This is a genomic window from Enterobacter pseudoroggenkampii (assembly GCF_026420145.1).
In the GTDB taxonomy this organism is placed as follows: Bacteria; Pseudomonadota; Gammaproteobacteria; order Enterobacterales; family Enterobacteriaceae; genus Enterobacter; species Enterobacter pseudoroggenkampii.
In genome coordinates this window covers 57,236-114,526 of the sequence record NZ_JAPMLV010000008.1, presented here as the reverse complement: position 1 = coordinate 114,526, position 57,291 = coordinate 57,236, and the positions used below count along the sequence as shown (strand labels likewise).

At 56.3% G+C, this 57,291-nt stretch carries 53 protein-coding genes (2 of these 53 only partly in view); 21 read left to right on the top strand and 32 right to left on the bottom strand.

The genetic code is table 11. The features are described from left to right. Window positions 1–1,134, bottom strand: partial view of a hybrid sensor histidine kinase/response regulator gene (locus tag OTG14_RS22035; RefSeq protein ID WP_267215753.1) — the beginning only. It extends 1,146 nt beyond the left edge of the window; only the first 1,134 of its 2,280 coding nucleotides appear in the window; it begins with the start codon at window positions 1,132–1,134; its stop codon lies beyond the left edge, outside the window. Between the two features lie 181 nt (window positions 1,135–1,315). On the opposite strand from OTG14_RS22035, the gene OTG14_RS22030 reads away from it, so the two are divergent. The 7 genes from OTG14_RS22030 (at window position 1,316) to lpxO (ending at window position 8,466) form a co-directional block, all read left to right on the top strand. Then, entirely contained in the window at window positions 1,316–2,830 is a 1,515-nt protein-coding gene (locus tag OTG14_RS22030; RefSeq protein ID WP_023334199.1) for a sugar ABC transporter ATP-binding protein, read from the top strand. A 2-nt stretch (window positions 2,831–2,832) separates the two neighbouring features. Then, window positions 2,833–3,828 (top strand): ABC transporter permease subunit, encoded by a 996-nt coding sequence (locus OTG14_RS22025; protein WP_023334198.1) that lies wholly within the window; start codon window positions 2,833–2,835, stop codon window positions 3,826–3,828. A 32-nt stretch (window positions 3,829–3,860) separates the two neighbouring features. Further along, complete coding sequence (locus OTG14_RS22020) at window positions 3,861–4,802, top strand: ABC transporter substrate-binding protein (protein ID WP_021242935.1); 942 nt, start codon at window positions 3,861–3,863, stop codon at window positions 4,800–4,802. 50 nt (window positions 4,803–4,852) lie between these two features. Further along, window positions 4,853–5,539 (top strand): D-lyxose/D-mannose isomerase, encoded by a 687-nt coding sequence (locus OTG14_RS22015; RefSeq protein WP_267215752.1) that lies wholly within the window; start codon window positions 4,853–4,855, stop codon window positions 5,537–5,539. A gap of 10 nt (window positions 5,540–5,549) precedes the next feature. Beyond that, a complete protein-coding gene (locus OTG14_RS22010) occupies window positions 5,550–6,410 on the top strand; it encodes a ketose 1,6-bisphosphate aldolase (RefSeq protein WP_267215763.1) in 861 nt (286 codons plus the stop codon). Continuing rightward, the gene (locus OTG14_RS22005; RefSeq protein ID WP_267215751.1) at window positions 6,410–7,414 is read left to right on the top strand and encodes a carbohydrate kinase family protein; all 1,005 of its coding nucleotides are present in this window, start codon (window positions 6,410–6,412) and stop codon (window positions 7,412–7,414) included. Before OTG14_RS22010 ends, OTG14_RS22005 begins: the two co-directional genes overlap by 1 nt. Window positions 7,415–7,557: 143 nt before the next feature. Further along, window positions 7,558–8,466 carry a lipid A hydroxylase LpxO gene (lpxO, locus tag OTG14_RS22000; protein ID WP_024906739.1) on the top strand — a complete coding sequence of 303 codons (909 nt, stop codon included), beginning with the start codon at window positions 7,558–7,560 and terminating at the stop codon, window positions 8,464–8,466. A 3-nt stretch (window positions 8,467–8,469) separates the two neighbouring features. Here lpxO and OTG14_RS21995 read toward each other — a convergent pair whose 3' ends face one another. Then, window positions 8,470–9,201: a response regulator gene (locus OTG14_RS21995; protein ID WP_024906738.1), complete on the bottom strand. Its 732-nt coding sequence runs from the start codon at window positions 9,199–9,201 to the stop codon at window positions 8,470–8,472. A 256-nt stretch (window positions 9,202–9,457) separates the two neighbouring features. Between OTG14_RS21995 and fdhF the strand changes: the two genes are divergently transcribed. The 3 genes from fdhF to OTG14_RS21980 all read left to right on the top strand — a co-directional run bounded on the left by fdhF (window position 9,458) and on the right by OTG14_RS21980 (window position 12,876). After that, entirely contained in the window at window positions 9,458–11,605 is a 2,148-nt protein-coding gene (fdhF, locus tag OTG14_RS21990; RefSeq protein WP_267215750.1) for a formate dehydrogenase subunit alpha, read from the top strand. A gap of 322 nt (window positions 11,606–11,927) precedes the next feature. After that, window positions 11,928–12,080 carry a Hok/Gef family protein gene (locus tag OTG14_RS21985; RefSeq protein WP_013095084.1) on the top strand — a complete coding sequence of 51 codons (153 nt, stop codon included), beginning with the start codon at window positions 11,928–11,930 and terminating at the stop codon, window positions 12,078–12,080. A gap of 121 nt (window positions 12,081–12,201) precedes the next feature. Continuing rightward, entirely contained in the window at window positions 12,202–12,876 is a 675-nt protein-coding gene (locus tag OTG14_RS21980) for a tetratricopeptide repeat protein (RefSeq protein WP_267215749.1), read from the top strand. A gap of 80 nt (window positions 12,877–12,956) precedes the next feature. Here the strand turns inward: OTG14_RS21980 and gltP are convergent, their stop codons facing one another. After that, window positions 12,957–14,270, bottom strand: coding sequence for a glutamate/aspartate:proton symporter GltP (gene gltP, locus OTG14_RS21975; RefSeq protein WP_024906735.1), 1,314 nt, complete (start codon window positions 14,268–14,270; stop codon window positions 12,957–12,959). 422 nt (window positions 14,271–14,692) lie between these two features. On the opposite strand from gltP, the gene acs reads away from it, so the two are divergent. From acs to actP, 3 genes are all read left to right on the top strand, one after another. Continuing rightward, window positions 14,693–16,651 (top strand): acetate--CoA ligase, encoded by a 1,959-nt coding sequence (gene acs / locus OTG14_RS21970; protein ID WP_267215748.1) that lies wholly within the window; start codon window positions 14,693–14,695, stop codon window positions 16,649–16,651. A 128-nt stretch (window positions 16,652–16,779) separates the two neighbouring features. Next, a complete protein-coding gene (locus tag OTG14_RS21965) occupies window positions 16,780–17,094 on the top strand; it encodes a DUF485 domain-containing protein (RefSeq protein ID WP_024906733.1) in 315 nt (104 codons plus the stop codon). Continuing rightward, complete coding sequence (actP, locus tag OTG14_RS21960; RefSeq protein ID WP_267215747.1) at window positions 17,091–18,740, top strand: cation/acetate symporter ActP; 1,650 nt, start codon at window positions 17,091–17,093, stop codon at window positions 18,738–18,740. The genes OTG14_RS21965 and actP overlap by 4 nt, the downstream gene beginning before the upstream one ends. A gap of 32 nt (window positions 18,741–18,772) precedes the next feature. Here actP and OTG14_RS21955 read toward each other — a convergent pair whose 3' ends face one another. Together OTG14_RS21955 and OTG14_RS21950 are read right to left on the bottom strand one after the other, a co-directional pair. Continuing rightward, window positions 18,773–19,462: an LrgB family protein gene (locus tag OTG14_RS21955; RefSeq protein WP_024906731.1), complete on the bottom strand. Its 690-nt coding sequence runs from the start codon at window positions 19,460–19,462 to the stop codon at window positions 18,773–18,775. Then, window positions 19,455–19,865, bottom strand: a complete 411-nt coding sequence (locus tag OTG14_RS21950) for a CidA/LrgA family protein (RefSeq protein WP_267215746.1) — start codon at window positions 19,863–19,865, stop codon at window positions 19,455–19,457. Before OTG14_RS21950 ends, OTG14_RS21955 begins: the two co-directional genes overlap by 8 nt. A gap of 102 nt (window positions 19,866–19,967) precedes the next feature. Between OTG14_RS21950 and OTG14_RS21945 the strand changes: the two genes are divergently transcribed. Further along, window positions 19,968–20,855: a LysR family transcriptional regulator gene (locus OTG14_RS21945; RefSeq protein ID WP_024906729.1), complete on the top strand. Its 888-nt coding sequence runs from the start codon at window positions 19,968–19,970 to the stop codon at window positions 20,853–20,855. A gap of 81 nt (window positions 20,856–20,936) precedes the next feature. Here OTG14_RS21945 and OTG14_RS21940 read toward each other — a convergent pair whose 3' ends face one another. The 4 genes from OTG14_RS21940 to soxR form a co-directional block, all read right to left on the bottom strand. Beyond that, window positions 20,937–22,583: a Na+/H+ antiporter gene (locus tag OTG14_RS21940; RefSeq protein WP_024906728.1), complete on the bottom strand. Its 1,647-nt coding sequence runs from the start codon at window positions 22,581–22,583 to the stop codon at window positions 20,937–20,939. A gap of 150 nt (window positions 22,584–22,733) precedes the next feature. Beyond that, complete coding sequence (gene ghxP, locus OTG14_RS21935) at window positions 22,734–24,083, bottom strand: guanine/hypoxanthine transporter GhxP (protein WP_032650612.1); 1,350 nt, start codon at window positions 24,081–24,083, stop codon at window positions 22,734–22,736. Between the two features lie 294 nt (window positions 24,084–24,377). After that, on the bottom strand, window positions 24,378–25,049 hold the full coding sequence (locus OTG14_RS21930; protein WP_267215745.1) for a glutathione S-transferase family protein: 672 nt from the start codon (window positions 25,047–25,049) through the stop codon (window positions 24,378–24,380). 288 nt (window positions 25,050–25,337) lie between these two features. Beyond that, window positions 25,338–25,796: a redox-sensitive transcriptional activator SoxR gene (gene soxR / locus OTG14_RS21925; protein ID WP_008503388.1), complete on the bottom strand. Its 459-nt coding sequence runs from the start codon at window positions 25,794–25,796 to the stop codon at window positions 25,338–25,340. Between the two features lie 98 nt (window positions 25,797–25,894). Between soxR and soxS the strand changes: the two genes are divergently transcribed. Continuing rightward, window positions 25,895–26,221 carry a superoxide response transcriptional regulator SoxS gene (gene soxS, locus OTG14_RS21920; protein ID WP_008503387.1) on the top strand — a complete coding sequence of 109 codons (327 nt, stop codon included), beginning with the start codon at window positions 25,895–25,897 and terminating at the stop codon, window positions 26,219–26,221. Between the two features lie 6 nt (window positions 26,222–26,227). Here the strand turns inward: soxS and OTG14_RS21915 are convergent, their stop codons facing one another. Beyond that, window positions 26,228–27,793 carry an EAL domain-containing protein gene (locus OTG14_RS21915; protein WP_024906725.1) on the bottom strand — a complete coding sequence of 522 codons (1,566 nt, stop codon included), beginning with the start codon at window positions 27,791–27,793 and terminating at the stop codon, window positions 26,228–26,230. A 338-nt stretch (window positions 27,794–28,131) separates the two neighbouring features. Further along, a complete protein-coding gene (locus tag OTG14_RS21910; RefSeq protein ID WP_024906724.1) occupies window positions 28,132–29,535 on the bottom strand; it encodes a sensor domain-containing diguanylate cyclase in 1,404 nt (467 codons plus the stop codon). 490 nt (window positions 29,536–30,025) lie between these two features. Between OTG14_RS21910 and OTG14_RS21905 the strand changes: the two genes are divergently transcribed. Beyond that, window positions 30,026–30,307: a YjcB family protein gene (locus tag OTG14_RS21905; RefSeq protein ID WP_008503385.1), complete on the top strand. Its 282-nt coding sequence runs from the start codon at window positions 30,026–30,028 to the stop codon at window positions 30,305–30,307. A gap of 61 nt (window positions 30,308–30,368) precedes the next feature. Here the strand turns inward: OTG14_RS21905 and ssb1 are convergent, their stop codons facing one another. Continuing rightward, entirely contained in the window at window positions 30,369–30,899 is a 531-nt protein-coding gene (gene ssb1, locus OTG14_RS21900; RefSeq protein ID WP_023310055.1) for a single-stranded DNA-binding protein SSB1, read from the bottom strand. A 251-nt stretch (window positions 30,900–31,150) separates the two neighbouring features. Between ssb1 and uvrA the strand changes: the two genes are divergently transcribed. Further along, window positions 31,151–33,973 (top strand): excinuclease ABC subunit UvrA, encoded by a 2,823-nt coding sequence (gene uvrA, locus OTG14_RS21895; RefSeq protein WP_024906722.1) that lies wholly within the window; start codon window positions 31,151–31,153, stop codon window positions 33,971–33,973. A 3-nt stretch (window positions 33,974–33,976) separates the two neighbouring features. On the opposite strand, the gene OTG14_RS21890 is transcribed toward uvrA, so the two are convergent. The 6 genes from OTG14_RS21890 to dnaB form a co-directional block, all read right to left on the bottom strand. After that, window positions 33,977–34,330, bottom strand: a complete 354-nt coding sequence (locus tag OTG14_RS21890; protein WP_267215744.1) for an MmcQ/YjbR family DNA-binding protein — start codon at window positions 34,328–34,330, stop codon at window positions 33,977–33,979. 2 nt (window positions 34,331–34,332) lie between these two features. Beyond that, on the bottom strand, window positions 34,333–34,749 hold the full coding sequence (locus OTG14_RS21885; RefSeq protein ID WP_024906721.1) for a secondary thiamine-phosphate synthase enzyme YjbQ: 417 nt from the start codon (window positions 34,747–34,749) through the stop codon (window positions 34,333–34,335). Between the two features lie 113 nt (window positions 34,750–34,862). Then, window positions 34,863–35,576 (bottom strand): acid phosphatase AphA, encoded by a 714-nt coding sequence (aphA, locus tag OTG14_RS21880; RefSeq protein ID WP_024906720.1) that lies wholly within the window; start codon window positions 35,574–35,576, stop codon window positions 34,863–34,865. A gap of 216 nt (window positions 35,577–35,792) precedes the next feature. Further along, window positions 35,793–36,986: an aromatic amino acid transaminase gene (tyrB, locus tag OTG14_RS21875; RefSeq protein ID WP_024906719.1), complete on the bottom strand. Its 1,194-nt coding sequence runs from the start codon at window positions 36,984–36,986 to the stop codon at window positions 35,793–35,795. Between the two features lie 119 nt (window positions 36,987–37,105). Beyond that, the gene (gene alr / locus OTG14_RS21870) at window positions 37,106–38,185 is read right to left on the bottom strand and encodes an alanine racemase (protein WP_267215743.1); all 1,080 of its coding nucleotides are present in this window, start codon (window positions 38,183–38,185) and stop codon (window positions 37,106–37,108) included. A gap of 16 nt (window positions 38,186–38,201) precedes the next feature. Then, window positions 38,202–39,614, bottom strand: a complete 1,413-nt coding sequence (gene dnaB, locus OTG14_RS21865) for a replicative DNA helicase (RefSeq protein ID WP_023310046.1) — start codon at window positions 39,612–39,614, stop codon at window positions 38,202–38,204. A 60-nt stretch (window positions 39,615–39,674) separates the two neighbouring features. Here dnaB and OTG14_RS21860 point away from each other — a divergent pair, with 60 nt between their 5' ends. Next, the gene (locus OTG14_RS21860; RefSeq protein ID WP_267215742.1) at window positions 39,675–40,658 is read left to right on the top strand and encodes a quinone oxidoreductase; all 984 of its coding nucleotides are present in this window, start codon (window positions 39,675–39,677) and stop codon (window positions 40,656–40,658) included. A gap of 184 nt (window positions 40,659–40,842) precedes the next feature. On the opposite strand, the gene pspG is transcribed toward OTG14_RS21860, so the two are convergent. The 4 genes from pspG to OTG14_RS21840 form a co-directional block, all read right to left on the bottom strand. Further along, window positions 40,843–41,085, bottom strand: a complete 243-nt coding sequence (gene pspG / locus OTG14_RS21855; protein WP_023310044.1) for an envelope stress response protein PspG — start codon at window positions 41,083–41,085, stop codon at window positions 40,843–40,845. Between the two features lie 136 nt (window positions 41,086–41,221). Further along, window positions 41,222–42,217, bottom strand: coding sequence for a tRNA dihydrouridine(20/20a) synthase DusA (gene dusA / locus OTG14_RS21850; RefSeq protein ID WP_048989822.1), 996 nt, complete (start codon window positions 42,215–42,217; stop codon window positions 41,222–41,224). Between the two features lie 82 nt (window positions 42,218–42,299). Next, window positions 42,300–43,610: a conjugal transfer protein TraF gene (locus tag OTG14_RS21845; protein WP_024906714.1), complete on the bottom strand. Its 1,311-nt coding sequence runs from the start codon at window positions 43,608–43,610 to the stop codon at window positions 42,300–42,302. A gap of 172 nt (window positions 43,611–43,782) precedes the next feature. After that, window positions 43,783–44,271, bottom strand: coding sequence for a cupin domain-containing protein (locus OTG14_RS21840; protein ID WP_024906713.1), 489 nt, complete (start codon window positions 44,269–44,271; stop codon window positions 43,783–43,785). A gap of 115 nt (window positions 44,272–44,386) precedes the next feature. Here OTG14_RS21840 and zur point away from each other — a divergent pair, with 115 nt between their 5' ends. Then, entirely contained in the window at window positions 44,387–44,899 is a 513-nt protein-coding gene (gene zur, locus OTG14_RS21835; protein WP_008503369.1) for a zinc uptake transcriptional repressor Zur, read from the top strand. Between the two features lie 47 nt (window positions 44,900–44,946). Here zur and OTG14_RS21830 read toward each other — a convergent pair whose 3' ends face one another. From OTG14_RS21830 to OTG14_RS21815, 4 genes are all read right to left on the bottom strand, one after another. After that, entirely contained in the window at window positions 44,947–45,156 is a 210-nt protein-coding gene (locus OTG14_RS21830; RefSeq protein ID WP_024906712.1) for a CsbD family protein, read from the bottom strand. Window positions 45,157–45,276: 120 nt separating this feature from the next. Next, complete coding sequence (gene dinF / locus OTG14_RS21825) at window positions 45,277–46,614, bottom strand: MATE family efflux transporter DinF (protein WP_267215740.1); 1,338 nt, start codon at window positions 46,612–46,614, stop codon at window positions 45,277–45,279. Window positions 46,615–46,677: 63 nt separating this feature from the next. Next, the gene (gene lexA / locus OTG14_RS21820; protein ID WP_024906710.1) at window positions 46,678–47,286 is read right to left on the bottom strand and encodes a transcriptional repressor LexA; all 609 of its coding nucleotides are present in this window, start codon (window positions 47,284–47,286) and stop codon (window positions 46,678–46,680) included. A 108-nt stretch (window positions 47,287–47,394) separates the two neighbouring features. Continuing rightward, a complete protein-coding gene (locus tag OTG14_RS21815; RefSeq protein ID WP_024906709.1) occupies window positions 47,395–47,763 on the bottom strand; it encodes a diacylglycerol kinase in 369 nt (122 codons plus the stop codon). A gap of 154 nt (window positions 47,764–47,917) precedes the next feature. On the opposite strand from OTG14_RS21815, the gene plsB reads away from it, so the two are divergent. Next, complete coding sequence (plsB, locus tag OTG14_RS21810) at window positions 47,918–50,338, top strand: glycerol-3-phosphate 1-O-acyltransferase PlsB (protein ID WP_024906708.1); 2,421 nt, start codon at window positions 47,918–47,920, stop codon at window positions 50,336–50,338. 104 nt (window positions 50,339–50,442) lie between these two features. Here plsB and gntU read toward each other — a convergent pair whose 3' ends face one another. The 5 genes from gntU to OTG14_RS21785 form a co-directional block, all read right to left on the bottom strand. Continuing rightward, window positions 50,443–51,783, bottom strand: a complete 1,341-nt coding sequence (gene gntU, locus OTG14_RS21805) for a gluconate transporter (protein WP_010436459.1) — start codon at window positions 51,781–51,783, stop codon at window positions 50,443–50,445. A gap of 3 nt (window positions 51,784–51,786) precedes the next feature. After that, the gene (gene gntK, locus OTG14_RS21800) at window positions 51,787–52,314 is read right to left on the bottom strand and encodes a gluconokinase (RefSeq protein WP_008503362.1); all 528 of its coding nucleotides are present in this window, start codon (window positions 52,312–52,314) and stop codon (window positions 51,787–51,789) included. 126 nt (window positions 52,315–52,440) lie between these two features. Then, on the bottom strand, window positions 52,441–53,436 hold the full coding sequence (gene gntR, locus OTG14_RS21795) for a gluconate operon transcriptional repressor GntR (RefSeq protein ID WP_024906706.1): 996 nt from the start codon (window positions 53,434–53,436) through the stop codon (window positions 52,441–52,443). A gap of 101 nt (window positions 53,437–53,537) precedes the next feature. Then, entirely contained in the window at window positions 53,538–54,233 is a 696-nt protein-coding gene (locus OTG14_RS21790; RefSeq protein WP_000639796.1) for a pirin family protein, read from the bottom strand. Window positions 54,234–54,356: 123 nt separating this feature from the next. Next, window positions 54,357–55,394: an oxidoreductase gene (locus OTG14_RS21785; protein ID WP_048989816.1), complete on the bottom strand. Its 1,038-nt coding sequence runs from the start codon at window positions 55,392–55,394 to the stop codon at window positions 54,357–54,359. A gap of 256 nt (window positions 55,395–55,650) precedes the next feature. On the opposite strand from OTG14_RS21785, the gene yhhY reads away from it, so the two are divergent. Next, window positions 55,651–56,139, top strand: coding sequence for an N-acetyltransferase (gene yhhY / locus OTG14_RS21780; RefSeq protein ID WP_267215738.1), 489 nt, complete (start codon window positions 55,651–55,653; stop codon window positions 56,137–56,139). Window positions 56,140–56,232: 93 nt separating this feature from the next. Here yhhY and ggt read toward each other — a convergent pair whose 3' ends face one another. Then, window positions 56,233–57,291: the 3' portion of a gamma-glutamyltransferase gene (gene ggt / locus OTG14_RS21775; RefSeq protein WP_267215737.1), read on the bottom strand. 687 nt of this gene lie beyond the right edge of the window; the window shows 1,059 of its 1,746 coding nt (coding positions 688–1,746); its start codon lies off the right edge, out of view; it ends in the stop codon at window positions 56,233–56,235.

The following is a 57,291-nucleotide window of genomic DNA, read 5'->3' as shown; positions in this document are numbered from 1 at the left end:
CGTGGTTTTTTCTTTCAGCAGACGCGTGGTGTGCTCAAGAGAGGCGGTATTGCGGGCAAAAACGTTAAACGCGCGCGCCAGTTCACCCAGTTCATCACGCCGCTGGAGGGCGGGAACGGAAACATCCTGTTCGCCGTGAGCAAGGCGCGACATCGCCCGGGAAATGGCCGTCAGGTTAGAGGCCAGATTGCGGTAGATATACCAGCAGGCGCACCCGGTGATGATCAGCGCCAGGATGGCGAAGATGCTGATAAACACGCTGATGGATTGCAGCTCGTGATGACTCTGGTCAGTACGAAGCCGGGAGGCCTGCGCCACCTGCCCGACGTAATGATTGATGTCGCTATTGAGGATCGCCACCAGCGCCTTGATGTGGAACATATACCAGCTTATCGCCAGATCGCTCTCCTCCAGCTGCTTCGACAGCGGGGCGAGCTTGCCTAGCTCGGCATTAAAATCAGGCAGAACCTCCTTCACGACCGGCTGTACGGCATTTCGGGGCAGCGTTGCGGCCACTGCGTCCAGTTGATGAACAGTCGCGCGCGGCGAAGGGGTGTCGATGGCAGCAGCGATCAGCCGATCCATCTCCATCAGCTGCTGCGCATCCGGTACGTTGCTGTCGTAACGGCGGTTGATGTCCTGCAGATGACGCAGGTAGCTCTGGCTTTGATATAGCGAGCTGAGCAGCGCGTTACGCTCCAGATGGCGTCGCTGCCCGCGCTCAAGCATCTCCGTCACGCTCTGCTGCAACTCATTGCTTCGCTGAATAATGCGCGCCACCAGCGCCGGCTCCTGCTGCGCCAGCGGCGCATCGGCAAGCTGTTCCAGCGAGCGGCGCAGCGCCATTTGCATCTGCTTCAGGCGCTCGGCTTCGCCTTTGTACTCCAGCGCCCCGACGACCTGCGAGAGCCGCACCGCCGCCGTCGCCACGTTGGCGGTATCACGGGCCAGGTTCATGCTGCCGGTCATGTCATCCAGCGTTTGCTGCTGAACCTGCTCCTGGATTTGACTGGCGTGACGAAAGCCTAGCACCGCCACGCCGCTCACCATCAGCGTCACGGCGACCACCAGCAGATTAAATATCAGCAGGCGACCGCGGGCGCTGGCGAAGAAGGGGGGACGGCGTGATGGCATGGATTGAGGCTCCTTTGCGGTTTGCTGCCCTCACCCTGCCCCTCTCCCACAGGGAGAGGGAAAAGGAAAATGTGATGGCGATTAGCTATTCATAACTATGACAAATATGAACAGCTTCTGACATTTTGCATTTACGCACCTGTGATGAAGTGCAGAAATCGGCATTCACAGGAGATCCGCCATGAGCAGAACCCCGGTATTAGAGATGCGCAGCATTGCCAAAACGTTTGGCAGTTTCCACGCGCTCAAGGGTGTGGATTTGACGGTTTTCCCCGGTGAGATCCACGCGCTGATGGGGGAAAACGGCGCGGGAAAAAGTACGCTGATGAAAATCCTCGCGGGGGCCTATACCGCCACCAGCGGCGAGATCCTGATCGACGGCCAGCCGTTTCATATTAAAGGGCCGAAAGATGCGCTGGCCGCAGGCATCACCCTGATTTATCAGGAGATGCAGCTCGCGCCCAATCTGACCGTTGCCGAAAATATCTTCCTCGGCAGCGAGCTGTCGCGCGGCGGGATGGTGCAGCGCAAAGAGATGGCCGCCCAGGCGCAGGCGGTGATTGACCGTCTCGGCGCGCAGTTCAGCGCCACCGACCTGGTGATGAAGCTGACCATCGCCGAGCAGCAGCAGGTGGAGATCGCCCGCGCGCTGCACCGCAACAGCCGCATTCTGGTGATGGATGAACCCACCGCCGCCCTCTCCTCGCGGGAAACGCATCGTCTGTTCGAACTGATTTTGCGCCTGCGCGATGAAGGGATGGCGATCATCTATATCAGCCACCGCATGGCCGAAGTGTATGAACTCTCTGACCGCGTCAGCGTTCTGCGCGACGGGCAATACGTCGGCAGCCTGACGCGCGACAAGCTGAATGCCTCTGAGCTGGTGCGCATGATGGTGGGCCGCCCGCTAAGCGACCTGTTCAACAAGGAGCGTGACATTCCCCTCGGCAGCCCGCGCCTCAACGTGCACCACCTCACCGACGGTAAAAAAGTACAGCCCTGCAGCCTGCAGGTGCGTTCCGGCGAAATCGTCGGGCTGGCGGGGTTGGTCGGGGCCGGACGCTCCGAGCTGGCGCAGCTTATCTTCGGCGTACGTAAAGCCACCGGCGGCATGATTGAGGTCGACGGAGAGCCGGTGGTGATCCACTCCCCGCGCGCGGCCATCGAAAACGGCATCGGTTTTCTCACCGAAAACCGCAAGGAGCAGGGGTTGTTTCTGGAGCTGGCGGCGCAGGAGAACATCACCATGGCGACGCTGGAACGCGACGCCACCTTCGGCATGCTAAACCGTAAAAAAGCCCAGTCGATTTCCGATGATGCCATTGCCCTGCTCAACATCCGCGTGCCGCATTCGCAGGTGCGCGCGGGCGGGCTCTCGGGCGGCAACCAGCAAAAGCTGCTGATCTCCCGCTGGGTGGCCATCGGTCCGCGCATTCTGATTCTGGACGAACCCACCCGCGGCGTGGACGTCGGCGCGAAAAGCGAGATCTACCGCATCATGAACCAGATGGCGCGCAAAGGGGTGGCGATTTTGATGATCTCCAGCGAGCTGCCGGAAGTGGTGGGGATGAGCGACAGGGTGTACGTGATGCGTGAAGGCAGCATTGCGGGCGAGCTCCACGGGCGCGACATCTCTCAGGAAAACATCATGACGCTGGCAACCGGCGTGAACGACACTCATCATCAGGCGGTGTAACCATGACACATTCAACCAGTCCGCAGCAGGTGGCGAAATCCGCCTCCGCAAAAAAAATGCTGATGAGCGATCTGATGCAAACGGTCGGTATTTTGCCGATTCTGATCCTGATTGTGGCGGTATTTGGCTTTATTGCCCCGAACTTCTTTACCGAGAGCAACCTGCTCAACATTACCCGTCAGGCGTCGATCAACATCGTGCTGGCGGCGGGAATGACCTTCATCATTTTAACCGGCGGGATTGACCTCTCCGTGGGCTCGATTCTGGGCACTACGGCGGTAGCGGCGATGGTGGTCTCGCTTATCCCTGAATTTGCCATGCTCTCCATTCCGGCCGCGCTGATGCTCGGCATGGTGCTGGGCCTGTTCAACGGCGCGCTGGTGGCCTTCGCCGGACTGCCGCCCTTCATCGTGACGCTCGGCACCTATACGGCACTGCGCGGTGCGGCGTATCTGCTGGCCGACGGCACGACGGTCATTAACTCCAACATCAGCTTTGAGTGGATCGGCAATAACTATCTCGGCCCGATTCCGTGGCTGGTGGTGATCGCCCTCGCGGTCATCGCTATCTGCTGGTTCATCCTGCGCCGCACCACGCTCGGCGTACACATCTACGCGGTGGGCGGCAACATGCAGGCGGCGCGACTGACCGGCATTAAGGTCTGGCTGGTGCTGCTGTTTGTCTACGGCATGAGCGGCCTGCTCTCCGGCCTCGGCGGCGTCATGAGCGCCTCACGCCTGTACAGCGCTAACGGCAACCTCGGCACGGGTTACGAGCTGGATGCGATTGCGGCGGTGATCCTTGGCGGCACCAGCTTCGTCGGCGGGATCGGCACGATCACCGGCACGCTGGTCGGCGCGCTGATCATCGCCACCCTTAACAACGGCATGACGCTGATGGGCGTCTCCTACTTCTGGCAGCTGGTGATCAAAGGGGCGGTGATCATCATAGCGGTGCTGATCGACAAATACCGTACCCGACACCATCAAAGTGCATAACAACAACACCCTACAGCTTCGAGGAAAACCATATGCGTTTGAAACCGTTAGTGACCGCGCTCTGTGCTGGCGCGCTGCTTGCCGCAACGCCGTTTGCGCAGGCAAAAGATCTGAAGTCCATTGGCGTGACGGTGGGCGACCTGGCCAACCCGTTCTTCGTGCAGATCACCAAAGGTGCCGAGCTGGAAGCGCGCAAGCTGGCGGGGGATAACGTCAAGGTGACGCTGGTCTCCAGCGGGTACGATCTGGGCCAGCAGGTGGCGCAGATCGACAACTTTATTGCCGCGAAGGTAGACATGATCATCCTCAACGCCGCGGACTCCAAAGGAATCGGCCCAGCGGTGAAGCGTGCGAAGGACGCCGGGATCGTGGTCGTGGCGGTTGACGTGGCGGCGGAAGGGGCTGATGCCACCATCACCTCCGATAACACCCAGGCGGGCGAAATGGCCTGTAAGTACATTACCGACCGCCTGAAAGGCAAAGGCAACGTGGTGATCATCAACGGACCACCGGTCTCTGCGGTGCAAAACCGCGTGGAAGGTTGTCAGACGGAGTTCAAAAAACACCCGGATATCAAGGTGCTCTCGGATAACCAGAACGCCAAAGGCAGTCGTGAAGGCGGTCTGGAAGTCATGACCTCCCTGCTGGCGGCCAATCCGAAGATCGACGGCGTGTTTGCGATTAACGATCCGACGGCGATCGGCGCCGATCTGGCCGCGAAGCAGGCGCAGCGCAATGAGTTCTTTATCGTTGGCGTGGATGGTTCACCGGACGGTGAGGAAGCGCTGAAGCGTGAAAACTCGCTGTTTGTGGCAACCCCGGCGCAAGATCCGCAGGTGATGGCGGCAAAAGCGGTGGAGATCGGCTATGACATTCTCCAGGGCAAGCCTGCGCCGAAAGCGCCCGTGCTGATCCCGGTGACGATGATCGATAAAAAGAACGTCGGCACGTATAAGGGGTGGACGGTTAAATGATCCTTTTTCCCTCTCCCGCAGGGAGAGGGAACTGTTTTCAAGGAGTCCCCATGAAACGCTCCGACATCAATGAAATTCTCGGCCACACGCGGCAGTTCTTTTCCATGCACGACGTCCATCTCCCGCCGTTTGCCAGCTTTCCGCCCACAAAATGGCAGCAGCTTGACCAGGCCGCGTGGCGGGAAGTGTTCGACCTCAAGCTCGGCTGGGACGTGACGGCGTTCGGCGGCAATAACTTTGCCGCACAGGGCCTGACGCTGTTCACCCTGCGCAACGGCTCGCCCAACGGGGTGCCATATGAAAAAGGCTATGCCGAAAAAATCATGCACGTGCGCGACGGCCAGGTGACGCCGATGCATTTTCACTGGCGTAAGCGAGAAGACATCATCAACCGGGGTGGCGGGAACCTGATTGTAGAATTGTGGAATGCCGGTGCACATGAAGAGACGGAAAACACCGACGTGACGGTCACCGTCGACGGCTGCCGTCAGACCCACGCCCCCGGCAGCCAGCTGCGCCTCACGCCAGGGGAAAGCATCTGCCTGACGCCCGGTCTTTATCACAGCTTCTGGGGCGAACGCGGCTTCGGCGACGTGCTGGTCGGGGAAGTGTCCTCGGTCAATGACGACGATCACGACAACCACTTTTTGCAGCCCGTTGCCCGCTATAACAACATCGAAGAAGACGAGCCGGCGCTGCTGGTGCTGTGCAACGAGTACAACCTGTTTCGGATATAAGGGGTGAATGATGCCATTGATTTCTCTTGCCGACGGTCTGGAGCATGCCCGGAAACATCGCTACGCGCTGGGCGCGTTTAACGTGCTCGACTCCCACTTCCTGCGTGCGCTGTTCGCCGCCGCAAAGCAGGAGCGCTCGCCGTTTATCATCAATATCGCCGAAGTGCACTTTAAGTACGTGTCGCTGGATTCGCTTGTCGAAGCGGTGAAGTTCGAGGCCGCCCGTCACGACATTCCCGTGGTGCTCAATCTCGACCACGGCCTGCATTTCGAGGCGGTGGTGCGCGCCCTGCGCTTAGGGTTCAGCTCGGTGATGTTCGACGGCTCTACGCTGAGCTACGAGGAAAACATTCGCCAGACGCGGGAAGTGGTGAAGATGTGCCACGCGGTGGGCGTCTCGGTGGAGGCGGAGCTGGGCGCGGTCGGGGGCGATGAAGGCGGCGCGCTGTACGGGCATGCGGATGAAGCTTTCTTTACCGACCCGCAGCTGGCGCGCGAATTTGTCGATTCAACCGGCATTGACGCGCTGGCGGTTGCTATCGGCAACGCGCACGGCAAATACAAGGGCGAGCCGAAGCTCGATTTCCCCCGTCTGGACGCCATTCGCCAGCAGACGGGGCTGCCGCTGGTTTTACACGGCGGCTCCGGGATTAGCGATGCCGACTTCCGCCGCGCCATCGAGCTGGGCATTCATAAAATCAATTTCTATACCGGGATGTCGCAGGCCGCGCTCGCCGCCGTGGAGCAGCGTATGGCAAAACGCCAGCCGCTCTACGACGAGTTTGCCGAGCTGCTGCTGGGCATAGAAGAGGCAATTACGGATACGGTCGCCGAACAGATGCGCATCTTTGGCAGCGCGGGGCAGGCATAATGGAACGCAAAGGCATCATCGCCGCAGGCAATATGCTGGTGGACCACGTTCACCAGATCGTGCAGTGGCCGGAGCGCGGCTGGCTGGCGGAAATCACCCACAGCGAACGCTCAACCGGCGGCGCGCCGCTCAACGTCCTGCTGACGCTGGCGAAAATGCACGTTGGCCTGCCGCTGCAGGCGGTGGGGCTGATTGGCGAAGACAGCGACGGAGACTACATTCTGGCGATGCTCGACCAGTACCACGTCAACCGCCAGCGCGTACAGCGCACCACCTTTGCGCCAACCTCCATGTCGCAGGTGATGACCGATCCCAGCGGACAACGCACCTTTTTCCACTCGCCGGGCGCCAACCGCCTGCTGGATCTTCCCGCCTTCGATCGCTTAGACGGATCGATGAAGATCTTCCATCTCGGCTACCTGCTGCTGCTCGACAGCCTGGATATGCCCGATGACGAATTTGGCACCCGCAGCGCGCGGCTGCTGGCGCAGATGCACGACCAGGGGTATGAAACCTCGCTCGATCTGGTGTCCCGCAAGGGCGACCCGCGCTACCAGCCGCTGGTGCTCCCTGCCCTGCGCCATCTGGATTATCTGGTGATTAACGAGCTGGAAGCCGGGGAGTTTAGCGGGCTGGAGATGCGAGACGGCAGCGATGCGCTGAACACAGCCCATATTGCTGAAGCCGCCGCACAGCTGCTGGCAGCAGGCGTTCGTCAGCGGGTTGTGATCCACTGTCCGGAAGGGGCATGGGGGGAAGCGCCGGGTGAGCAAGGTCGCTGGATCCCGTCATGGTTACTGGAGCAGAAAGAGATTATCGGCAGCGTCGGCGCGGGCGATGCGTTTTGCGCGGGGTTTTTATACGGTTGCCATGAATCGCTGCCGCTGACAGAGAGTATTTATCTGGCGCACGCCTGCGCGCGGGCAAGCCTGCTGGCAGCCAATGCGATTGACGGTGCAAAAACGCTTGCCGAGCTGCAGGCGTTTATTCGCGAGAGCGTTTAATTTAACAATAATTGCGATATTTCATTACAGTTCTATGAATTTTACATCCCCGAACTACACTCTCTCCATCTGGCATATTCGGCGTGGGCAGTACACTGTCCGCACGCTTTTCCGAAATGAGATAGAAAGAGGACAAGGGAAAAATGTTCGCAGTCATCATCATCGGTATTTTCATTATCAGCGTTATTTATGCGCATTCACGCGGCAAAGAAAAACAGACGCTTTCTCGTCAGCTCTTCGACCATTCGACGTTCATGGCGCCCATCAATATGTTTATGACGGCGTTTTCTTCCCTGCCCGCCAGGCAGCCTTTCTTTGAAACTGAACGCTTCCCGGAATTAAATAAGCTGACGGAAAACTGGCTGATTATTCGCGAAGAGGCGCTGCGTTTGCAGCATCATATTAAGGCGGCGGAAAATAATAACGACGCTGGCTTTAACACCTTTTTTAAACGCGGCTGGAAACGTTTTTATCTGAAGTGGTATGCCGATGCCCATCCCTCCGCACAGTCTTTATGCCCGGTGACGACCCGGCTGGTAAGTGAAATCCCCTCGGTGAAGGCGGCCATGTTTGCCGAGCTGCCGGCGGGGGCGAAGCTTGGCAAGCACCGGGACCCGTACGCGGGCTCGGTTCGTTACCATCTGGGCTTATTCACACCGAATGACGATCGCTGCTTTATTGAAATCGACAGGCAGCGCCACAGCTGGCGGGACGGTGAAGCCGTTATTTTTGATGAGACCTACGTCCACTGGGCAGAGAATAAAACGGATCAAACGCGCATTATTCTCTTCTGCGATATTGAGCGTCCGATGAAATGGCGCTGGGCGCAGGCGGTTAACCATTGGGTGGGAACCACGCTAATGTCTGCAGCCAGCTCACCGAATGACGAGAATGACAGCACTGGCGGCATTAACCGCATCTTTAAATACGTTCATGCGGGTCGCGAGCGGGGGCAGCGTCTGAAAAAAAGAAACCGTAAGGCCTATTACGCCCTCAAGTATCTGTGCATCATTGCGATTTTTGCCGCCATCATTGTTCCGGCGATAACGTAAGCCTTATGCCGCCTGTTCGGGCCGGCTCACATCGGTGGCAAACACGTAACCCAGCCCGCGTATCGTTTTGATGAGCGCAGGCTGATGCGGGTTAGCCTCGATTTTCCGTCGCAGGCGCATGATCAACACGTCAATCGTGCGGTCGAACACGTCGGCGCTTTCGCTGTGGGTCAGCTCAAGCAACCGGTCACGGCTCAGCACCCGACGGGCATTTTGCGTGAGCGCCAGCAGCAGGCCGTACTCGCCCTGGGTTAACGGGACGGGATTACGCTGCGGATCGCTCAGCTCACAGCGGGTGGTATCGAGCGTCCATCCGTTAAACGCAATGCCAGCGACGGGCGCTGCGGGGGATTCCGCAGCAAGCACGCCGGTACGGCGCAATACCGCTTTCACGCGGGCGACCACTACGCGCGGGTTGAACGGTTTGCCAATATAATCATCGGCCCCCATCTCCAGCCCCACCACCACGTCTGACTCACTGCCCAGCCCGGTTAACATCACAACCGGTAGCGCCGGTCGCTGCTTTTGCAGCTGCAGCAGAACCTGCAGGCCGTTGATATCCGGCAGCATCATGTCCAGCAGCACAAGCGCGATATTCGGCTCCTGCTGCACCTGCCGCAGTGCATCCTGGCCGTTATGGCAGACAAGCACGCTGAAGACGTGCTCGCTCAGCACGTCCTGAAGCAGTTCGCAGACTGCCGTATCGTCATCAACCACCAGAATCGCCGGTTTCATCGTATGCTTCCGTCAGGGGATTATGTTAAGTCTGAACCATTCTGCCGTCGGCTCCAGTCAAATGGTTTTTTCAGTGACGGAAATTCAACCCATGTCACATCCGCTGCCTTGTCGACACGTCAATTTTGACGATTGGCTGTTTTTTGTCAGGGTTTTCACCGCGAAGGGGCCGTAAAGTCAGGGTATACCCATACGAAAAACATGGCATAGAAGCTGCATAGTGGGTGCGAATGATTCGATTAACTGGAGCTGACTGATGAAAAAAGTCGTCACGGTTTGCCCTTATTGTGCCTCAGGTTGCAAGATCCACCTGGTGGTCGATAACGGCAAAATCGTCCGGGCAGAGGCCGCACAGGGGAAAACCAACCAGGGCACGCTATGCCTGAAAGGTTACTACGGCTGGGATTTTATAAACGATACCCAAATCCTCACCCCGCGCCTGAAAAACCCTATGATCCGCCGCGAGCGCGGCGGCAAGCTGGAAGCCGTCTCCTGGAACGAGGCGCTGGATTACGTCGCCACGCGCCTGAGCGCCATCAAGGCCAAATATGGCCCGGATGCGATTCAGACCACCGGCTCTTCCCGCGGGACGGGAAATGAAACCAACTATGTGATGCAAAAATTCGCGCGCGCCGTTATTGGAACCAATAACGTCGACTGCTGCGCTCGCGTCTGACACGGCCCATCGGTTGCAGGTCTGCACCAGTCGGTCGGTAACGGCGCAATGAGCAATGCCATCAACGAGATAGATAATACCGATCTCGTCTTCATCTTTGGTTATAACCCGGCGGATTCTCACCCTATCGTCGCGAACCACGTTATTCGCGCTAAGCAGAATGGGGCGAAAATCATCGTCTGCGATCCGCGCAAAATTGAAACCGCGCGCATTGCGGATATGCACATCGCGTTGAAAAACGGCTCGAACATCGCGCTGCTGAACGCAATGGGGCACGTCATCATTGAGGAGAGCCTGTACGACCAGGCGTTTGTCGCGACCCGTACGGAAGGCTTTGAAGAGTACAAGAAAATAGTCGAAGGCTATACGCCGGAGTCGGTTGAAGCGATCACCGGCGTCAGAGCGCAGGCGATCCGCCAGGCGGCACGGATGTATGCCGGGGCGAAAACCGCCGCCATCCTCTGGGGTATGGGCGTGACCCAGTTCTACCAGGGCGTGGAGACCGTGCGCTCGCTGACCAGCCTCGCGATGCTGACCGGTAATCTGGGTAAAGCCCACGTTGGCGTGAACCCGGTCCGTGGTCAGAATAACGTGCAGGGCGCCTGCGATATGGGCGCGCTGCCGGATACTTATCCTGGCTACCAGTACGTGAAGTTCCCGGAGAATCGCGCCAAATTCGCGAAGGCCTGGGGCGTGGAAAGCCTGCCGGAACACACCGGGTACCGCATCAGCGAGCTGCCGCACCGCGCGGCGCATGGCGAAGTGCGTGCGGCCTACATCATGGGTGAAGATCCTCTCCAGACCGACGCCGAGCTCTCGGCGGTGCGCAAAGGGTTTGAGGATCTGGAGCTGGTGATTGTCCAGGATATCTTCATGACCAAAACCGCGGCGGCGGCGGATGTGATTTTACCGTCGACCTCCTGGGGCGAGCATGAAGGCGTCTACACTGCGGCAGACCGCGGCTTCCAGCGCTTCTTTAAGGCGGTCGAGCCGAAGTGGGACCTGAAAACCGACTGGCAGATCATCAGCGAAATCGCCACCCGCATGGGCTACCCGATGCACTACAACAACACTCAGGAGATCTGGGACGAGTTGCGCAGTCTTTGTCCGGACTTCTACGGGGCAACCTATGAAAAAATGGGTGAGCTGGGGTATATCCAGTGGCCGTGCCGCGATGAGTCCGAAACCGACCAGGGGACGTCGTACCTCTTTAAAGAGAAGTTCGACACCCCGAACGGGCTGGCGCAATTCTTCACCTGCGACTGGGTCGCGCCGATCGATAAGCTCACCGATGAGTATCCGATGGTGCTCTCCACCGTACGTGAGGTGGGGCACTACTCCTGTCGTTCGATGACCGGCAACTGCGCCGCGCTGGCGGCGCTGGCGGACGAACCGGGCTACGCGCAAATCAATACTGCCGACGCGAAGCGCCTCGGCATTGAGGATGAAGCGCTGGTGTGGGTGAACTCGCGCAAAGGGCGGATCATCACCCGAGCGCAGGTCAGCGACCGTCCAAACAAAGGGGCGGTCTATATGACCTATCAGTGGTGGATTGGTGCCTGTAACGAGCTGGTAACGGAGAACTTAAGCCCGATAACCAAAACGCCGGAGTATAAATACTGCGCCGTCAACGTTGAGCCGATTGCAGATCAGCACGCCGCGGAACAGTATGTGATCGACGAATATAACAAGCTGAAAGCCCGGCTGCGCGAAAGCGCAATGGGTTGAAGCCGTTAATTCATCGATGAATAAAGGGAGTGAAATATTCACTCCCTTTTTATTTCCAGTTGGCTTATCAATAATATCAATTATTATTCTGGAAAGCGGCTCGCAGAAATAATGTAATTCTCGCGAAAAAGAATTACATCTTTGCATTTTAATTCAGAGGGATAAGATGTGCGGCGGGTGCTTAAGACTTTCTGTCTTGAGCATTGTTGAGGGACAGAAAGTAGAAAGCCCCGGGAAATTTTCATTTACCCGAGGCTACTCCCTCAACTCCCAACAGGTTGAGAGTAGCCTCTTATTCTTTTTTTGACAAGGAGTAAAAGGCATGACGCCATTAAAAACTGCGTTAGGCATCGTCTTTATTATCTGCCTGACGATAGTGATATTTACCTTTATTACTCGCGGGAAGCTCTGCGAGCTCACAATAAAGAGTGAACATCAGGAGGTGGCGGCGAAATTAGCCTGCGTCGCAGGCTAACCTCTGCGGGCGGAACAACGGTTCCGCCCGGCTTGTAGGATGCTGGGGTCTTAATGCACCCATTTTTTTCTTTTGCGCCCGCGATTATACTGCGCGGCGTGTACCCAGATGATAAGAATCCATGAAATCCATTTTTCTGTTGTTAGTGTTTTTAACGTCCTTCGCCCGCGCGGATGAGATAGGCAGCCAGTATCAGAAGCAGGCGGAAGCCGGCGATGCACGTGCCCAGTATTATCTTGCTGATACGTACTTCAGCTCCGGCGACAGCAAGCAGGCCGCGCTGTGGGCCGAGAAAGCCGCAAAAGGCGGCGATGTTGACGCCATGGCTCTGTTGTCGCAAATCCTTTTTACGCAGGGCGATTACGCACAGGCCAAAGCCCTGGCGCAACAGGCAAACATTGCTGGCAGCAAACGCGGCGCGATCATGCTGGCACGCGTGCTGGTCAACACTCAGGCCGGTAAAACTGACTACCCCCAGGCCATCAGACTGCTGCAAACGGCAACCGAAGATATCGACAGCGACTCTGCGGTCGATGCGCAACTGCTGCTGGGGCTGATTTATGCCAACGGCGTAGAGGTGGCGCAGGATGACGTGCAGGCCGCCTCGTGGTTCAAGCGGAGTTCAGCCCTTTCGCGTACGGGCTACGCCGAGTACTGGGCGGGGATGTTGTTCAGGCAGGGCGAGAAAGGCTTTATCACGCCAAATAAGCAGAAAGCACTGTACTGGTTGAACCTGAGCTGCACTGAAGGGTTTGATACGGGATGCGAAGAGTTTGATGCGTTAAGCGGGGAGTAAAGTGCCGGGTGGCGGCTTCGCCTTACCCGGCCTACAAAACCCGTAGGCCCGGTAAGCGCAGCGCCACCGGGCTTAGGATGTTACTGGTCAGCCGTCTTATCAAAACGACCCAGCACTTCGCGTTCATACGCCAGCGCCTTTTTACGATCGAATTTGTGCTCCCACTTGGCGATAACCAGCACCGCCAGGGCATTGCCCACCACATTCAGCGCCGTACGCGCCATGTCGAGGATACGGTCCACACCGGCGATAAATGCCAGACCTTCGAGCGGAATACCGACGCTGCCAAGCGTTGCCAGCAGCACCACGAACGAAACGCCCGGAACGCCAGCAATACCTTTGGACGTCACCATCAGCGTCAGAACCAGTACGATCTCCTGCCACAGCGACAGGTCAATGCCGTACAGCTGCGCAATAAAGATAGCGGCGATACTCTGGTACAGCGTCGAACCATCCAGGTTAAAGGAGTAACCGGTCGGCACCACGAAGCTGGTGATCGACGCTGGCGCGCCGTAGGCTTCCATCTTCTCAATAATACGCGGCAGCACGCTCTCAGAGCTTGCCGTGGAGTAGGCCAGAATCAGCTCATCTTTCAGGATACGAATCAGGATCCAGATGCTCAGCCCGCACAGACGTGCCACGATCCCCAGCACCACCAGCGCGAAGAACAGGATGGCGAAGTGCACCAGGATCACCAGCTTCGCCAGCGGCCACAGGGAGGCAAAACCGAAGTTCGCCACGGTGACGGCAATAAGCGCAAACACCCCTACCGGCGCGTAGCGCATCACCATGTGGGTCACTTTAAACATGGTTTCGGAGATAGAGCGGAACACGGTGACCAGCGGCTCGCGGTGCGTCGCCGGCAGAGAAGAGAGCCCCAGACCAAACAGCACCGAGAAGAAGATAATCGGCAGCATCTCGCCCTTCGCCATCGACGCCACGATGTTGGTCGGCACCAGCGACAGGATAGTGCCCATCAGGCCGTGCGCGTGGCTCTGCACGTCGGCGGTCGTACTTTGGTATTTCGAAATATCCACCGTAGCCAGTTGCGACATATCAATCCCGGAACCCGGCTGGAACACGTTCGCCAGGGTGATACCGAGAATGATCGCCACCGTAGTGATCACTTCGAAATAGATAATGGTTTTCGCACCAATACGACCTAACTGCTTCGCATCGCCGACGCCCGCAATACCGACCACCAGCGTCGAGATCACAATCGGTACCACAATCATCTTGATCAGATGAATAAAGATATCCCCTGCCGGAGAGAGCAGGTTCGCAATCAGCCATTCGCGGCTGTCGCTGTGATAGTGAAGGTAACTGCCCAGCAAGATGCCCAGCACAAGGGCGATTAAGATCTGCCAGGCAAGGCTGACTTTAACGTTTTTCATAGAAACTGACTTCCTCAATGAGCGCCTTATTCACGCAAACTGCATGAATATGGAGACATACTGAAAGGGTATGAATTGTGTTGCGTTGGTTTATGGGATTTTTTAACGCGGCGTATGAGTATCATTTGCGCGACCTGTTGCGCAAGCCTTAAAGAACGACGCGTTTCACTCACAAAAGCGACGATGACGGGAGTTTGTTCTACTTCTTATAAATAACCTTTTGTTATAAAAACGCTTTTTTAAACATAAATGTGAATAATCGTCAGCATAAATTATTTTCCTTCAAAGTTTCATTCGCTCATTTTTCATACTCTTCAAACAATGCGTGATCTGTAGCCCAAATACTAAACAAAGCTTGTAAAGCCCCTACAATTAACGTTTTTGCGACATATTATTAACATCTTACAAGGAGAAAAAAAGCCATGAGCCAAATCCACAAACATGACATTCCCGCAAATATTGCGGACCGTTGCCTGATCACCCCGGAGCAGTACCACGAGAAATATCAGCAATCTATCACCGCCCCGGACACCTTCTGGGGTGAGCAGGGCCATATCCTTGACTGGATCAAACCTTATCAGAAGGTGAAGAACACCTCCTTTGCGCCCGGCAATGTCTCCATTAAATGGTATGAAGATGGCACCCTGAACCTGGCGGCGAACTGCCTTGATCGTCACCTTGCCGAGCGTGGGAATGAGACGGCGATTATCTGGGAAGGCGATGACGCCTCGCAGAGCAAACATATTACCTATAAAGAGCTGCACCGTGACGTGTGCCGCTTCGCCAACGTTCTGCTGGAAAAAGGCATTCAAAAAGGCGACGTGGTCGCTATCTATATGCCGATGGTGCCGGAAGCGGCGGTGGCCATGCTGGCCTGCGCGCGCATCGGTGCAATTCACTCAGTGATTTTTGGCGGGTTCTCACCAGAGGCGGTTGCGGGTCGTATTGTCGATTCAAGTTCAAAACTGGTGATCACCGCCGATGAAGGCGTGCGCGCCGGACGCGGCATCCCACTTAAGAAAAACGTCGACGAAGCGCTGAAAAACCCGAACGTCAAAACGGTCAGCAACGTCATCGTCCTTAAGCGTACCGGCGGCAAAATCGACTGGCACGAGGGGCGCGACCTGTGGTGGAGCGACCTGATTGAAAAAGCGAGCGACCAGCATCAGCCGGAAGAGATGAACGCAGAAGATCCGCTGTTCATTCTTTATACCTCCGGCTCCACCGGTAAGCCAAAAGGCGTACTGCACACCACCGGCGGCTATCTGGTCTATGCGGCCACCACCTTCAAATACGTCTTCGACTACCATCCGGGCGACATCTACTGGTGTACCGCCGACGTGGGCTGGGTCACCGGACACAGCTACCTGCTGTACGGCCCGCTGGCCTGTGGCGCAACAACGCTGATGTTTGAGGGCGTACCCAACTGGCCGACCCCGGCGCGTATGTGCCAGGTGGTCGATAAGCACCAGGTCAATATTCTCTACACCGCGCCAACGGCGATCCGCGCATTAATGGCGGAAGGCGACAAAGCCATCGAAGGCACCGACCGCTCTTCATTGCGCATCCTCGGTTCCGTGGGCGAGCCCATTAACCCGGAAGCCTGGGAGTGGTACTGGAAGAAAATCGGCAACGAGAAATGCCCGGTGATGGACACCTGGTGGCAGACCGAAACCGGCGGCTTTATGATCACCCCGATGCCGGGCGCCACGCAACTGAAGGCCGGTTCCGCGACCCGTCCGTTCTTCGGCGTGCAGCCTGCGCTGGTGGATAATGAAGGCAACCCGCTGGAAGGCGCCACCGAAGGCAACCTGGTGATCACAGACTCCTGGCCGGGTCAGGCGCGTACCCTGTTCGGCGATCACGATCGCTTCGAGCAGACTTACTTCTCGACCTTTAAAAACATGTACTTCAGCGGCGACGGCGCGCGTCGTGACGAAGATGGCTATTACTGGATAACCGGGCGCGTGGACGACGTGCTGAACGTCTCCGGCCACCGTCTGGGTACCGCGGAGATTGAATCAGCGCTGGTGTCGCATCCGAAGATTGCCGAAGCCGCCGTTGTCGGTATTCCGCACAACATCAAAGGCCAGGCGATTTACGCCTATGTCACCCTGAACCACGGGGAAGAGCCATCGCCAGAGCTCTACGCTGAGGTGCGCAACTGGGTGCGTAAAGAGATTGGCCCGCTGGCAACTCCGGACGTGCTGCACTGGACCGACTCGCTGCCGAAAACCCGCTCCGGCAAAATTATGCGTCGTATCTTGCGCAAAATCGCGGCAGGGGACACCAGCAACCTCGGTGATACCTCAACGCTCGCGGATCCTGGCGTGGTGGAAAAACTGCTCGAAGAGAAGCAGGCCATCGCAATGCCATCGTAATCTTTTCTCCCTCTCCCCGTGGGAGAGGGCCGGGGTGAGGGCATCAGACCGCACCTTCCTACCCTCACCCTCTCCCCATAGGGGAGAGGGGATAAAACAAACCAACCTTACCTCTGGAGAACTCTGTGATGAATAACGATATTTGTCAGCAGATAGAGAATAGTGCGCACTACAGGGAGCTCGTCGATAAGCGGCAACGGTTTGCCTTCATCCTTTCCATCATCATGCTGATTATCTATGTCGGCTTTATTCTGCTGATCGCCTTTGCCCCACACTGGCTGGGCACCCCGTTGCACGAGGGGACCAGCGTGACGCGCGGTATTCCGATTGGCATTGGCGTGATTGTGATTTCATTCTTGCTGACCGGCGTCTACGTCTGGCGCGCGAACGGTGAATTCGATCGTCTTAATAAAGCGGTACTGCAAGAGGTAAAAGCATCATGAAGCGAGTTCTGACGGCGCTCGCCGCCACACTTCCCTTTGCCGCCCACGCGGCGGATGCCATTACCGGCGAGGTACAGCGCCAGCCGACCAACTGGCAGGCGATTGTGATGTTCCTGATTTTCGTTGTGCTGACGCTGTATATCACTTACTGGGCGTCGAAACGCGTGCGCTCCCGTAACGATTACTACACCGCAGGCGGCAACATTACCGGCTTCCAGAACGGGCTGGCGATTGCGGGTGACTTTATGTCCGCCGCCTCCTTCCTTGGCATCTCTGCGCTGGTCTACACCTCCGGCTATGACGGCCTGATTTACTCTCTCGGCTTCCTCGTCGGCTGGCCGATCATCCTGTTCCTGATTGCCGAGCGCCTGCGCAACCTGGGCCGCTATACCTTCGCCGACGTGGCCTCGTATCGCCTGAAACAGGGGCCGATTCGCACCCTCTCCGCCTGCGGCTCGCTGGTGGTAGTGGCGCTGTACCTGATTGCGCAGATGGTGGGCGCGGGTAAATTGATCCAACTGCTGTTCGGCCTGAACTACCACATCGCGGTAGTACTGGTGGGCGTACTGATGGTGATGTACGTGCTGTTCGGCGGCATGCTGGCGACGACCTGGGTGCAGATCATCAAAGCCGTGCTGCTGCTGTTCGGCGCCAGCTTTATGGCCTTTATGGTGATGAAGCACGTCGGGTTCAGCTTCAATAACCTGTTTACCGAAGCCATGGCGGTCCACCCGAAAGGGGAAGCAATCATGAGCCCGGGCGGGCTGGTGAAAGACCCGATATCGGCGCTTTCACTGGGTCTCGGACTGATGTTCGGTACCGCGGGTCTGCCGCATATTCTGATGCGCTTCTTCACCGTGAGCGACGCGCGTGAAGCGCGCAAGAGCGTCTTCTACGCCACCGGCTTCATGGGTTACTTCTATATTCTGACCTTTATCATCGGCTTTGGCGCGATCATGCTGGTGGGGGCGAACCCGGCATTTAAAGATGCCGCAGGCGCGCTGATTGGCGGTAACAACATGGCGGCGGTGCACCTGGCGGACGCGGTGGGCGGTAACCTGTTCCTCGGCTTTATCTCTGCCGTGGCTTTCGCCACCATTCTTGCTGTGGTTGCGGGTCTGACGCTGGCCGGCGCGTCGGCGGTCTCGCATGACCTCTACGCCAACGTCTTCCGCAAAGGCGCGAGCGAGCGCGATGAGCTGAAGGTCTCCAAAATCACCGTGCTGGTGCTGGGCGTGGTGGCGATTCTGTTAGGCATTCTGTTCGAGAAGCAAAACATCGCCTTTATGGTGGGGCTGGCCTTCTCCATTGCGGCAAGCTGTAACTTCCCGATCATCCTGCTCTCCATGTACTGGTCGAAACTGACCACCCGTGGCGCGATGATTGGCGGCTGGCTGGGGCTGCTGACGGCGGTAATCCTGATGATTCTGGGCCCGACGATCTGGGTGCAGATCCTCGGTCACGCAAGCGCCATCTTCCCGTATGAATACCCGGCACTGTTCTCCATTGCCGTGGCGTTTATCGGCATCTGGCTCTTCTCGGCCACCGACAATTCGCCGGAGGGTAATCTGGAGCGCGAAAAATTCCGCGCCCAGTTTATTCGTTCACAAACCGGTCTCGGCGTCGAGCAGGGCCGCGCGCACTAAGCCTTTCTCCCCGGCCATTCTGGCCGGGGAGCTTAAAACATCACCCACGCCACCAGCGGTGCAACCAGCACCATCACCACGCCCGACAGCATCATCACCAGGCTCGCGACAACGCCCTCCTGCTGCCCCAGCTCATAGGACCGTGCCGTGCCCGCGCCGTGCGACGCCGCGCCGAACCCTGCCCCTTTCGCCATGCCTTCGCGAATGGAAAGCCGCAGGAACAGCATATCGCCCACCGCCATCCCAAAGACGCCCGTCACCACCACAAACAGCGCCACCAGGTCCGGCTGCCCGCCGAGCGGTTTTGCCGCCGCCAGCGCAAACGGCGTGGTCACCGAGCGCACGGCCAGGCTGCGCTGAATTTCATCGGGCAGCGTAAACAGTCTCGCCAGCCAGACGGAGCTACAGACCGCGACCACCGTGGCGGTGATCACCCCTGCGCTGAGCGACATCCAGTGGCGTTTGATAATCGCCAGGTTGTCGTAAACGGGCACGGCAAAGGCGATGGTCGCCGGGCCGAGCAGCCACAGCAGCCAGTGGGATTCGCCAATGTAGTTCTGCCAGGAAATGTGGCCAAAGACCAGCATCAGCACCAGCAGGATCGGCGTGAAGACCAGCGGCATCAGCGGCAGGGCGTGAAAACGACGATACAGCCGCTTGTTGGCAAAGTAGATCCCGAGCGTCGCAATCAGGCACAAGACGCTGATCTGAAAGTTAGTCATGTTTGTGCCTGCTGATTTCAAAGCGGTAGACTTTATCCACCACCCAGGCGGTCGTCCCCAGCACCATCAACGTACTCAGCGCGATCACCGCAAAGATTCGCCAGCCGTCTACCATCAGCAGCTGCGCATAGTTCACCACCGCCACCACGGCGGGGACAAAGAACAGCAGCATTTCCGCCAACAGCCAGCGCGCCCCGGCGCGCACCCAGTTAAGGGGGATCACGCGACACAGAATAAGCGTCAGCATCAGCAGCATCCCCACCAGGTTGGCAGGCAGCGGCAGGTGGAGCCAACCGACAAGATATTCGGCAAAAACAAACAGCCCCGCGTAGAGCAGTACCTGAAGCGGGACCTGGAGTCGTTGAACAACGGCAGGCGTAACACGGCTTAACGCCACGGCCATGGGGGTTTTCCTCAAAAATGAGACGAGGCGCCAGTATAGTGAGCGCACGGTATGGACTGAAATGAATTAAAATCATCAAAGGTATAGTTTCGAGGAATAATCATGGACATAAGAACGCTGCGCTATTTTGTCGAAGTGGTTCGTCAGCAAAGTTTTACCCGCGCAGCGGAGAAGTTGTTTGTCACCCAACCCACTATCAGCAAGATGCTGAAAAACCTCGAAGATGAACTGAACTGTACCCTGCTGATCCGCGACGGGCGCAAGCTGCTGCTGACCGACACCGGACGCGTGGTGTTCGAACGCGGGCTGGCGATTCTGGCGGAGTTCCGCCAGCTGGAAGCGGAGCTGGACGATATAAACCATTTGACCAAAGGGGTGCTTCGCCTCGGCATTCCCCCGATGGTCGGCATGATGATGGCCGGGCCGATCAGCCTGTTTCGCCAGCGTTATCCCGGCGTAGAGCTGAAGATTTCGGAGTTTGGTGGGTTAACCGTCCAGCAGGCCGTCACCAACGGCGAGCTCGACGTAGCAATGACCGCCCTCCCCGTTGAGGAAGAGAGCGGCCTGGCGACGCTTCCGCTCTTTAGCCACCCGCTGTGCGTGCTGGTGCCCCGCTCCGGCGACTGGCTGAAGAGGGAGTCGGTGAAGCCTGAACTGCTCGGCGAGCACCCTCTGCTGATCTACAACGAAGACTTCGCCCTCAGCCGCCAGCTGATGACGCTGTTTAACCAGCATAACGTGAAGCCACGCATTGCGGTGCGCAGCGGGCAGTGGGATTTCCTGGCGGCGATGGTGCAGGCCGGCGTGGGGATTGCCATTCTGCCGCAGCCGATTTGCGAGCGTCTGGATAAAAACACGCTGCGCTGGATCCCGCTGGAGAGCGATCTACACTGGCAGTTGGGGATGATCTGGCGTGAAGGGGTGTATTTGTCGCAGAGCGCGCAGGCGTGGCTGCAGTGTTGTGAGGGTTTTTGGGTGCGGTCTGAATAGTGCCCGGTGGCGCTGCGCTTACCGGGCCTACGTTCGAACCGTAGGCCGGGTAAGGCGAAGCCGCCACCCGGCAAAACAGCGCTACTGATTCTCTATCAACAGCGCTTCCAGCAGGTCCAGATCGTGCAGCAGCTTTTGCAGCGTCTCGTTGCTGATCTGGCGCGTGGCGCGCAGGTGATACAGCTCGGCACGCTCGGAGCGCAGCGCCGCCAGACGGAACCGACGCTCAAGGTTCTCCTCCTGCAGCGAGCTTTCCACGTCGTTACGCCCGTCCGCGCGACGGCGCAAGTTACCAATCACGCGGGAACTCACTTCCGTCAGCAGCTGATTGTCGATGTTCTCTTCCGCATCCGCGGCCAGACGTTCTTCCATTTTCTGGATAGCGACAATCGCCACTTCGGCGGTAGCCGCCCGCGCAATACGCTCCTCTTTATGCTGCTGGGTCGAATCACCGGCATCAATATGCTGGAGTAAAATCGGCAGCATAATCACGCCGACAAACAGTGAGAACAGAATCACGCCCGCCGCCAGGAAGACCAGCTCGTAGCGCGCCGGGAAGACGTCGCCCGTCGGCAGCAGCAGCGGAATGGAGAGGACACCGGCAAGGGTGATCGCCCCGCGTACGCCCGCAAAAGAAGCAATCAGCAGTTCACGCGTTGTCCACGAGCCGAACTCCATCGGCTTTTTCTTCAGGAAACGGACGCTGAAGTTTTTCATCGTCCACAGCCAGCCGAAACGCACCAGCATCAGCGCCAGGTAGATCAGCACGATGTCGGTAAACAGCATCCAGACCTCAACGTTCGGGTCGGCTTCGGCCGCCACCAGCGAGGATTCCATAATGCCCGGCAGCTGCAGACCCAACAGCAGGAACACCATGCCGTTAAAGACAAACTCCAGCATGGCCCAGGTGCTGTTGGCACGCAGACGCATGGCCAGCGGCGCGCGGCGCATCACACCGGAGCGGGTAATGGTCATCCCTGCCGCCACTGCCGCCAGAATGCCCGACACGCCGATATGTTCGGCAATCAGATAAGAGGCAAACGGCAGCAGGAACAGCAGTACGATCTGCGTAGCGGGTTCATCGCCGCCCCAGCGGCTGAGGAAGCGCAGCGAGCGGCCGTACAGCCAGCTCACCACGAAGCCCGCGAGAATACCGCCAATCGCCACCTTGAAGAACTCCAGCGTCGCGCCGCCGACGGTAAAGACCATCGTGCCCATCGCAACGGCCACGGCAAACTTCAGGGCAACCAGGCCGGAGGCGTCGTTCATCAGCGCCTCCCCCTGTAAAATTCCCATAATTTTCTTCGGAATACGGCCTTCACCCACAATGCCGGACAGCGCCACGGCATCGGTTGGCGACAGCACGGCGGCCAGCGCAAAAGCCGGTATTAACGGAATGCCCGGTACCGCCCAGTAGATCAGAAAACCAATCCCGACGACGGTGACCACCACCAGCGCCAGCGCCAGGCCGAAGATCTCTCGCCCGTGCTCAAGGAATTCGCGCGTGGGCGTTTTCCAGCCATCGGCAAACAGCAGTGGTGGGATAAACAGCACGAGGAACAGTTCGGGGTCAAATTCCACGTGCAGGCCAAACGTCGGCCACGCCAGCAGCGCGCCGATGGCAATTTGCATTAATGGCAGGGGGACCTGAAAGGGCAGTACGCGTGTAACCACCCCGGATAGCGAGACCACAAGGGTCATGATGAGTATTGTGAAGAAGATTTCCATGCGTTCCCTGTTTGCTGTGTTGCTTATGTACTCCGGAAGGCGTCGTGCCTTTTATTCTATCTTCCCCAGAGTAACGCAAAAGGCAACAGGATGAGTCCTGAAAATAAAAACGGGCGGCCTGAGCCACCCGTTTTCGCATCAAAGGACAACTTAGATTGCCCAGCCGCCCGCGTAGAACGCCACCAGCGCAACGGCGATAATCACGGTGCCGATATTCAGCTTGCGCCACTCACCGGAGACCAGACGACCAATCACCAGCGACGCGAAGCCGATCATAATGCCGGTCACGATGTTACAGGTCAGCACGATGAAGACCGCGGTAATCAGGCCAGACATGGCGTCCACGAAATCTGCAAAGTCGATTTTCGCCACGTTGCTCAGCATCAGCAGGCCAACGTACATCAGCGCTGGCGCGGTCGCATACGCCGGAACCAGATAGGAGAGCGGAGAGAGGAACAGGATCAGCATGAACAGCACGCCGACGGTGATCGCCGTCAGGCCGGTTTTACCGCCTGCCGCCGTACCCGCTGCGGATTCGATGTACACCGCCGCAGGCGCCGCACCCACCAGGCCAGAGAAGACGCTGCTCAGGGAGTCAGTGGTCAGCGCTTTGCCGCCATCAATAATCTGACCGTCTTTATCCAGCAGGTTCGCCTGACCGGCCACCGCGCGGATGGTACCGGTCGCGTCAAACACCGCGGTCATCACCAGCGCCAGCACGCTTGGCAGGATCACCGGGTTCAGCGCACCGACGATATCCAGGCTGCCAATCAGGGAGTTGCCTTTGTCATCGCTCAGCGACGGCATGGCGAAAATGCCGGAGAAATGGACGTTCGGATCGAAAATCAGGCCGACAATGGAAACGCCGATAATGGTCAGCAGAATGCCGCCCGGCACTTTCAGTTTTTCCAGACCGATAATCACCGCCAGGCCGATCAGCGACATAATCACCGGGAAGCTGGCAAAGTGGCCCAGCGCCACCGGCAGACCGTCCAGCGGGTTCTTGATGACCAGACCGACGCCGTTGGCGGCGATCAGCAGCAGGAACAGGCCGATGCCGATACCGGTACCGTGCGCCACGCCCTGCGGCAGGTTGCGCAAAATCCAGCTACGGATGCCGGTCGCTGAAATCACGGTAAATAGGACACCCATCAGGAACACGGCACCCAGCGCAACCGGTACGCTGATGTGCTGACCCAGCACCAGGCTGAACGCGGTAAACGCGGTCAGAGAGATGGCGCAACCAATCGCCAGCGGCAGGTTCGCCCACAGGCCCATCACGATGGAGCCTACGCCGGCCACAAGGCAGGTTGCCACAAAGACAGCCGCTGGCGGGAAGCCCGCTTTGCCCAGCATGCCCGGCACAACGATGACGGAGTAAACCATCGCCAGAAACGTTGTCAAACCGGCAACGATCTCCTGGCGCACGGTGCTGCCGCGAGCCGAAATTTTAAACATGGCGTCAAGTGAACCGCCAGTACGCGCAGATGGCGTAGACATAGAAAACATCCCCTGAGAGTTTTTTAGGAAGTCCGTAAGCGAGGTGGAGACGCCGCTGCCAGCTAAACGTCAAATCCTTGTGTTGCGTTTGCGACGAAAGGGCGTCACAAAAAAAGCAAACGTTTAGCTCCGCGCTTACAAACGGGTGGTCAAATTAAGGCAAACGATTATCTAGCGTAATCCCCGCCCTTTTCAACTGAACTTTATCGTTTTTCGCTAAAATTCACTTATGATGCTGAAGAAATAAACAGAGGATGCGCAAACGTTATCGTCTATGCGCAATTTGTTTACATTTCAGTCCTCGCCCGGGATAGATAACGGCCCCCCTTGCTCCAGGGTTCTTTGCCAGCCAGGGCTGCTCTCAACTTTTGTCTTCCAGGCCTGAATATGCGGCAGATTAGCGATACCGCCGCGCGCCAGCAGGGCAAAGATCGGAAAGCTCATCTGAATATCGGCCATGCTGAGCGCATCCCCGGCAAACCAGCTGTTTTTGGCAAGGTGCGACTCAATAAAGCGCGCATGGGTTTCCAGCTGACGGTTGAGGTACGCTTTCTGCACCCCCTGCCCCAGCGCTTTGCCCAAAGTTCTGATACCAAACGGCACCGGCGGCTTGCCGAGGCTGTTGAAGACCAGCTTCATTAACAGCAGCGGCATCAGGGATCCTTCCGCGTAGTGCAGCCAGAAGCGGTACTGCACCTTATGCGCCGGATCTAAAGGCTTAAGCCGCGACTCAGGATCGTACGTTTCCTGCAGATACTCCAGAATGGCGCCTGACTCTGCGAGGATCAGTCCGTTATCTTCGATGACCGGTGATTTGCCCAACGGATGCACTTTTTTGAGAGCCTCAGGTGCCAGCATGTTCTTTTCACGCTGATAGTGAACGATCTCATAAGGCAGGCCGAGTTCTTCCAGCGCCCAGATCACGCGATGCGAGCGCGACTGGTTTAGGTGATGTACCGTGAGCATGGTTTTCTCCTGGTTATTCATACTTTTTAACTATAGAAAATTGAACAACACCGCGAAAAAAATTCGGCTAAAAACCGGTCAGCGAGGCTGGCGAAAAAACGGGTCTTGCATAGAATTAAAGTGTCAGCACAATCCGGAACCTCCCCAACCAGCTCGACACGAGGGGTGCTGACGTCGGGGGAAACCCTCCCGTGAACCAGCGGGATAGAGTGAAAGACAAAGACCGGGAAAAACTAAAGCGCCCTTATGTGGCGCTTTAGTTCTTTATGTGCTTTTTGCCGCGCAATCTCAGTCCTCTTCCAGCAACCGTGCCCCCGTCCCCTGCTCGCCCAGCTTGTCCCCGGGGTTACGCAACGGACAATCGCTCCGCGACAGGCAGCCGCAGCCAATGCAGCCATCCAGTTCGTCACGCAGCGCGACCAGCGTATGGATACGCCTGTCCAGCTCTTCGCGCCACTGGGATGACAGCTCTTTCCACTCTTTCGGGCTCAGCGTGTGCCCTTCCGGCAGCACGCCAAAGGCCTCGCCGATCGTGGCCAGGGGAATTCCGATTCGTTGCGCAATTTTGATAATCGCCACGTAGCGGAGCACGTCGCGGGTATAGCGACGCTGGTTTCCTCCGTTACGGATACTCTTGATTAACCCTTTGCTTTCATAGAAGTGGAGCGCCGACACGGCAACGCCGCTTCGCTTTGCCACTTCGCCGGGGGTTAAAAGCGCTTTAATTCGCGGCAATCTCTTTTCCATAAAACCTCTTTACCTCAAGTTAACTTGAGGAATTATACTCCCCCGCAGAGAAAACGACGAATTAACCGAGATAGTTGTATCTACAGAGGGGCAACCTTATGTCGCATCAGCAGATTATTCAGACGCTTATTGAATGGATTGATGACCATATCGACCAACCGTTGAACATTGATGTGGTCGCTAAAAAGTCGGGCTATTCGAAATGGTATTTACAGAGAATGTTCCGCACGGTCATGCATCAGACCCTGGGTGAGTACATTCGCCAGCGCAGACTGCTGCTGGCGGCGCAGGCGCTACGCTCAACGCAGCGGCCAATTTTTGATATCGCGATGGATCTTGGCTATGTGTCGCAACAAACCTTTTCCCGCGTGTTTCGCCGCGAGTTTGACCGCACGCCGAGCGACTATCGCCACCAGTTGAATTAATGAATATCAGTGCAAAGGTTGCTGCTGCCAGGTCATAAATTCCTGGGGCGGCATCGCTTTCGCGAAGTGCCATCCCTGACAAAACTGGACGCCGCGCTTCAACAGCCAGCTCACCTGCTCTGCCGTCTCTACCCCTTCCGCAATGGTTTTCAGCCGCAGGCTTTGCGCCATCTCGATAATATGCTCGGCGATCAGGTGGCTGGTGCTGTTGGTCGTTAAGGTATCGATAAACGATTTATCGATTTTCAGGATATCCACGTTCAGCGAGTAGAGGTTGTGCAGGTTCGAGTAACCGGTACCAAAATCATCAATCGCGACTTCATAACCCGCCTGACGGAAAGCCTGTATCACCGGCGTGGTTTTTGGCACATCGATAAAACCGCGTTCCGTCACTTCTATTTTGATTTGCTGCGCACGGACGGCGTAGTGGCGAGCCTTCTCGGAAATCATGGCGATCAGCCGCGAGGAGTGGAAATCCGTGGCCGACAGGTTAATCGAAATATAGAGATGGGGATGCTCGGCCAGGAAATGACCCAGATCGCTGAACACCTCTTCAACGACATAGTCTGTGATCCGCTCGCTCATCCCCTCATTTTCTGCCAGCGGAATAAACTCCGCCGGACTCATCACCTGCCCGTTAAAACCAGGCCAGCGTAATAACGCCTCCGCGCCCACGCACCGGTTGTTCTTGATATCAATAATCGGCTGATAGTGTACGCAAAGCTGTCGTTTGGTCAGTGCCCGGTGCAGTAAGCGCCCCGGCGAATTGAGCTCACGATGTGTACGGGACCATACCAGCAAAATAATAATGCTGCAGATCATGCCCAGCGGCAGCGTCAACGTCGCCTGGTGATAAAGCGTTTCATAAAAGCGTTTATTCGATGTCGATACAATGGCCGCAATCGGTCTTTTGGGGGAACTTACGATCGTATAAAAGCGGTTATCTTTTTGAAATACCGATTCCTTATCCCGAATCATCGAATTTAATAAAGAAACATTGGCTTTCTGGCTGACGGAAAAGAAAGCATTGGTTACCGTGTCGTACACTCCCCATGAGAGAGAATGATCCGCGGACATGACTTCGCTGTATGAAAGTGGATTGACGACCACCACATAATTTCCGCGCTGCATATATGTCATTTTATAACCAGTATAAAATGGGGTATCGCGATAATAATAGATAGCGACGTCAGGTTTACGCGTGTAATTAGCGACAGGAATAGCGTAGGGATGATCCGGTGTAAAAACGGTCGAACAAAGAAAATTCTGACCTTGAGCGTAAATTAAATCGGCGACAAACAGCCGGCCACGAACAACGTTCAGCATATATTGACGATGTCCCGGCGTGCAAAGCTCACCCTGATATTTTTCAGCCTCGTCCCGGGCCAGATCAACCTGTTGAATAACCAGTTCTGTTTTGTCTAAAGCCAGTTCAGCAAATGTCCGTAGCTGGGCGCTTGTTTCAGATACGGCGCGTAGCTGGGCAAACCATAGCGCAAGCATCACAGGCAGCATAACTACCATGATGATCCCTACCACCCTGAGCATTTTGCGCCGCGCGCTACGATTCATTTCCCGCCCTATATCCCTGCATGTTGTACGCCTGTAGTAATGAAGGCCGGATGCTTTGTTAAACAGGTGATTACGTTGCATGAATCATGCGAAGTTAGCAACTGACTTTTCGTATTAAAAATCTTAAATTTCGTTATGACGATAATATTTTCCCGTAAGCTAAACTGTAAGTATTCGTTCCGTTTCAATTAAGGAAAATAATTATCCAGCCCGCAAGGGCGGTGGGAAGATAACACAACAGACGATTGTTGATTAAGCCAAACTTGTAACAGCTCGAAAAATCATAACCTCGACATGGCATTTCATGCTATTTGTTCGGGCGTATTTTGTTCGTTGATTTATAAATAATCAGCTGCCACCACCGTTTTTCCTCGTCCCGAATGCTTGGCCTCATATAATGCTTTATCGGCACGCCTCAGCAGGACTGAAGTATCCCGCTGTCCTCCGCTTACTTCCACAACCCCGGCACTAAATGACAGCGACAGTTTTCTCTCCCCCACGGCCAGCGGGTTGGTTTGCAGAAAGGTGCGCAACCTGGCGGATAACTGCGCAGCGCCATTGCCGTTTGTTTGCGCCAGCAAGAGCAAAAACTCTTCTCCTCCCACGCGGCCTAATGCCGAATCTGAAGGTGATAACTCACGGATCGCGTTACAAAAGTGAAGGAGCGCCGCATCACCCACCGGGTGCCCCCACTCATCGTTGATCTGTTTGAAGAAATCCAGGTCAAACATCAGGACGCAAAAATGGCTGTTAACCTCATGCCGGGCACTGGCCGCCAGCGCAAGCTCAAGCTGCTGCAAAATCGCCGAACGGTTAAAGCAGCCGGTGAGATCGTCAGTAGTGGCTTTTACCTGCAGCTGCTGCTCGGCTTTTTTCCGCTCGGTGATATCCAGCCCAATATTGAGGATAGAGTTGTCCGGCAACAGAATGTTGGACCACAGCACCGTCAGCGGGGTCCCGTCTTTGCGTAGCGGATGCCACTCATACATATCCTTCAGCGGCGAGACATTGACCGACTCTCTTACCCGCCGCCGCTCTTCAGGGTCAGGATAAAACAGCGAAAGCGGATCGGCATGTTCCGCGATCTCCGCCATCGTCCAGCCGAATACTTTTTCACATTCGGCATTCCACAGCACGCAGCGGTTAAATTTGTCGAAAGAGTTCATTAAAACCGGGGCGCGTTCAAAAAGCGTCTTATATTGCGTCACGACACGCTGCATTTCCTGGGCAGTTTTCTCCCGGGCAATAATTTCCGCGAAATAGTCTTTTAATTTTTCGACCAGCACCACGACGATATTTTTCAGAATTGGCAGAGAAGAGAGTCGTTCATCAAACGCTAAAAAGAAATAGCCACTGCAGTGCCAGTTATGGGTTGAAAGTTTGCACAAGACACCGCTATGCAACTGCGCATAGCCCGGGTGCTGAGGAGGAAATAACGCACGGCCAATATTCTCTTTCCAGTAGACCACCCGCCATGAACGATGATGCCGCTGGAGCAGGGTGTCCGCCAGGAAATCGGCCACTTCGAAGGGATGGCAGGTCATCTCCCCGGCGCATACCACGCGCTGTAGCCCGTCATCACCATTAACGCTTACCCAGGCAAGACTTGCGCCCAGCGCGCGACTGATGGTCGTCAGCATGTCGGTCAGAGAACATTGAGCATGAAGCTGAGGCATCAGCTTAGCCAGCGCATGCAACGCTTGCATGCTGTCATTAACAATCTCACGTCGGTTTTCTTTCATTTTTTTCGCTGATTATCAGGCGATAAACCGGACGCAACTTTCTTCAGATTCGAAAAATCGACAAACCAACGCACAGGCTGAATCTCAGCGTAGCGAATTAAAAACAACGTTGTGTGTAATTAAAAACGTACAAAGAAATAAAAAAATAATTAAATTCAAAAACCTGAAAGGTTAGCTGCGAGTAAAATTAATTGTCCACTCAAGCATAAGCCATAGGGTTATTGCTGTAAACATTGTACAGTGAGCATCCTTTTGCATCAGTTTTGCTATCTTAATGAATTCATTATAAAGAGTGCGGGAACTGGAGAACTTAGCCAGCAAAGATATATTTTCACTCAGACACCCACTGATTCTCGGCAACTATGAATCACCCGTTTTTCATCACCCCGGGACTGGCGAATAAAGCAGCAAACGTGATATAGTTCACACATATAGTGTAACGAAAAAATCTGTTTCATTCAGTTCGTCTGTTTTGTTGAGGATGGGTTTTATGGCAACCATTACTACCAGCATGGTTCTCCTGCGCTGGCCTTTGTTGAGTGCGGTACTGATGTTTTTGGCCAGCACGCTGAACATTCAGTTTCGTAAATCTGACTACGCGGGTCTCGCTGTCATCAGCACCCTGCTGGGGCTGGGTGCAGCCTGCTGGTTTGCAACGGGTCTGCTTGGCATCACTCTGCTGGATATCGCCGCCGTCTGGGAAAATATTAAAGTGGTGATGGTTGAGGCGATGAGCCACACACCGCCAGACTGGCCGATGGTCATTACCTGATCCCTTCATCAATAAAAAACCCAGACGATGGTCTGGGTTTTTTGTTTTAAGTACTCGGAAATCAGAACGGAATGTCGTCGTCGAAATCCATTGGCGGTTCGTTAGACGGTGCCGGAGCAGACTGCTGCTGCGGGCGAGACTGCGCGCCACCGCTGAACTGGTTGCCGCCCTGCGGCTGCTGAGGCTGACCCCAACCGCCCTGCTGCTGGCTCTGACCGCCACCTGCCGGTGCACCGCCGCCCTGACGGCCACCGAGCATCTGCATGGTACCGCCCACGTTAACCACGACTTCAGTGGTGTACTTCTCAGCACCGGACTGATCGGTCCATTTGCGGGTACGCAGTTGGCCTTCGATATAGACCTGAGAACCTTTACGCAGATACTCACCGGCCACTTCGGCCAGTTTGCCAAACAGCACAACGCGGTGCCATTCGGTCTGCTCTTTCATCTCACCGGTCGCTTTATCACGCCAGGATTCGGAAGTAGCCAGCGTAATGTTGGCAACTGCGCCACCACTCGGCATGTAGCGTACTTCCGGGTCCTGGCCCAGATTACCGACGAGAATCACCTTGTTTACGCCTCTGCTGGCCATGTTCGTGTCTCCTGAATACGTTTCTTAATAGTGTAAACGCGCGAGTGTACCATTTCCACGCGGCAATTTGCATAGTTGCGTAGTCGGTTCAGAAATCTCTCGCGAACGTGTCATTGTTACACAGAGAATCAGAAAATGCATTCCAATACTGTATATTCAAACAGGTTAAATTGTGTCATAATTAGCCGTTTCTGACAGCCGTTTGTCCTTCAAACAAATCAGGCAATCCGTGTTCCAACCGGGAAAGGTGAATGGATAAGATCGAAGTTCGGGGCGCCCGCACCCACAATCTCAAGAATATCAACCTCATAATCCCTCGCGACAAACTCATTGTCGTGACCGGGCTTTCGGGGTCTGGCAAATCCTCACTGGCTTTCGACACCCTGTATGCCGAAGGACAGCGTCGTTACGTTGAATCACTCTCTGCGTACGCGCGTCAGTTCCTGTCGCTGATGGAAAAACCGGATGTTGACCATATTGAAGGGTTGTCCCCTGCTATCTCTATTGAGCAGAAGTCCACCTCGCATAACCCGCGTTCAACGGTCGGTACCATTACCGAAATTCATGACTACCTGCGTCTGCTGTATGCCCGCGTGGGTGAGCCGCGCTGCCCGGACCACGACGTCCCGCTGGCGGCCCAGACCGTCAGCCAGATGGTGGATAACGTGCTGTCGCAGCCGGAAGGCAAACGCCTGATGCTGCTGGCTCCAATCATCAAAGAGCGTAAGGGCGAACACACCAAGACGCTGGAAAACCTGGCAAGCCAGGGCTATATCCGCGCCCGTATCGACGGTGAAGTGTGCGACCTGTCCGATCCGCCCAAGCTGGAGCTGCAGAAGAAGCACACCATCGAAGTGGTGATTGACCGCTTCAAGGTGCGTGACGATCTCGCCACGCGTCTGGCGGAATCCTTTGAAACGGCGCTGGAACTCTCTGGCGGCACGGCCGTGGTCTCCGACATGGACGACCCGAAAGCGGAAGAGCTGCTCTTCTCCGCCAACTTTGCCTGCCCGATTTGCGGTTACAGCATGCGCGAGCTTGAACCGCGCCTGTTCTCCTTTAACAACCCGGCGGGCGCGTGCCCGACGTGTGACGGCCTGGGCGTCCAGCAATATTTCGACCCGGACCGCGTGATCCAGAACCCGGAGCTGTCGCTGGCGGGCGGGGCCATTCGCGGCTGGGACAAGCGTAACTTCTACTACTTCCAGATGCTGAAATCGCTGGCAGAGCACTACAAGTTCGACGTCGAAGCGCCGTGGGCCAGCCTGAGCCCGAACGTGCACAAAGTGATTCTGTTCGGTTCCGGCAAAGAGAACATTGAGTTCAAGTACATGAACGATCGCGGCGATACCTCCGTGCGTCGTCACCCGTTCGAAGGGGTGCTGCACAATATGGAGCGACGCTACAAAGAGACCGAATCCAGCGCGGTGCGCGAAGAGCTGGCGAAGTTCATCAGCAACCGCTCCTGCGCCACCTGCGAGGGCACGCGCCTGCGTCGTGAAGCGCGCCACGTGTTTGTGGAAAACACGGCGCTGCCGACCATCTCAGACATGAGCATCGGCCACGCGATGGACTTCTTCAATAACCTGAAGCTCTCCGGCCAGCGTGCGAAAATCGCCGAAAAAGTGCTGAAAGAGATCGGCGATCGCCTGAAGTTCCTGGTGAACGTCGGCCTGAACTACCTGACGCTTTCCCGCTCGGCGGAAACGCTCTCCGGCGGTGAGGCTCAGCGTATCCGTCTGGCCAGCCAGATTGGCGCGGGCTTAGTCGGCGTGATGTACGTACTGGACGAGCCGTCCATCGGCCTGCACCAGCGCGACAACGAGCGCCTGCTCGGCACCCTGATCCACCTGCGCAATCTCGGCAACACGGTGATCGTGGTGGAGCACGACGAAGATGCCATCCGCGCCGCAGACCACGTGATCGATATTGGTCCGGGCGCAGGCGTGCACGGCGGTCAGGTCGTTGCAGAAGGGACGCTGAAGGACATTATGGCGGTACCCGAGTCGCTGACCGGTCAGTACATGAGCGGCAAGCGCAAGATTGAAGTGCCAAAACAGCGCGTAGCGGCAGATCCGGAAAAAGTGCTGAAGCTGACCGGCGCGCGCGGCAACAACCTGAAAGACGTCACCCTGACGCTGCCGGTTGGCCTGTTTACCTGTATCACCGGCGTGTCCGGTTCCGGTAAATCGACGCTGATCAACGATACGCTGTTCCCGATTGCGCAGACGGCGCTGAACGGCGCGACGCTGGCCGAGCCTGCACCGTACCGCGACATCCAGGGGCTGGAGCATTTCGATAAGGTTATCGATATCGACCAGAGCCCGATTGGCCGTACCCCGCGCTCTAACCCGGCGACCTATACCGGCGTCTTCACGCCCGTACGTGAACTGTTTGCCGGTGTGCCTGAAGCACGCTCCCGCGGCTATACGCCAGGACGTTTCAGCTTTAACGTGCGCGGCGGCCGCTGCGAAGCGTGCCAGGGCGATGGCGTGATCAAGGTTGAGATGCACTTCCTGCCGGATATCTACGTGCCGTGCGACCAGTGCAAAGGCAAACGCTATAACCGCGAAACGCTGGAGATTAAGTACAAGGGCAAGACCATCCACGAAGTGCTGGATATGACCATCGAAGAGGCGCGCGAATTCTTCGACGCCGTCCCTGCGCTGGCGCGTAAGCTGCAGACGCTGATGGACGTCGGCCTGACCTACATTCGTCTGGGACAGTCCGCCACTACGCTGTCCGGTGGTGAAGCGCAGCGCGTGAAGCTGGCGCGCGAGCTGTCAAAACGCGGTACCGGTCAGACGCTCTACATTCTGGATGAGCCAACCACCGGCCTGCACTTTGCTGACATCCAGCAGCTGCTCGAGGTTCTGCATCAGCTGCGCGATCAGGGCAACACCATCGTGGTCATCGAACATAACCTGGACGTGATTAAAACCGCGGACTGGATTGTCGATCTCGGCCCGGAAGGCGGCAGCGGCGGCGGTGAAATTCTTGTCTCCGGTACGCCAGAGACCGTTGCAGAGTGCGAAGCCTCGCACACCGCGCGCTTCCTTAAACCGTTGCTGTAGTTGTCACACGGAGAGTTGCTGTCGGGTGGTTTCCGGCAGCAGCTCAACCGCCTGCTGATAGGACGCATCCACCAGGTAGTAAATCTGTGATCCTGGAATCGATCCATCCAGATAGACGGTGCTCCAGTGCGCCTTATTGAGGTGCTTGCTCGGCCTCACGTCATCATGCTGCTGACGCAGCAAATCCGCCAGTTCAGGGCTGGTTTTCAGCGACGCCGCCGGACGGCCTTCTACCTCTTTCACCATCGCAAACAGCACATCACCTACCTTAATCTGCGTGGCTTTCCAGTCGCTGTGGACGCTCTGCTCCGCGCCGGGCTTGCTCATGCAGTACTGAAGTATATCCGAAATTGTCATCTTTATTCCCCTTGTAGCGTGGCGATAATTTTACGCGAACCACCGTGAATACGATGCTCACCCAGCCAGATCCCCTGCCACGTTCCCAACAGCAGCCGCCCGTTGTGGACCGGCAGCATCAGCGATACGCCCAGCAAAGAGGATTTAATATGCGAAGGCATATCGTCCGCCCCCTCATAGTCATGCTCGTAAGGCGCGTTGTCCGGGACGCTCTTCAGAAAATGGTGTTCCATGTCGGACCGGACGGTGGGATCGCAATTTTCATTCAGCGTCAGAGAGGCGGACGTGTGCTGAAGCAGCAGATGCAGCAAACCCGTTCTGACGCGCGACAGGTCGCGGAGTTGCCCGATGACTTCATCCGTCACCAGGTGAAATCCGCGTGGCTTCGCGCTTAAGGTCAGGGTCTGTTGGTACCACATAGGCTGCTCCGTGATGAAAGATGAATCTTTCTAAGTGTGCAGCAAGAAGACGAAAGGTAAAACCCGCAGCAGCGAGATTTGATTAAAAAAGAGTCAAGCTCGCTGCCAGGGGCTCAATACTCCGAGTTGACGATCACCTCTTCGCCAAACTTTCCGGCCATCGGCAGCGGGCGATAGGTTGAGTTAGACGCGCGTAACACCCTGATCCCTCTGGCACCCACATCCTGTGCGGCGGTGATGTCGTTATCCGAATCGCCATAAAACACTTTGATGTTTTTCTTTTCCAGCCACTGGGTTTTGGTGTTTTGCCCCTCTTTGTCACCCGCAAAAATGACCGGGTTCATGCTGGTCGCCGGGATCTGGAAATCATCCTGCAGCGTTTTAGAGACGGTTTCCGTTTTGGTTTGACTGCGGCCGGTTACAAAATAAATGCTGTCACCGCGCTTCACGTGCATGGCAATAAGCGCACGGGCAACCTCTTTCGGGATGCTGAATTCGTCCCAGCCGTTGTTCATTTTTTCCCAGAATTCCGGGTTCTTCAGATACGCTTCGCTGTCGGGTGAATACGTTTTCTTACCGCGCCAGAAGCCGGGGCTTGAGAACAGCACGGTATCGTCAATGTCAAAACCCACGGCCATTGGCGCACGGCCCATTAGGCTGTTTTCGATTTGGGCCACGGAAACCCAGTGAATGGGCGCCTGCTCGGCAAGAATGGCGGCGGTGGTGCCGGTATAAAGCGGCGTCGGGGCAGAAGCTCGCGCGACGACGGCGCTATTAAGCGAGAACAATAAGCAGGCGGCGCTGAGCGCCAGTGTGATCTTGCGCATATTTTCCCCTGAATATTCAGTTTGTTATCGTTTTAATTTGAGCGGATGGTCAAAAAACTATCCGACCATAACCCCAGCGGGAGGTGAAGGGAAGGAGTTTTTGCTTATGAAGGGGAATAAAAAGAAGACGATCACAAAAGCCGGGCAACGTTTTTGTGCGGCCTGATGCCCTCACCCCGACCCTCTCCCACGGGGAGAGGGTGAGTTGGTAAGTACTTACATTACAGCAGCAAACGCCTGCGCCACGCGATGAACGTTGCTGGCATTCAGGCCCGCCACGCACATACGGCCGCTGGCAATCAGGTAGACGCCGAACTCTTCGCGCAGACGATCGACCTGGGCCGCACTCAGTCCGGTATAGCTGAACATCCCGCGCTGCTTGAGCAGATAGTCGAAGTTATGTCCCGGCACGGCCTCTTTCAGGACGTTAACCAGCTCCTGACGCATCGTCTGAATGCGCTGGCGCATCGCTTCCACTTCCGCAAGCCAGGACGCTTTTAGCTTTTCGTCACCGAGAACCGTCGCCACCACCTGCGCACCAAAGTTCGGCGGGCTGGAGTAAATGCGACGCACCGTCGCCTTAAGCTGGCCGAGCACGCGACCTGCCGCTTCGGCGTCTTCACACACCACGGACAGACCGCCAACGCGTTCACCGTACAGGGAGAAGATTTTAGAGAAGGAGTTACTCACCAGAACAGGCAGCCCGGCGCTGGCAGCGGCGCGGATGGCATAGGCGTCTTCTTCCATACCCGCGCCAAAGCCCTGGTAGGCAATATCGAGGAATGGGATCAGGTTACGGGCCTTCAGTACCTCAATCACCGCATCCCATTGGGCGTTGGTGAGATCCGCACCGGTCGGGTTATGGCAGCACGGATGCAGCAGCACAATGCTGCGCTCCGGCAGGGTGTTCAGTTTTTCCAGCAGCGCTTCAACGCGCACGCCGTTAGTTTCGCTGTCAAACCATGGATAGGTCGCCACTTTGAAGCCTGCGCCCTCGAAGATCGCAACGTGGTTTTCCCACGTCGGGTCACTGACCCACACGCCTGAATCCGGGAAGTATTTTTTCAGGAAGTCTGCACCCACTTTCAGCGCACCCGAGCCGCCCAGCGTCTGGATGGTCGCCACGCGTTTTTGCGCGAGCACCGCGTGATCGGCACCAAAAAGCAGCGGCGCAATGGTGCTGCGGTAGGTATTTAACCCTTCCATCGGCAGATAGAGCGACGCGCCGTGTGGAACCGCGTTCAGACGCGCTTCGGCTTCGGCAACGGCCTGCAGCTGAGGAATAAAACCCTCGTGGTTGTAATACAAACCGATGCTAAGGTTCACCTTGTCGCTGCGAGGATCTTCTTTGAAACGCTCCATTAAGGAGAGAATTGGGTCGCCGGCATAGGCGTCAACTTTCTGAAACACGCGATGATTCTCCGGAATTCGATGAGGCAGGGATTTCAACAATAAACCGGAAGTGGGAGAAGGTCGAGAGGATGTTAATAAAGTTGGAGCGAGGATAAAAACCTCACTCCATTGGCGGTTCAATCAATGTACTTCATCGCTACCCGCGAGGTCAGGCGCGTGATAAGTTCGTAAGCACTTACTTTCGTGATTTCAGCAATGCGTTCAACAGGCAGTCCCTCACCCCACATCACGACATCATCACCAGGCTTATCCTGGGCTTCAGGCCCCAGATCAACACAAATCATATCCATCGCCACGCGGCCGACAATCTTCACTTCGCGACCGTTGACCAGAACCGGCGTACCCGTTGGAGCTGCGCGGGGATAGCCATCACCATAGCCCATCGCCACCACGCCAAGACGGGTATCACGCTCGCTGGTCCAGGTACCGCCGTAGCCCACCGGCTCACCCGCTTTATGGTCTCGCACGGCAATCAGGTTAGAGACCAGCGACATAACCGACCGGAAGCCAAAGTCCGGCCCCCAGGGTTTGTTCTCCAGCGGCGACACGCCGTAGAGAATGATGCCCGGTCGCGCCCAGTCGAAATGCGACTGCGGCCACAGCAGAATACCGCCGGATGCCGCAATCGAGCGCATCCCCGGCTTGCCTTCGCAGAAGGTATTAAAGATATCCAGCTGCTGCTCGGTCGCACCGCACTCGGGCTCATCGGCGCGGGCGAAATGGCTGACGATATTCACCGGCTGGCGCACGTTTTTGCACCGGCATAAACGCTGATAGAACGCTTCCGCGCTCTCCGGACGCACGCCAAGACGGTGCATGCCCGTGTCGAGCTTCATCCACACGGTCACCGGCTCGCTCAGCTCGGCGGTTTCAAGTGCGGCCAGCTGTTCTTCGTTGTGCACTGCCGTATGCAGATGCTGGTCAGCAATGGTCGGCAAATCTGTGGCTTCGAAAAAGCCTTCGAGGAGCAGAATCGGTTGAGTAATCCCCCCCGCGCGCAGGCGAAGAGCTTCTTCAAGACGGGCGACGCCAAAGGCGTCGGCATCGGGGAGCGTTCGCGCGGTCTCAAGAAGACCGTGTCCGTAAGCGTTCGCTTTCACGACTGCAACGAGCTTGCTGGCGGGTGCCAGTTCACGCAGACGTTGCAGGTTGTGTCGCAGAGCGCGGCGGTTAATCACAACAGTTGCCGCTTGCATTTGAATTCCTTAGAAATTACTCATCATCATATTGAGGACCGGCATAGTTGTCGAAACGCGACCACTGTCCGTTAAAGGTCAGACGTACCGTCCCGATCGGGCCGTTACGCTGTTTACCGATAATAATTTCGGCGATCCCTTTCAGGTCGCTGTTCTCGTGATAAACCTCATCACGGTAGATGAACATGATTAAGTCGGCATCCTGCTCGATGGAGCCGGATTCACGCAGGTCGGAGTTGACCGGACGCTTGTCGGCACGTTGTTCCAGGGAGCGGTTCAGCTGCGACAGCGCCACGACCGGCACGTGCAGCTCTTTGGCTAACGCCTTGAGAGAGCGGGAAATCTCCGCAATTTCCAGCGTACGGTTGTCGGAGAGCGACGGGACGCGCATCAGCTGAAGGTAGTCGATCATGATAAGGCCGATACCGCCATGTTCACGGGCGATACGGCGCGCGCGGGAGCGAACTTCCGTCGGCGTCAGGCCGGAGGAGTCATCGATATAGATGTTACGTTTTTCCAGCAGAATGCCCATGGTGCCGGAGATGCGCGCCCAGTCCTCATCGTCGAGCTGACCGGTACGGATGCGGGTCTGATCCACGCGCGACAGCGATGCCAGTGAACGCATCATGATCTGCTCGGAGGGCATCTCAAGACTGAAGATCAGTACCGGTTTATCCTGCAACATTGCCGCGTTTTCGACGAGGTTCATCGCAAAAGTGGTTTTACCCATCGACGGACGCGCGGCGACGATAATCAAATCCGACGGCTGCAGGCCGGCGGTTTTCTTGTTCAAATCGTCATAGCCGGTGTTCACGCCGGTGACGCCATCGTGCGGCTGCTGGAACAGCTGTTCGATACGGGCCACGGTGGCATCGAGGACATCGGCGATGTTTTTCGGGCCTTCGTCTTTATTGGCGCGGCTTTCGGCGATTTTAAAGACGCGGGACTCAGCAAGGTCGAGCAGGTCTTCGCTGGTGCGGCCCTGCGGATCAAAACCGGCTTCGGCGATCTCGTTCGCCACCGATATCATCTCGCGGACGACGGCACGTTCGCGCACGATATCGGCATAAGCGCTGATGTTCGCCGCACTAGGCGTGTTTTTTGACAGTTCCGCCAGATAGGCAAATCCGCCGCAGCTGTCGAGCTGCCCAAGACGCTCCAGCGATTCCGCGAGCGTAATCAGGTCGATCGGGCTGCCCGACTCCTGCAGACGCGCCATTTCGGTAAAGATGTGGCGGTGCGGACGGGTGTAGAAATCTTCCGCCACGACGCGCTCGGCGACGTCGTCCCAGCGTTCGTTATCCAGCATTAAACCGCCCAACACCGACTGTTCCGCTTCAATCGAGTGCGGCGGGACTTTTAACCCTGCGACCTGGAAATCACGCTCGCGAGGTTCAGTCTGTTTGTTGAAGGGTTTGTTTCCTGCCATAGTGAATGGAGTTACCGAGATAAAGAGTGGGTCGAAAGATTACCACATTCTGGAGGAAGCATGGCAACACGTATTGAATTTCACAAGCATGGTGGCCCTGACGTACTCAAAGCGGTGGAGTTCACCCCCACCGCGCCTGGCGAAAACGAAGTGCAGGTTGAAAACAAAGCCATCGGCATAAACTATATCGACACCTATATTCGCGGCGGGCTCTACCCGCCTCCGTCGATGCCGAGCGGACTGGGCACCGAGGCAGCCGGTGTCGTCATCAAAGTGGGCAGCGCGGTTAAGCATATTAAAGAGGGTGACCGCGTGGTATATGCTCAGTCTGCGCTGGGCGCTTACAGCTCCGTCCACAACGTTCCGGCGGATAAAGCCGCCCTGCTGCCTAACGCCATCTCCTTTGAGCAGGCAGCAGCCTCGTTCCTGAAAGGTTTGACGGTTTACTACCTGCTGCGCAAAACCTATGAAATTAAACCCGACGAGCAGTTCCTGTTTCATGCCGCAGCGGGTGGCGTCGGGCTCATCGCCTGTCAGTGGGCAAAAGCACTGGGAGCGAAGCTGATCGGCACCGTCGGAAATGCACAAAAAGCGCAGCGCGCGCTGCAGGCGGGAGCCTGGCAGGTGATTAACTACCGTGAAGAGAGCATTGTTGAGCGGCTGAAGGAGATCACCAGCGGCAAAAAAGTGCGCGTGGTGTATGACTCGGTAGGGAAAGATACCTGGGAAGCGTCGCTGGACTGCCTGCAGCGTCGTGGTCTGATGGTAAGCTTCGGGAATGCGTCAGGCGCGGTGACCGGCGTTAACCTGGGCATCCTGAACCAGAAAGGTTCTCTGTATGTGACTCGCCCTTCCCTGCAAGGATACATCACCAACCGGGAAGAACTTGAGGAAGCCAGCAACGAGCTGTTCTCGCTGATCGCCAGCGGCGTCATTAAGGTGGATGTGGCAGAGGCGCAGAAATACCCGCTAACCGATGCGCAGCGCGCGCATGAGGTGCTTGAGAGCCGGGCGACGCAGGGGTCGAGTTTGTTGATTCCCTGAGCCCCAAAAAGAAATTGGGCTTCCCGTGGGAAGCCCTTTCTTTTTTTAGTTCGGCTGTATGTAGGGTACAGCTCGATGAATTCGTTATCGGCAGTCATAGTGACAGATTCGATAAGTAAATCCTATTCTGTTCTAAGCCATACTGCCGGAAAAGTTACAAGTATGTGACGAACCCCTCAATACCTTAGTAACGGAAGCGGTTATTGCGCTGATAACTGGGCACTTTTGGAGCTTTAATCGCCCGAATCACCCACACGACCGCGATGGCCAGCAGTAGCCACGGCAGCAATTTGATCGTCAGGGCAAACAGTCCGCCAATAAACATGACCACCGTCGCCACCACGATAGCCGCCAGAATGCCGAGCAGCGAAACGCCTGTCGCTAACAGCATGACAAAAAAGCCAATCACAAAAAGTAGTTCCAGCATGGTGCTCTCCCACGAGTTCCCGAGTAATGCAGTTAACATTACAAGAATCGTGCCAGCATTAACCTGTTGTTATTAAAGCAAAACGCCCCGCGAGAATTCGCAGGGCGTGGTGAATTTGACGAACTTTTAGCGAAAGTTATCGCTTGTCTGCCACCAGGCGCAGCGCATGTTCCAGCACCTCAATATCGGCGCCGGCTTTATGTGCGTTTTCGCTCAGGTAACGACGCCACTGACGCGCGCCCGGAATGCCCTGGAACAGGCCAAGCATATGGCGGGTGATATGGCCGAGATACGTACCGTTGCTCAGCTCGCGCTCAATGTAAGGATACATCGCACGCACGACGGCAACCGGATCGGTGTCTGCGCCTTCGATGCCAAAGATTTCGCGATCGACCGTCGCCAGAATGCCCGGGTTCTGATACGCCTCGCGCCCAACCATCACCCCATCCATATGTTCAAGGTGCGCTTTGGCCTCTTCCAGAGACTTGATGCCGCCGTTAATCGACATGGTCAGGTGCGGGAAGTCACGCTTCAGCTGATAAACGCGCGGATAGTCCAGCGGCGGGATCTCACGGTTCTCTTTGGGGCTCAGGCCGGAGAGCCAGGCTTTTCGCGCGTGGATGATGAACGTCTCGCATTCGCCCTTTCCGGAGACCGTATTGATGAAGTCGCACAGGAATTCGTAGCTGTCCTGGTCGTCAATGCCGATACGGGTTTTGACCGTCACCGGAATGGAAACCACATCGCGCATCGCCTTGATACAGTCCGCCACCAGCTGGGCATTCCCCATCAGGCAGGCACCGAACATGCCGTTTTGCACGCGGTCGGACGGGCAGCCAACGTTCAGGTTGATCTCGTCGTAGCCGCGCGCTTCCGCCAGCTTCGCGCACTGCGCCAGCGCGGCCGGATCGCTGCCGCCCAGCTGCAGGGCAACCGGATGCTCTTCTTCGCTATAGGCCAGGTAATCGCCCTTCCCGTGGATGATTGCGCCCGTAGTCACCATTTCGGTGTACAGCAGCGTATGGCGGGAGAGCTGGCGCAGGAAATAGCGGCAGTGTCTGTCCGTCCAGTCGAGCATCGGCGCAATGGAGAAACGGTGTGCAGGGAAAGCGGTCTGTGATTCTGACGACATGGCGAAGTTTTAAGCATCTGGTGGAAAAGGGGCGCTACTATAGCACAAAGAAAAGCCGGAGGCGCAGCGCCTCCGGTGGACTTTAGAACGTCATGCTCAGCTGAGCCCCTGCGCCCCAGGTTTCGTCTTCACCGTACAGGCCCATCAGGTCAACATGAACGGTACTGAATGGCGCGAAACCGACACCGCCGGTAAAGACATTGCTGTCGTTACCCTTCACGTCCGCGCGATAACCCGCACGCACCGCCAGCCAGCTGAGCGGCGTCACCTCGGCACCCACGCCAACATACTGCGACGTATCTTCGCTCTTAAATCCTTTGGTTTCCGTCAAATCGCCATCGGCGGTCAGCGTCACCAGATCGTTGTGCCAGGCGGCTCCGGCGGTCACCAGCGGACGGATCTGGTAGGTATCTTTATAGCTCACCACTTCTCCCGTCCGCCCGTTGCGGATACGGATATCTTTGGTGTCGATATCGCGCGACATCAGGTTTTGGCCGCTCACGCCGACCGTCCAGTTCTCGCCGAAATCAGCCGCAATACCGGCATCGACGTTAAAGCCCGTATCGTCTGTGCGGTAGCGGCTGTCGTTCCACTTGTTACTGTCGTAATCGTAGATTGAGGTGGTGTAGTTATAGACCCAGGTTTTTTGCAGTTTTGGCGTCACGCCTACGGAAACCGGGACGCCGCCGAGGTCAAACTGACGGGCAACGGCAACGCCGTAGTCAGACACAATCGCCGCCCGGCCAGACGCTGTTGAGTTGAGGTTTTTAGTGATCTGATCCGTGCCGTTCAGCGCAGCGTCCAGGGCAACACCGGCAGCCACCACTTTGCTTCTTTGAATACCGCGCAGATAATCAATATCTTGCTGATCGATAGACGAGCTAACCCGGCCATGAGCATAGCCTTTCGCCATAAAGGCCACGGAAAGCACATCGTTAGGGATACTCACCGCAAGCCCTGCTCCTGCCGTCGCGCGTGCGGTTTTGCCTTTGAGATAGTCCAGCTCATCGGCGAGATCTTTGGCCGCGCCCTGGAATTGATTAATGGAACCTAACGGATTAGTGATAATCTCCCTTGGCGTGAGGTCATCAACCACATCCTTGTAGTGATTAATTTTGTCGTTGATGGTATCAATCTCGTCCTGAAGATTGTCTTCATCCGTCACCTGCACCCCAACGGCTGGCAAGATGACCGTCACATCATCGTCTGGTTTTGCCTTTGCCAGCAGCGCCGGGTTAATTAACGCCCCACTGCCATAGCTCCCGGAGGCAACGCCCGTCCCGCCCATGGCGTCACTCCGTGATTCTGTCCAGGTATTGGCTGCTCCCGCCTGATTTGCCATAAACAAGGAGACAGCAATGCTAACCACCGAAAATTTAAAATTTTTTTTCACAGTATGCCCGTTATAGTCTGTTATGAAATAACCCCTGTCTGTTATCACCCAAACAGGAACGAACTATTGCTGTGAATAAGTAGTAAAAGACCCGCTATTTCTGTCCCTAAGTAAAACTCCCTTACGGCCTGTTATATTTTGTGACGGCCCTCAATATTTATAGATGAGGAAATTATTTTTTCCCAGGTTTTCCATCATGCGGTCCAAAAAACTGGGGTGGGTGGTCTACCCAGCGATCCTCACGGGTAGCGGCATACACCGGATTGAGGGGATAGTAGATGCGATTGTGCTTCTTGTTGGCCTCGCCTACGACCAGCAACCGCACCTCTTCCTCCGTGTTGTTAATAAAGGTGTGGCAGATACCGGTTCCGGCAGGAAACCCCACGCTGTCGCCCGGTTCAAGTTTCCACAGATAGCCATTTATCCACGCTTCTGGATAACCTTCGAGCACATAAATGAACTCTTCTTCATCGCTTTCCGCATGCGGATAGGACGTTCTGCGCCCTGGCGGCAAACGCTCATGATGGATACCAATGCGCCTGAGTCCAAGCTTACGAGCCAACGGGGCGCCGATAGAAAAAAGCTCATCGCTATCTGGATAGGTCGAATCATCCGCACCTTCTACGTCGCGCCAGTGCCGAATACAGTCAGGTTTTTTCATTGTTTATTTCCCGGTTTGTAATGGGTCAGGTATAGCACAGACTGGCGGATCTCGGTGTTTTTACCAGAACATGATAAAGTGGGGGTTTTCCGTCCTATAACATCCGGGGTGCTACATGGATAAGTCCACAAAAGAGCTGTTAGCGCAGGCCGAAAAGCTGTGTGCGCAACGCAATGTGCGCCTGACTCCGCAGCGCCTTGAAGTATTACGTCTGATGAGCCTGCAGCAGGGTGCCATCAGCGCCTACGATCTGCTCGATCTTCTCCGCGAAAGCGAGCCGCAGGCAAAGCCGCCAACGGTGTATCGCGCCCTGGATTTCCTGCTTGAACAAGGGTTCGTGCACAAGGTGGAATCCACCAACAGCTATGTGCTGTGCCATCTGTTCGATCAGCCCACCCACACATCGGCGATGTTTATCTGTGACCGCTGCGGCGTGGTGAAAGAAGAGGCTGCGGAAGGCGTGGAAGACATTATGCATACGCTGGCAGCGAAAATGGGGTTTGCCCTGCGTCATAACGTGATTGAGGCGCACGGGCTCTGTTCCGCGTGCGTGGAGGTGGAAGCCTGTCGTCATCAGGACGCGTGCCAGCACGACCACTCAATTCTTGTGAAGAAAAAGCCGCGTTAACGGCAAAAGAAAAGGCGGCTTAGAGCCGCCCTGTGGGTTATTCAGCGTTACCAGCGGTAGTCGTTACGGGTTTCCCAGTCTTTGACTTCGTTTTCCGCCTGATCTTTCGCGTAGCCGTAACGTTCCTGAATTTTACCGACAAGCTGATCGCGTTTACCTTCAATGACGGTCATATCGTCATCCGTCAGCTTACCCCACTTTTCTTTCGCTTTACCTTTGAACTGCTTCCAGTTGCCGCCGATTTCGTCTTTATTCATCATCGTGTCCTCTTAGTTAAGCGTCGGGTCGTAACGTCCGTTACGTTCTTTTCTGCTGGACGTGATAATTATTGTAGTTAAGGATTCGGCAGTTGGTTTCACATTCGGAATCTTTAACCGTCACGATATATCGTGACGTGAAGAGAACCAGGTATTGTTTTGCCAGTGGCGGTGCCAGATAAACGCCAGCGACAACCCTCGCAGCGAGAGGAAAACGGCCAGGGCCAGCCACAAACCGTGATTACCCAGCCAGGGGAGCGTCAGCAGCGTCAGACCAAACCCGGCCGCTGCAACCGCCATACTGTTACGCATTTCCGCTCCGCGCGTCGCACCAATAAACATGCCGTCCAGCAGATAACACCAGACGCCGACCACCGGTAAGACGACTTGCCAGATGAGATAGTGACTCGCCAGCTCGCGCAGCGCAGGGATAGACGTCAGCAATGCAACGATCTGCTCACCAAAGCAGGCGTAAACCAGGCCAAACGCCAGCGCCACCAGTCCCGACTGACGGCAGGCTGCCCGCCAGACATCCCGTAGTTGCCCGCTTTCACGCGCACCGTACGCCTGCCCGGAATGCGCTTCTACCGCATAGGCAAAACCGTCCAGCGCGTAGGCGGTAAAGGTCAGTAGCGTCATCAATACCGCGTTGACCGCAACGATTTCTGGCCCCAGTCGAGCCCCGAAGACCGTCAGCGCGCCGAAGCAGAGCTGAAGCAGCAGCGAGCGCAGCATGATGTCTCGGTTAAGCGCCAGCAGCTTACGGATATTGCCGCGCCATGCGGTTTTGAGCAGCGCCAGGGAGATGCCGCGCATCGCCAGCACGCGCCAGACCATCCACAGGCCAATGATAAAGGTCCCGTATTCGGCAATCGCCGTCGCCAGCGCTGCGCCCTGCACGTTCATATGCTGGCCCATCACCAGCCAGACATCCAAAACGATATTGAGCAGGTTACCCACCACCAGCAAAATCACTGGTGCACGGGCGTACTGCACGCCCAGTAGCCACCCCAGCAGAACCAGGTTAGCCAGCGACGCGGGCGCGCTGAGCCAGCGGATTTCAAGGAACCGTCGCGCCTGCGCGAGTACCGCCTCGCTACCGCCAACAACATGAAGCGCAAGGTCGATCAGGGGCGCACGCAATAAAACGATTAACGCCCCCGCGCCAAGCGCGAGGATCAGCGGCTGGACCAGCGCTCGCGCCAGACGCAGCGGATCTTTTGCACCATAAGCCTGTGCCGTGAGCCCGGTGGTGCTCATACGCAAAAAGAGCAGCAGCATAAACAGGAAGCTGGTTGCCGTCGCGCCAATCGCCACGCCGCCAAGATAAACAGGCGAATCAAGATGGCCAATAACGGCAGTATCGACCAGACCCAGCAAGGGAACGGTAATATTGGAGAAGATCATCGGCAGAGCAAGACGCCACAATGCCTTATCGGATGCCGTCAGCAGTGACATGAAAAATACCGGGTGTGGAGAATGAAGCAGGCTACAGCGGCGCCATAGCCTGTCAGGAAGAGGTTACAGCCATTCGCCGTTGCGAATGACCCCAACCGCCAGCCCTTCGATAGAGAAGTTGTGTTCGCGCAGATCGACCACAATCGGGGAGAACTCGTTGTTTTCAGGCAGTAGCTGAACGGTGTTCCCCTGTTTTTTCAGACGCTTGACGGTCACTTCGTCGTCAATGCGCGCGACCACCACCTGGCCGTTACGCACATCCTGCGTTTTGTGCACCGCAAGCAGATCGCCGTCAAGAATACCGATGTCTTTCATCGACATACCGCTGACGCGCAGCAGGAAATCAGCGCTCGGTTTGAACATGGCTGGATCGACCTGGTAATGGCCTTCAATATGCTGCTGTGCCAGTAAAGGCTCACCGGCAGCAACACGCCCCACCAGCGGAATGCCCGTCTCTTCTTCCACCAGCAGGCGGATACCACGTGACGCGCCCGAGACAATCTCAATCACGCCCTTACGCGCCAGCGCTTTCAGGTGTTCTTCGGCAGCATTCGGAGAACGGAAGCCCAGACGCTGCGCGATTTCCGCACGCGTGGGTGGCATACCCGTCTGGCCGATATGATCCCGGATGAGATCAAACACCTCTTGCTGCCTGGTCGTTAATGCTTTCATTCCGCCCCCTGGGTGTATATACAGTTATGCTGTGAGTATATACAGTCAAAGGCGATTTTGGAACCAAAAACTGCACAAAAAACCAGGGACTTAATTATTCCTCGAGGCTCATCGGAAATGTGACCAAAGCAGCGTGACCCAGGTGATAGCGGCAGTGATAATCGCCAGCAACACGGCAGCAGAGCCCATGTCTTTTGCGCGGCCAGAAAGTTCATGGAAATCTGAACCAATGCGATCAACCACGGCCTCAATAGCGCTATTAAGAATTTCCACTATCATCACCAGAAGCACGGAACCTATAAGAAGTACGCGGGTAATCGCATCAACATCAAGGAAACAGGCGACGATCACCGCGATGATAGCGGCGATGCCCTCCTGGCGAAAGGCGGCTTCGTTGATCCACGCGGCACGGAAACCTTTCCATGAATAGCCGGCGGCTTTGATGATACGCGTTAACCCAGTGGTATTATTGGCCATTAAAAGAACCTTTTATGAAAAAAAGCGTCAGTAACAGGAACTGTAGCGCGTTTCGCTACAGCCTGAAGTATGACGGGTAACAACAGAAATTTTGCGCGCTTTCTGTTATCCTTGCGCCGCAATTGCATTATTAACCAGAGGCTTTACATCGTTTATGTCCGGCTGGCCACGAATTTACTACAAATTACTTAATTTACCATTAAGCATCCTGGTAAAAAGCAAGTCTATCCCAGCAGAACCCGCGCTGGAATTGGGGCTCGATACGTCACGTCCTATTATGTACGTTTTGCCTTATAACTCGAAGGCAGACTTACTGACGCTTCGCGCCCAGTGTCTGGCGCATGACTTACCTGACCCGCTTGAACCGCTTGAAGTTGACGGTACGCTGCTGCCGCGCTATGTGTTCATTCACGGTGGACCGCGCGTGTTTACCTACTACACGCCAAAAGAAGAGTCCATCAAGCTGTTCCATGACTATCTCGACCTGCACCGCAGCAACCCCGATCTGGATGTGCAGATGGTGCCGGTATCGGTGATGTTTGGTCGTCGTCCGGGCCGTGAAAAAGGTGAAGAGAACCCGCCGCTGCGCATGCTTAACGGCATCCAGAAGTTCTTTGCGGTCTCCTGGCTGGGGCGCGACAGCTTTGTGCGTTTCTCCCCTTCCGTTTCGCTGCGTCGCATGGCGGACGAGCACGGCACCGACAAGATCATCGCGCAAAAACTGGCGCGCGTGGCGCGTATGCACTTCGCCCGTCAGCGCCTTGCTGCCGTTGGGCCGCGTCTCCCGGCGCGTCAGGATCTGTTCAACAAGCTGTTGGCCTCCAAAGCGATTGCCCGCGCCGTTGAAGACGAAGCGCGCAGCAAGAAAATATCGCATGAGAAAGCCCAGCAGAACGCCATTGCGCTGATGGAAGAGATTGCAGCGAACTTCTCTTACGAGATGATTCGCCTGTCCGATCGTATTCTCGGCTTTACCTGGAACCGTCTCTACCAGGGCATCAACGTTCATAACGCCGAGCGTGTACGTCAGCTGGCGCATGATGGCCATGAGATTGTCTATGTTCCCTGCCACCGCAGCCATATGGACTACCTGCTTCTTTCCTACGTGCTCTATCATCAGGGGCTGGTACCACCGCACATTGCTGCCGGTATCAACCTGAACTTCTGGCCAGCAGGTCCAATTTTCCGCCGCCTGGGCGCATTCTTTATCCGTCGTACCTTCAAGGGCAACAAGCTCTACTCCACCGTGTTCCGCGAGTATCTGGGCGAGCTGTTCAGCCGCGGCTATTCCGTGGAGTACTTCGTGGAGGGCGGTCGTTCCCGTACCGGACGTCTTCTCGATCCGAAAACCGGCACGCTGTCGATGACCATTCAGGCGATGCTGCGCGGAGGAACCCGTCCCATCACGCTGGTGCCAATCTACATTGGCTACGAGCACGTGATGGAAGTGGGCACGTACGCGAAAGAGCTGCGTGGTGCAACCAAAGAGAAAGAGAGCCTGCCGCAGATGCTGCGCGGCCTGAGCAAGCTGCGTAATCTCGGTCAGGGCTACGTGAACTTCGGCGAACCGATGCCGTTGATGACGTACCTGAACCATCACGTTCCCGAGTGGCGCGAATCCATCGATCCTATCGAAGCGATTCGTCCAGCCTGGCTGACGCCAACGGTCAACGGCATCGCGTCCGAGCTGATGGTGCGCATTAACAACGCCGGTGCGGCTAACGCCATGAACCTGTGCTGTACGGCACTTCTGGCTTCGCGTCAGCGCTCGCTGACCCGTGAACAGCTCACGGAGCAGCTGGATTGCTATCTGGATATGATGCGTAACGTGCCGTACTCGGTTGATTCGACCGTGCCTTCTGCAACCGCCAGTGAACTTATCGATCACGCGCTGCAGATGAACAAGTTTGAAGTCGAAAAGGACACGATCGGCGACATCATCATTCTGCCGCGCGAGCAGGCAGTGCTGATGACCTACTACCGAAACAACATCACCCATATGCTGATGCTGCCGTCGCTCATGGCGGCTATCATCACCCAGCATCGCCGTATCTCGCGTCAGGAACTCTTGCGTCACGTTGAGACGCTCTATCCGATGCTGAAAGCGGAGCTGTTCCTGCGCTGGAGCAAGGATGAGCTGGCGGGCGAGCTGGATAAACTGACGGAAGAGCTGCGTCGTCAGGGGCTGATCACCGTCACGAACGACGAGCTGCACATCAACCCGTCACGCTCCCGCACCCTGCAGCTGCTGGCGGCCGGTGCGCGCGAAACGCTGCAGCGCTACGCCATTACGTTCTGGCTGCTGAGTGCGAACCCGTCTATCAACCGCGGTACGCTGGAGAAAGAGAGCCGGACGCTGGCCCAGCGCCTGTCCGTTCTGCACGGCATTAACGCTCCTGAATTCTTCGACAAAGCGGTCTTCAGTTCCCTGGTCCTGACGCTGCGCGATGAAGGCTTCATCAGCGATACGGGTGATGCCGAGCCGGAAGAGACGCTGAAGGTATACCAGATGCTGGCAGAGCTGATTACCTCGGACGTGCGTTTGACGATTGAGAGCGCCACGCAGGGCGAGTAACGCAATGCCGGGTTATGGCCCGGCCTGACGCCCTGGATAATAAAAAGGCCCGGTAAGCGCTGACGCTACCGGGCCTTATTTTTAGACTTGTTAAATCACTGCCCTCAGCTGAGCAGCGTAAAGGCAATCATCCCGACAATTGCACCCGTCGTGCCGAGAATGGTTTCCATCAGCGTCCAGGTTTTCAGGGTTTGCGCTTCGGTGGCGCCGGTAAATTTACCGAACAGCCAGAAGCCCGCGTCGTTAACGTGAGAAACCACAATCGAACCGCCCGCGATACAGATAGACAGCGCGGCCATCTGCGCACCGGAGTAGTTCAGCTGTTCAATCACCGGCATCACCAGACCCACAGCGGTTAAACACGCCACGGTTGCGGAACCCTGGATGATACGTACCGCCGCAGCCAATACGAAACAGGTTACCGCAATCGGCAGGCCCATCCCGGTCAGCGCTTCGCCCAGAGCCGGGCCCACGCCGGAATCCACCAGTACCTGCTTGAACACGCCGCCGGCACCGATCACCAGCAGGATAATCCCCGCAGGCTGCAGCGCGGCACCGCAGATCTCCATCACCCGGTCTTTTGGCATTCCCTGACGCATCGCCAGGCCGTAAATCGCCACCAGACAGGCCACCAGGATCGCCGTGAACGGATGACCGATGAACTCAAACCATTCATAGGCGCTGGAGCCCACCGGCACAAAGCGCGCGGCGATGGTTTTCAAACCCACGAGAACCAGCGGGAGCAGGATCAGCGACAGGCTGAAGCCGAAGGACGGCATTTTGCCCTCGCCCAGGTGCGGCTCGGTGATGTCATCCGGGATATGAAGCTCAACGTAACGGCTGATGAAGTTGCCCCACAGCGGACCGGCAATAATCATCCCCGGGATTGCCGCGCACAGGCCAATCAGGATCATCCAGCCAAAGTCAGCGTGCATCTGGGACGCCAGCAGCATCGGCGCAGGCCCAGGCAGCAGAAACGCCGCGGCCGCCGCCACGCCCGCAAACAGTGGAATAACCAGCTTCACAAGGTTTGTGCCGGTATGGCGCGCCATGGAGAACGCGACGCTTATCAGCAGCACAACGGCCACTTCAAAGAACAGCGGCAGCGCGCAAATCAGGCCCGCCAGGCCAATCGCGTAGTGCGCGCGGCTGTGGCCGAAGGATTTCAGCATTTTGACGGCAATCTGGTCGACCGCGCCCGTCTCGTGCAAAATCTTGCCAAACATCGCGCCAAGGGCCACCACAATCGCCAGGAAGCCCAGCGTACCGCCCATCCCTTTTTCCATCGTCGCGGCGATCTTGTCGAGCGGCATACCGGAAAAGAGACCTGCACCTATAGAAACCACCATCAAAGCAACAAAAGCGTGCATACGCGCCTTCATCACTAAAAACAGCAGCAGCAACACGGAACCCACTGCTGTCAAAACTAGCGTTAATGTACTCAAAACTTACTGCCTTTTATTAATGACCTCGATGGTGCTGGCAACAACACCTTCCAGTGACTGATCGATATCAACCACTAAGACGTCTTTCTCGTCTTCACCCGGCTCCTGCAGCGCTTCGAACTGCGTCACCAGCATCTGGGTTTTGAAGAAGTGACCTTTACGCGCCTTCAGGCGGCTTTCAATCACCTCGAAATCCCCTTTCAGGTAGATGAAAGAGAGGTTCGGGTTACCGTCGCGCAGCAGGTCGCGGTAGGTTTTTTTCAGCGCAGAGCAGACGATCAGGGAGACTTTATTGGTACGCTGCATAGCGAACGCGGCGTCATTCAGCGCCTGCAACCACGGTTTGCGGTCGTCGTCGTTCAGCGGCTCGCCGGAGGCCATTTTCATGATGTTGCTGCGCGGATGGAGGAAGTCGCCATCAAGGAACGCAGCCTGGAGTTGATGCGCCACTTCGCTGGCTACGGCTGATTTCCCGCTACCGGAAACGCCCATCAGGACGTAGACGTGGTGATCGTGATTAGTCGTGCTCAAAGGGTGTCCCTCAGTCAATTGTTACGGGTAACAGTTATCGGTAACATTGTCCTGCCGGGGCAAAAGAGAAGCAATATCCAAACGTGCGCGAAGTGAATAAGTGTGAGCTACTTCAAATTTGTCAGTTCAAATAGATCCACCCGGTGACAAGGTGAAACCTAAATCTAACATTTTCGGGGTAACTGCCTCACCACGAATGCGCGCCAGCAGGCGTTCTGCGCCAATACGGCCCATACGTTCACGCGGGGTCAGGACGCTCGCCAGACGCGGCTCCATCACCTGACCAATGTCGTGGCCGTGGAAACCGGCGATCGCCATATCATCAGGGATCTTTAACCCCAGACGCTGACACTCAAACGCCGCGCCAACCGCCAGGTCATCGTTGGTACAGAAAATACCGTCCAGTTGCGGATACTCGCGCCGCGCCTGACGCATCAGCTCAATACCCGACGTATAGGAGGAGGACTGCTCCACCATCACGCTGTACGGGGTTAAGTTTGCGTCGAGCATCGCCTGCTCGTATCCCTTCTGTTTGATGATAGTACGTTCATCAAGACGCGCACCCAGATAGGCGATATGACGATGCCCGCGGGCGATAATGGCCGCCGTCATCTGGCGCGCCGCTTCAAAGTTATCGAACCCAACGGCAATATCGAGACACGGCGACTGGCTGTCCATCAGCTCCACCACAGGGATACCCGCCACTTCGATCATTTTGAGCGTGCGGGCAGTGTGGGTACGTTCGGTTAAAATCAGGCCGTCAATGTTCCAGGAAAGCATCGACTCAAGACGTTCCTCTTCCAGTTCCGGCTTGTACCCATAGTGGGCGAGCATGGTCTGGTAGCCAAAAGCATCGGTGACGCTTTCGATTCCCCGCAATACTTCGGCGAAAACCTGGTTGGTCAGGGATGGAAGCAGGACACCCACCGCACGACTGGTCGCATTGGAGAGAATATCGGGTGCGCGGTTGGGGATATAACCCAGTTCATCAAGGGCAGCGGCAATCTTGCCACGTAACGCCACGGAAACCTGTTCCGGGTTACGTAAAAAACGGCTGACCGTCATTTTGGTCACACCGACGCGATCGGCGACATCCTGAAGTACGGGGCGTTTCTTTTTCATCGTCCTGAGAAATCTTGAAGTGAGAGATTTGCTCAGTTTATCACGGACAAAGCCCATCCTTCCCCTGTCAAAGGGAAGGATGGGTATTTATTTATGTTTTATTACACCGGCGGCAGGTCAAACAGCAGAATTTCGCTTTCGCTGTCGGCATGCACGGAGAGCGCCTGCTCATCCCAGATGGCCAGACCATCGGCGGTGGTTGCTTTAGTGCCGTTGATGGACACTTCACCTTTCACCACCTGGATCCAGACGCGGCGGTTAGCGGCAATCTGATGCACGGACTGTTCATCTTTCGCCAGCGCCCAGCGGTACAGCTCCATATCCTGATGCACTTTCAGGGAACCTTCACGCGCATCCGGGGACAGCACCAGCTGTTTGCCCTGTTTCGCGTCGAAGCGGCGCTGCTCGTAGCGCGGCGTGATGCCGGTCTCTTCTGGAATGATCCAGATTTGATACAGGTGCAGTTTTTCCGTTTTGCTCGGGTTGTACTCGGAGTGACGCACCCCGGTACCCGCGCTCATAATCTGGAACTCGCCCGCCGGAACCTGCTCTTTGTTGCCCATGCTGTCCTGGTGCTCAACCGCCCCTTCCAGCACATAGGTCAGGATTTCCATGTCTTTGTGCGGGTGGGTACCAAAGCCCTGGCCCGCATCAATCACGTCATCGTTAATCACGCGCAGTGCGGAGAAGCCCATGAAGTTCGGGTCGTAGTAGTCGGCAAACGAGAATGAATGCCATGAGTCCAGCCAGCCATGATTCGCGTGACCACGTTCGTTTGCTTTGCGTAAGTAGATCATTGTTTTCACCCTCAGTTCGTTTCGATGGAGTAAGTGTGGACGCAAACCGCCTGGGATCATAGAGGGTGAAAATTGACTCCTCTGTTCAAAAATTATGAACAAGCGCAGAGGAGCCGTTTTTGCTTATTTCGCGAGGGTTATCGTGGCAGGAGAAGCCTGTTCGAAGGCCCGTTCAAGGATTTCGAGGTTGGTTAGAACGTCAGATTCCTTGACGTAATTCGGCGCGCCGGATGTAAGGGTTTCATAGAGCGCATCGTAGACGCGGCCATAGTCGCCAGTTTCCGGTTTCAGCTCCTTCCTGACCGTTACGCCCTCATCGTTCACGTACTCCAGGACGCCCACAGAATCATCCGCCGCAAAACCCGGTTCGCCCGGCATGATGTTAGCCTTCAGGCTGGTCTCCTGCTGGTCAATACCGTACTTAATGAACGAGCCTCGGGTGCCGTGAACGATAAATTTCGGGTAGTCGATCTTCACCAGATGGCTGGTTTTGACGATGGCTTTCAGGTCGCCGTAGAACAGCTGCGCTTCAAAAGTATCGTCCGGGTTGGCTTTATTACGCAGGCTGCGGATGTCATACGCCACGTGGTCCGGTCGGCCAAACAGGGAGATGATCTGGTCCATGGTGTGCACGCCCAGACCATAGAACGAGCCGTCCTGCGGCAGGCCGGGTTGCGTTTCCGCTACCGGACGGTAGTAATCGAAGTGGCTTTCTATTTCCACGATGTCGCCCAGCTTGCCGCTTTCAATCGCTTTTTTCGCCGTCAGGAAGCAGCTGTCAAAGCGACGGTTCTGATACGGCGTAACGGTCAGGCTTTTGCTTTTCGCCAGCGCGAACAGCTCTTTCGCTTCGGCGATAGTCGGGGTGAACGGCTTTTCCACCAGCACGTTTTTACCCGCTTCGAGCGCGCGTTTCGCATACTCAAAATGGCTGTCGGCGTGGGTGCAGACGACAACCAGTTTGACCTGCGGGTCGTTAAGCACATCATCCAGATCGCTGGTGAAATGAATATGGGAATACTGCGGGGATTGCTCTTCCGGCTTCGCGCGGCGGCGGTAGATATGGGCCACATGCCAGCTGTCTTTACGGGTGAGAACATACGGCAGGTGATAGCGGGTCGTACTTTTACCAAATCCAATAAATGCGCAATGTAGTGTCATAGCTCAGTCCTTTTGGAAGGTTACTGAGTCTAACCATAACAAAAAAAAAGCCAGCTAAAAGCTGGCTAAAGTAATACTGGAAGCAATGTGAGCAATGTCGTGCTTTCAGGTTCCCGTAGAGGTCTTCCTGAACGCAAAGCAATAATAATCATTCTCATTCGCACTTGTCCAATACTTTTTGCAAAAATTAGCGGTTGACTCAAATTTTAAAGTCATTGATGTTGGAAGGGACGTTTAACTGACTGAGGAACAAGGAATGAGTGAGATAGTGATACGCCACGCGGAACCGAAAGATGCTGAAGCCTTACGCCAGAACTATATGCATCCGGGGGTGTATCACGACACGCTACAGCTACCTCATCCTACCCTTGAGCACTGGCAAGAACGTCTTATCGCAAAACCCGGCCAAAAACGCCTTGTCGCCTGCATTGATGAACAACTTGTTGGCGATCTGATGCTTCAGGTGGAAGCCAGCCCGCGACGCAGCCATGTGGCCACATTCGGTATCAGCGTTGCGGCGCATGCACAGGGGCGCGGCGTGGGCAGTGCGTTAATGCGCGAGATGATAAACCTTTGCGATAACTGGATGCGTATTGAACGGATTGAATTAACGGTGTTTGCCGATAATCCTGCCGCTCTGGCGCTGTACCGGAAGTTTGGTTTCGAAATCGAAGGCACCGGCAAGAAATTTGCCCTGCGCAACGGCGAGTATGTGGATGCGTATTATATGGCGAGAATGAAGTGACACTTTCTCCTCTCCCCATAGGGCGAGGGAGAAAAGACCGCACCGTGCGATCCCCTCTCCCCTATGGGGAGAGGGTTAGGGTGAGGGGAATAATTAATACCCCGCCGACAAATCATCCACCGAACGCGGGTCCGATGCGCCAAACAGCGCCCCGTCCGGGCCCACCATAATGCTCTGCGTACTGCCCATCGCCTCTTTCACCGCCACCTTTTGACCGCGCTGCTCCAGCAGCTTGATGGTATCCGGGCTAAAACCCTTCTCCACGCGCAGCTCGTCCGGCAACCACTGGTGGTGGAAACGCGGGGCGTTGGTCGCTTCGGCGACGTTCATCCTAAAGTCGATGCTGTTCACCACCATTTGCAGCACGGTGGTGATAATCCGGCTGCCGCCAGGGCTGCCGGTCACCAGCCAGGTTTTCCCGTCTTTCACCACGATGGTGGGCGACATGGACGACAGCGGACGTTTCTTCGGCCCTACCGCATTCGCATCGCCGCCGACCAGCCCGTAGACGTTCGGCACGCCCGGTTTGGCAGAGAAGTCATCCATCTCGTTGTTCAGCAGAATGCCGCTGTTGCCCGCCACAATCCCGGTGCCGAAGGTGGTGTTGAGCGTATAGGTCACCGCCACCGCGTTACCGTCTTTATCCACCACCGAGAAGTGAGTGGTCTGGTTGCTTTCATACGGCGCCAGCTTGCCGGGGCGGATCTCGCTCGACGGCTTAGCCTTGTTGATGTCGATCTGATCGGCAATGGATTTGGCATAGGCTTTGTTGGTCAGCGCCTGCCACGGCACCTTCACGAAGTCCGGATCGCCGAGATATTCCGAGCGGTCGGCGTAGGCGCGTTTTTCCGCTTCCGCCATCACCTGCATGGCATCCGCACTGCCGAAGCCGAACTTGTGCATATCGAAGTTTTCAAGAATATTGAGGATCTGCACGATGTGGATCCCACCGGAAGACGGCGGCGGCATGGAGAAGACCTCGTAACCGCGGTAGGTGCCGCTAATCGGCTCGCGCTCCACCGCCTTGTAGTCCGCCAGATCCGCTTTGGTGATGAGCCCGCCGTTCTTCTGCATCTCTTGTGCAATCTGGTCGGCAATCGCCCCTTTGTAGAAGGCGTCCGGACCGTGCTCTGCAATCAGCTCCAGGCTTTT

Bases quoted from the DNA above. Each gene is read 5' to 3' on its own strand.
- OTG14_RS22030 (WP_023334199.1), top strand. From the start codon at position 1,316: ATGAGCAGAACCCCGGTATTAGAGATGCGCAGCATTGCCAAAACGTTT.
- OTG14_RS22025 (WP_023334198.1), top strand. From the start codon at position 2,833: ATGACACATTCAACCAGTCCGCAGCAGGTGGCGAAATCCGCCTCCGCA.
- OTG14_RS22020 (WP_021242935.1), top strand. From the start codon at position 3,861: ATGCGTTTGAAACCGTTAGTGACCGCGCTCTGTGCTGGCGCGCTGCTT.
- OTG14_RS22015 (WP_267215752.1), top strand. From the start codon at position 4,853: ATGAAACGCTCCGACATCAATGAAATTCTCGGCCACACGCGGCAGTTC.
- OTG14_RS22010 (WP_267215763.1), top strand. From the start codon at position 5,550: ATGCCATTGATTTCTCTTGCCGACGGTCTGGAGCATGCCCGGAAACAT.
- OTG14_RS22005 (WP_267215751.1), top strand. From the start codon at position 6,410: ATGGAACGCAAAGGCATCATCGCCGCAGGCAATATGCTGGTGGACCAC.
- lpxO (WP_024906739.1), top strand. From the start codon at position 7,558: ATGTTCGCAGTCATCATCATCGGTATTTTCATTATCAGCGTTATTTAT.
- OTG14_RS21995 (WP_024906738.1), bottom strand. From the start codon at position 9,201: ATGAAACCGGCGATTCTGGTGGTTGATGACGATACGGCAGTCTGCGAA.
- OTG14_RS21985 (WP_013095084.1), top strand. From the start codon at position 11,928: ATGACGCCATTAAAAACTGCGTTAGGCATCGTCTTTATTATCTGCCTG.
- OTG14_RS21980 (WP_267215749.1), top strand. From the start codon at position 12,202: ATGAAATCCATTTTTCTGTTGTTAGTGTTTTTAACGTCCTTCGCCCGC.
- gltP (WP_024906735.1), bottom strand. From the start codon at position 14,270: ATGAAAAACGTTAAAGTCAGCCTTGCCTGGCAGATCTTAATCGCCCTT.
- acs (WP_267215748.1), top strand. From the start codon at position 14,693: ATGAGCCAAATCCACAAACATGACATTCCCGCAAATATTGCGGACCGT.
- OTG14_RS21965 (WP_024906733.1), top strand. From the start codon at position 16,780: ATGAATAACGATATTTGTCAGCAGATAGAGAATAGTGCGCACTACAGG.
- actP (WP_267215747.1), top strand. From the start codon at position 17,091: ATGAAGCGAGTTCTGACGGCGCTCGCCGCCACACTTCCCTTTGCCGCC.
- OTG14_RS21955 (WP_024906731.1), bottom strand. From the start codon at position 19,462: ATGACTAACTTTCAGATCAGCGTCTTGTGCCTGATTGCGACGCTCGGG.
- OTG14_RS21950 (WP_267215746.1), bottom strand. From the start codon at position 19,865: ATGGCCGTGGCGTTAAGCCGTGTTACGCCTGCCGTTGTTCAACGACTC.
- OTG14_RS21945 (WP_024906729.1), top strand. From the start codon at position 19,968: ATGGACATAAGAACGCTGCGCTATTTTGTCGAAGTGGTTCGTCAGCAA.
- OTG14_RS21940 (WP_024906728.1), bottom strand. From the start codon at position 22,583: ATGGAAATCTTCTTCACAATACTCATCATGACCCTTGTGGTCTCGCTA.
- ghxP (WP_032650612.1), bottom strand. From the start codon at position 24,083: ATGTCTACGCCATCTGCGCGTACTGGCGGTTCACTTGACGCCATGTTT.
- OTG14_RS21930 (WP_267215745.1), bottom strand. From the start codon at position 25,049: ATGCTCACGGTACATCACCTAAACCAGTCGCGCTCGCATCGCGTGATC.
- soxR (WP_008503388.1), bottom strand. From the start codon at position 25,796: ATGGAAAAGAGATTGCCGCGAATTAAAGCGCTTTTAACCCCCGGCGAA.
- soxS (WP_008503387.1), top strand. From the start codon at position 25,895: ATGTCGCATCAGCAGATTATTCAGACGCTTATTGAATGGATTGATGAC.
- OTG14_RS21915 (WP_024906725.1), bottom strand. From the start codon at position 27,793: ATGAATCGTAGCGCGCGGCGCAAAATGCTCAGGGTGGTAGGGATCATC.
- OTG14_RS21910 (WP_024906724.1), bottom strand. From the start codon at position 29,535: ATGAAAGAAAACCGACGTGAGATTGTTAATGACAGCATGCAAGCGTTG.
- OTG14_RS21905 (WP_008503385.1), top strand. From the start codon at position 30,026: ATGGCAACCATTACTACCAGCATGGTTCTCCTGCGCTGGCCTTTGTTG.
- ssb1 (WP_023310055.1), bottom strand. From the start codon at position 30,899: ATGGCCAGCAGAGGCGTAAACAAGGTGATTCTCGTCGGTAATCTGGGC.
- uvrA (WP_024906722.1), top strand. From the start codon at position 31,151: ATGGATAAGATCGAAGTTCGGGGCGCCCGCACCCACAATCTCAAGAAT.
- OTG14_RS21890 (WP_267215744.1), bottom strand. From the start codon at position 34,330: ATGACAATTTCGGATATACTTCAGTACTGCATGAGCAAGCCCGGCGCG.
- OTG14_RS21885 (WP_024906721.1), bottom strand. From the start codon at position 34,749: ATGTGGTACCAACAGACCCTGACCTTAAGCGCGAAGCCACGCGGATTT.
- aphA (WP_024906720.1), bottom strand. From the start codon at position 35,576: ATGCGCAAGATCACACTGGCGCTCAGCGCCGCCTGCTTATTGTTCTCG.
- alr (WP_267215743.1), bottom strand. From the start codon at position 38,185: ATGCAAGCGGCAACTGTTGTGATTAACCGCCGCGCTCTGCGACACAAC.
- dnaB (WP_023310046.1), bottom strand. From the start codon at position 39,614: ATGGCAGGAAACAAACCCTTCAACAAACAGACTGAACCTCGCGAGCGT.
- OTG14_RS21860 (WP_267215742.1), top strand. From the start codon at position 39,675: ATGGCAACACGTATTGAATTTCACAAGCATGGTGGCCCTGACGTACTC.
- pspG (WP_023310044.1), bottom strand. From the start codon at position 41,085: ATGCTGGAACTACTTTTTGTGATTGGCTTTTTTGTCATGCTGTTAGCG.
- dusA (WP_048989822.1), bottom strand. From the start codon at position 42,217: ATGTCGTCAGAATCACAGACCGCTTTCCCTGCACACCGTTTCTCCATT.
- OTG14_RS21840 (WP_024906713.1), bottom strand. From the start codon at position 44,271: ATGAAAAAACCTGACTGTATTCGGCACTGGCGCGACGTAGAAGGTGCG.
- zur (WP_008503369.1), top strand. From the start codon at position 44,387: ATGGATAAGTCCACAAAAGAGCTGTTAGCGCAGGCCGAAAAGCTGTGT.
- OTG14_RS21830 (WP_024906712.1), bottom strand. From the start codon at position 45,156: ATGAATAAAGACGAAATCGGCGGCAACTGGAAGCAGTTCAAAGGTAAA.
- dinF (WP_267215740.1), bottom strand. From the start codon at position 46,614: ATGTCACTGCTGACGGCATCCGATAAGGCATTGTGGCGTCTTGCTCTG.
- lexA (WP_024906710.1), bottom strand. From the start codon at position 47,286: ATGAAAGCATTAACGACCAGGCAGCAAGAGGTGTTTGATCTCATCCGG.
- OTG14_RS21815 (WP_024906709.1), bottom strand. From the start codon at position 47,763: ATGGCCAATAATACCACTGGGTTAACGCGTATCATCAAAGCCGCCGGC.
- plsB (WP_024906708.1), top strand. From the start codon at position 47,918: ATGTCCGGCTGGCCACGAATTTACTACAAATTACTTAATTTACCATTA.
- gntR (WP_024906706.1), bottom strand. From the start codon at position 53,436: ATGAAAAAGAAACGCCCCGTACTTCAGGATGTCGCCGATCGCGTCGGT.
- OTG14_RS21790 (WP_000639796.1), bottom strand. From the start codon at position 54,233: ATGATCTACTTACGCAAAGCAAACGAACGTGGTCACGCGAATCATGGC.
- OTG14_RS21785 (WP_048989816.1), bottom strand. From the start codon at position 55,394: ATGACACTACATTGCGCATTTATTGGATTTGGTAAAAGTACGACCCGC.
- yhhY (WP_267215738.1), top strand. From the start codon at position 55,651: ATGAGTGAGATAGTGATACGCCACGCGGAACCGAAAGATGCTGAAGCC.